The organism is Enterobacter sp. 148H3, from assembly GCF_034107425.1.
Taxonomy (GTDB): Bacteria; Pseudomonadota; Gammaproteobacteria; order Enterobacterales; family Enterobacteriaceae; genus Enterobacter; species Enterobacter vonholyi.
On sequence record NZ_JAWNEI010000021.1, the window covers coordinates 1 to 41,094 of the forward strand.

Sequence of the window (41,094 nt, forward strand, 5' to 3'; positions counted from 1 at the left end):
CCTTTATAAACACATCTCTAGTTCTTAAGTTTATGGGGAACTGGGATAACAGTGATTACGGACGCAAACTTAAGGCGCAATACGCTGCCTATTCAAATATAATACTTCTTGATCCCAACTATAATATTAATGAGCTTTATAAGTTGAGAAAGAATTGTCTTGCATACATTCACGGACACTCGGCTGGAGGAACAAATCCTTCATTAGTTGAAGCGATGCATTTCTCAATTCCAGTATTTGCCTATGATTGTGATTTTAATCGCTATACAACTAATGAGTTAGCACACTATTTTCGTAATTCTGAGCAACTTAGCACATTAACAGAAAAACTGCATTCTGGGGAGCTTGCCTGTCGCGTCAATGATTTAAAAAAATATGCTGATGATATGTATCACTGGGAACATATCGCTTCTATGTATGAGGCTCTTTATTAAATCGCTCCCTTATAAAATCACATTAATTATTCCTGGTGAAAGAAATTGCCTAAGTTTAATCGTAAAAATTTTTTTACTATCTTCGTTAGTATTATGTTACTGCAATCAACTGTTATGTATTTATGTGAGAGAGCAGACCTGATACTAAGTTTTTTACTTGAATTTGTTATAGTTTTATTTACTCTCTTTTTTTTATCACAGTATTTATTGAGAAGATTTATCTGGGTTTTGTATTTTTGTATTTTAGGTATTCAAACAGCATCACTATTCTCAACAGGGCAATATCTTGTTCCCTTGGCTTTATCAAACGCTGCAGAGTTCGCAGCGTTGGGGATGACTTCATTCATTAAAACCGCTACTATTTTTATATTTTATGTGTTGCTATCGTTCTTAGTTTTTCCTGGGAGAACAGTTCCAGTAAAAAATAATAAACAGGTGGTAATATTTTTCATCGGCATTATTTTGTTATTTTTTACTCGTGGACCATTACATGAGCTTTATGTAACAAGCAAGCTTTTTTATATGCAAGCCACCTTTAAACCAAATATCAAAATTGCTGACTCAGGGAAGGAATTTCTAAAGAATACTATTTACAATAATGAAAGTAACGGTGATTTTGATTTTAAGAAGCGTAATGTTATTGTCATTTTTACTGAGGGTATGTCTCAGGAAATAATTGGTCGTGAAAATGGCCGAGATTTCTCAGTTACACCTAATATTGACAATTATATAAAGGAAGGGACTTCATTTATTAACTATTATAATCACACGGCTGCGACATTTCGTGGTCTGCGTGGGCAACTTACTTCAGGATATCAATATCGCGATGGCGTTACAAATGAAGGTACTGGTATCGACCAGTTATCTTCTCATGATATAAATGATATATATCTCAATCGTCAAGTTACGCTACCTGAAATACTTAGGGCGGAGGGCTATAAAAATTATTTTATTGCATCTACGCATAAAAATAGCCCGTTGAATACAATGCTTAAAACATTAAATTTTGATAATGTTATGGGTATGGGGAATTTCGTTGGTTATCAGCATGACCGCATGACGGATAAACAAACATTTAATGCACTTCGTGACTTTTTGAACGCCACTCCACAAGGCGAACAACCTTTCTTCATTGGAGTTTACCCATCAGGAACACATCATGGGCAGGATAGTCCAAATGTAAAATATGGCGATGGGACTAATCCATATTATAACAAATTCTATAATTTTGATCAGCAGTTGGGCCATTTTGTTGAGTATTTCAAAAAAAGTAAATACTATAAAAATAGTATTTTAATTATAACAGCCGATCATGCAACATATCCATCGCCAGAATATAAAAAAAGTTTTAACAGCAAGGCTACTTATTTCGTAAATAAAATTCCATTTATACTTATTGGTAAGGGTGTTAAGCATCAGGTAATAAATGCCCATGGAATGAATTCACTCAGTCTCGCACCGACAATATTGCAAATGCTCGGGGTGAAGTATTCGATGAATTATTTTCTGGGTTGTTCGTTAATTGATAAAGGATGTAGTAGCCCATTATCAAAAGCCTCAGCAATTGGAGATGACTATTTTATTACTGGTGAAGGTGATGGGGTTACTTTATTGCCCTTTACGGATGTCGGACCTGTCAAATCAGAAATAAAAAGATTCTACAACATTAGCGGGTAACATAATTATGCAGTTTTGATTGTTTCTTAAACGGTCGGCCTAAAGTATAACCGTTACGTATGCAAAACGTGTCATAATTAAATTCAGAATTATGAATTACTATTCATCAGCGCTAACCTGAGTTAACATCAAAGTCACATTTCAAGCCGCGCATAAGCCGTGGTGACCACACCTGACAGGAGTATGTAATGTCCAAGCAACAGATCGGCGTTGTCGGTATGGCAGTGATGGGGCGCAACCTGGCGCTGAACATCGAAAGCCGTGGTTATACCGTCTCCGTTTTCAACCGCTCCCGTGATAAGACCGAAGAAGTCATTGCCGAGAACCCTGGCAAGAAACTGGTTCCTTTCTATACGGTGAAAGAGTTCGTTGAGTCTCTGGAAACGCCTCGTCGTATCCTGTTAATGGTGAAAGCTGGCGCAGGTACCGATGCAGCTATCGACTCCCTGAAGCCTTACCTCGAAAAAGGTGACATCATCATTGATGGCGGTAATACCTTCTTCCAGGACACCATTCGTCGTAATCGTGAACTTTCTGCTGAAGGCTTTAACTTCATCGGTACCGGTGTTTCCGGTGGTGAAGAGGGCGCTCTGAAAGGCCCATCCATCATGCCTGGCGGCCAGAAAGAAGCATACGAACTGGTTGCGCCTATTCTGACTAAAATCGCTGCTGTTGCAGAAGATGGCGAGCCGTGTGTGACTTATATCGGTCCTGACGGTGCCGGTCACTATGTGAAAATGGTGCATAACGGCATCGAATACGGCGACATGCAGCTGATTGCTGAAGCTTATTCCCTGCTGAAAGGCGGTCTTAACCTTTCTAACGAAGAGCTGGCTGAAACCTTTACCGAGTGGAACAAAGGCGAACTGAACAGCTACCTGATCGACATCACCAAAGATATCTTCACTAAAAAAGATGAAGAAGGTAAATACCTGGTTGATGTGATTCTGGACGAAGCAGCGAACAAAGGCACCGGTAAATGGACCAGCCAGAGCTCTCTGGATCTGGGCGAACCGCTGTCACTGATCACCGAATCCGTCTTCGCGCGCTACATCTCTTCCCTGAAAGAGCAGCGCGTTGCGGCATCTAAAGTGCTGTCTGGCCCTCAGGCTAAACCAGCGGGTGATAAAGCCGAATTCGTTGAAAAAGTGCGTCGTGCACTGTACCTGGGTAAAATCGTCTCTTACGCGCAGGGCTTCTCTCAGCTGCGTGCGGCATCAGACGAGAACAACTGGGATCTGAATTACGGTGAGATCGCGAAGATCTTCCGCGCGGGCTGCATCATTCGTGCGCAGTTCCTGCAGAAAATCACCGATGCCTATGCTGAAAACGCCGGTATCGCCAACCTGCTGCTGGCACCGTACTTCAAGAAAATTGCTGACGAATATCAGCAGGCGCTGCGTGATGTGGTTGCCTACGCTGTCCAGAACGGTATCCCGGTTCCGACCTTCTCTGCTGCAGTAGCCTACTACGACAGCTACCGTGCGGCTGTTCTGCCGGCTAACCTGATTCAGGCACAGCGTGACTACTTCGGTGCGCATACTTACAAACGTACCGATAAAGAAGGCGTGTTCCATACCGAATGGATGGAATAAGTTAGCTTACTCGCTGTCATCAAAACCCGGAGCCTGTCTCCGGGTTTTTTTATGCAAGAAATGTCGCCTGTTATTCGAAGTAGTCTGAATCTCGCCCCGCTCGTAGCCATTACTCCTGGTTTGCCTTGACAGTTCAGTTTCCCAGGAGGTACAAAGCCCAACAGTTATGTTTATCGCGATGGTCTGGCGGCCATCAGTACAGTTAACTCACAGAAGTCATTAGCGAATGAAAATAACAATCTCCGGAACAGGGTATGTCGGTCTTTCTAACGGCATTCTGATTGCTCAGAATCATGAAGTGGTTGCGCTGGATATCGTGCAGGCCAAAGTGGATATGCTTAATCAGAAAAAATCGCCGATTGTGGATAAAGAAATCCAGGACTATCTCAGCCATAAAACGCTGAATTTCCGCGCCACGACAGATAAAGAAGATGCATACCGCGATGCGGATTACGTCATCATTGCGACGCCTACTGACTACGATCCTAAAACCAACTATTTCAACACCTCAACGGTAGAAGCGGTAATCAAAGACGTTATCGCGATCAACCCTGATGCGGTGATGGTGATTAAATCGACCATCCCTGTCGGTTTTACCAAATCCATTAAAGAAAAATTCGGTATTGATAATATCTTCTTTTCGCCGGAATTCCTGCGTGAGGGGAGAGCGCTTTACGATAACCTGCACCCTTCGCGTATCGTTATTGGCGAACGTTCTGAGCGCGCTGAACGTTTTGCTGCGTTGCTACAGGAAGGGGCGCTGAAGAAAGATATTCAGGTGCTGTTTACCGACTCCACTGAAGCTGAGGCGATCAAGCTCTTCGCGAATACCTATCTGGCAATGCGAGTGGCTTATTTCAATGAACTGGACAGCTACGCAGAGAGCCTCGGACTGAATACCCGTCAGATTATTGAAGGGGTATGCCTCGACCCACGCATTGGCAACCACTATAACAACCCGTCATTTGGCTACGGTGGCTATTGCCTGCCAAAAGACACGAAGCAACTGCTGGCAAACTATCAGGCGGTGCCGAATAATCTCATTTCGGCGATTGTTGATGCGAACCGTACCCGTAAAGATTTCATCTCTGACTCCATCCTCGCGCGTCAACCCAAAGTGGTGGGCGTATATCGTCTGATCATGAAGAGCGGTTCCGATAATTTCCGCGCTTCTTCTATTCAGGGGATCATGAAGCGCATTAAAGCCAAAGGGGTTGAGGTTATCATCTATGAGCCTGCCATGCCGGACGATCAGTTCTTCAATTCTCGAGTGATCCGCGACCTGGATGCATTCAAGAAAGAAGCCGATGTCATCATTTCAAACCGCATGGCTGAAGAACTGGCTGACGTAGCGGACAAAGTCTATACCCGAGATCTCTTCGGTAGCGACTAATTCTCTTGCTCCATAAAAAACCCGGCGGATAAGCCGGGTTTTTTATTTTCAGACTTTGTAAAACTCGCGGTACCAGTTAACGAAGTTTTTCACTCCATCCTTAACCGAGGTTTGCGGTTTAAATCCGATCACCTCATAAAGAGCCTGGGTATCGGCACTGGTCTCCAGAACATCCCCTGGCTGGAGAGGCAGCATGTTCTTCTCTGCTTTTGTACCCAGTGCTTCTTCCAACGCGGTAATGTAATCCATAAGTTCGACTGGCGAGCTGTTACCAATATTGTAAACGCGATACGGCGCGGAGCTGGTCGCCGGGGAACCGGTCTCAACGGTCCAGTCTGCATCGGCCTGAGGAATGACATCCTGCAGACGAATAATGGCTTCGGCGATGTCGTCGATGTAAGTGAAGTCGCGCTTCATCTTGCCATAGTTGTAAACGTCGATGCTTTTGCCTTCAATCATCGCTTTGGTGAATTTAAATAGCGCCATATCCGGGCGGCCCCATGGACCATACACGGTAAAGAAGCGCAGCCCGGTGGTCGGCAAGTTGTAAAGATGCGAATAGGTGTGCGACATCAACTCGTTGGCTTTTTTAGTCGCGGCATAGAGCGAGACCGGATGATCCACGGAGTCGTCAGTGGAGAAAGGCATCTTGCGGTTGAGACCGTATACGGAGCTCGACGAGGCATACAGAAGATGCTGAACATTGTTATGGCGACAGCCTTCCAGCACGTTGAGATGCCCAATAAGGTTGGCATCAGCATACGCGTGCGGGTTTTCCAGGGAGTAGCGCACACCCGCCTGCGCGGCAAGATGAATCACACGGTCAAACTTCTCAGCCGCGAAAAGCGTGGCCATACCTTCCCGGTCGGCTAATTCCAGCTTGTGAAAGGTGAAACGCTCAGATTTTAACAGTTCCAGGCGTGCCAGCTTCAGGTTGACATCGTAGTATTCATTGAGGTTATCGATACCGACAACCTGATGACCAGCCTCAAGGAGGCGTTTACTGACATTCGCACCGATAAAACCTGCGGCACCCGTGACCAAAAATTTCATAGCTTCCCTCATAAACCCTATTCTTTAGATGCCGTAACGCATCACATGGCGTCTATGATAGCGCGAAGGGGGTTAGTTACATAACCCATCTTTCCGATATTACTCATCGGATTCTTATAGAAAAATCGCCAGTAATCGATAAACTATACAAACTTAATTATGTTTGCCCTTTTTTTATCAGTTAGGGATTGTATGACGCAAAACAACAATAGCCCGGTCAGCAGAAGCAATGACCCTGAGCAAATTGATTTACTTGATTTAGTGTTCCAGCTGTGGCGTGGGAAGTGGGTGATAGCAGCCTTTGTTGTTGTTTGTATCGCCCTGACAATTGGATATTTATCCGTTGCAAAAGAAAAGTGGACCTCTAGCGCAATTATTGCACAACCTGACGCAGCTCAGATTGCCAGCTATTCTAATGCGTTGAATATCCTGTATGGTACCGCCGCACCTACAATGAATGACAACCAAACGCGTGCTATCGGCCGTTTTAGCTCATCATTTTCGGCGTTGTCGCAGGCGCTTGAAAACCAGGCTGTACCTGAAAAACTGACAATTGAGCCCAAGGTTAAAGACCAGCCATTCCCGTTAATTGTATCGTATACCAGTTCATCGGCAGAAGCCGCGCAAAAGCAGCTGGCGCAGTACATTCAGCAGGTTGATGAGCAAACGGCAAAAGAACTCGCCGCTGACCTTACTGACAACATCAAAGCGCAGATAAAAACCCTGAATGATTCTCTGAAAAACCAGGAGAAGGTCGCTCAGGAGCAGAAGGATCTGCGTATCAAACAGATTGCTGAGGCGTTGAAGAACGCAGAAGCGGCGAAAATTACCTCGCCTCAGCTTCAGCAAACCCAGGAAGTGACTCAGGAAACGATGTTCCTGCTGGGAAGTGAGGGGCTGAAATCAATGATTGACAACGAAGCTTCTCTCCCGTTGGTTTTCCCAAGAGCCTATTATCAGACCAAACGAAATCTGCTGGACATCCAGAATCTGAACGTAAACCCGGACACAATCCACGTTTACCGTTATGTCATGAAGCCGGAACTCCCTGTACGTCGTGACAGCCCGAAAAAAGCGATAGTTCTAATTCTGGCCGTGCTGCTGGGTGGAATAATTGGTTCTGGAGTGGTGCTTGGCCGCAACGCATTGCGCAACTACAAACCAAAAGCCTGATTTGCAGATAAAAAAAACCGGGGATATTCCCCGGTTTTTTTATTTGTGCCGTTTGCGAAGATTTTCAATCACCGCCGTCAAATCCAGCTCCTGATCCTGCAGCAGCACCAGCAGGTGATACATCAGGTCCGACGCTTCATTCGTCAGCTCCTCGCGGTCATGCACCGTCGCGGCCAGCGCGGTTTCAACGCCTTCTTCACCCACCTTCTGCGCAATACGCTTGGTTCCGCTGGCGTACAGCTTTGCGGTATACGAACTTTCAGGGTCAGCCGTTTTACGCTCTGCCAGCAGCTGTTCCAGTTGATACAGGAACAACCACTGGTGGCTCGCCTCGCCGAAGCAGCTGCTTGTGCCCTTATGGCAGGTTGGGCCGATTGGATTTGCCAGCACCAGCAGGGTGTCATTATCGCAGTCTGGCGTAATGCTCACTGCATTCAGGAAATGACCCGAGGTCTCGCCTTTGGTCCACAGGCGCTGTTTCGTGCGGGAGTAGAAGGTCACTTTGCCGCTGGCGAGCGTTTTCGCCAGCGCGTCCTGGTTCATATACCCCAGCATCAGCACTTCGCCTGAGACGGCATGCTGGACAACCACCGGCAGTAATCCGTCCGTTTTTTCCCAGTCCAGCTGCGCCTGTTGTTGCTCTGTTAACATACCCTGATCTCCACGCCCTGGTCGGCCAGGTACGTTTTTAACTCACCAATATTAATAATCTGCTTGTGGAACACGGAAGCGGCCAGCGCGCCGTCCACGTTCGCATCGCGGAAGGCTTCCAGGAAATGTTCCATGGTGCCCGCGCCGCCGGAGGCAATCAGCGGAACGTGGCAGACCTCACGAACTTTTTTCAGCTGTTCGAGGTCATACCCGTTACGCACGCCATCCTGATTCATCATGTTGAGGACAATCTCGCCAGCGCCACGCTTTTGCACTTCCTGCACCCAGTCGAGCGTTTCCCACTGCGTCACGCGCGTGCGGCTTTCATCCCCCGTGTACTGGTTGACGTGATACTTGCCCGTTGCGGCGTCATACCAGGTGTCGATCCCAACCACAATACACTGCACGCCAAAACGATCGGCGAGGCGGGTAATGAGCTCCGGGTCGGCCAGGGCAGGGGAGTTGATGGAAATCTTGTCGGCGCCAAACGAGAGAATTTTGGCGGCGTCGTCAGCGGACTTAATTCCGCCCGCCACGCAGAACGGAATGTCGATCACTTCCGCCACGCGTTCCACCCAGCTTTTGTCGACCACGCGGCCATCGCTGGACGCGGTAATATCGTAGAACACCAGCTCGTCTGCGCCTTCATCAGCATAGCGTTTTGCCAGCGGAACGATGTCGCCAATGATCTCGTGGTTGCGGAACTGCACGCCTTTCACGACCTGGCCGTCACGTACGTCCAGGCAAGGGATTATCCGTTTTGCCAGCATTGAATCGCCTCCGTCACAGTAAATTTACCTTCCAGCAGAGCCCGGCCCACAATCACACCCTGCACACCGGTACCGCGCAGCGCGGCTACGTCGCCTATATCACCGATACCGCCGGAAGACTGGAACGCTATCTGCGGATAACGCGCACAAACCTCTTCATAAAGCGAGACGTTGGAGCCAGCCAGCGTGCCGTCGCGGGAGATGTCAGTGCATAACACGTGCTTCAGGCCAACGGGCAGATAGATATCAACCAGCTCTTCCAGCGTCACGCCGGAGTTTTCCTGCCAGCCGCTGACGGCCACCTGCTTGTTGCCCTGTTCGTCAATACGCACGTCCAGCGCCAGTACAAGGGCGTCGGCGCCAAAGCGGCGGAACCAGCCCTTCACCGTCTCAGGATCTTTCACGGCGGTCGAACCTACCACCACGCGGGCCACGCCAGCGTCCAGCAGCGCCGCGACGTCATCTTCCGTACGCACACCGCCGCCAACCTGTACCGGCACATCAACACCCGCAACAAGTTGTTTAAGCAGCGGGATCTGGCGTTTCGCCGGGTCTTTCGCGCCCGTCAAATCCACAAGATGCAGTACCTGCGCACCCTGGGCGGCATAATCCTGCAGACGCGGCAGCGGATCGTTTCCGTAGTCTCGCTGCTGCCCGTAATCACCCTGATGCAGACGGACAACCGTACCGTCAATTAAATCTAACGCGGGAATAATCATCACATCTCCAGGAAGTTTTTCAGCAGCTGCGCGCCCGCGGCGCCAGAGCGCTCCGGGTGAAACTGCACGCCGAAGAAATTGTCTTTCTGTACAGCTGCCGTAAACGCCTCGCCGTAAGTGCACTGGGCGATCGTATTCACGTGCACCGGCATGGCGTAGCTGTGCACGAAGTAAAAATACGCGCCGTCTTCGATGCCGCGAAACAGCCTGTCGCCGGCTTTGGGGTACACGCGGTTCCAGCCCATATGCGGTAGAGGCAGACCGTGGTCAGTCATTTTCGGCACGTCTTCGTCAATAATGCCCAGCAGGTCAACGCCGTTATTCTCTTCGCTGCGGCGGCCCAGGATCTGCATGCCCAGGCATATGCCCAGCACCGGCTGGGTACAGGCCTTGATCAGATCGATCAGATCGCGTTCGCGAATCTGATCCATTGCAGCCTGCGCGGTACCTACGCCCGGTAAAAAGAGTTTGTCGGCGCGCAGCACCACGTCCGGGTCACGGCTCACCACCGGCTCGTAGCCGTGGCGCGCAATGGCCGATTTTACGGAGTTCAGGTTGGCGCATCCGGTATCCAGAATCACCACATTCATTACAGCACTCCTTTCGATGAAGGCAGGGCGTCACCTTCCACGCGAATTGCCTGGCGCAGGGTACGACCAAAGGCTTTGAAGAGACTCTCCACGCGGTGGTGGTCGTTCTTACCTTTGGTCTTCAGGTGCAGCGTCAGGCCCATGGTATAAGACAATGAACGGAAGAAGTGCTCCACCATTTCGGTGCTCAGATCGCCCACGCGCTGGTAATTGAAATCTGCTTTATATTCCAGGTGCGGGCGACCGGAGATGTCCATCGCGCAGCGCGCCAGACACTCGTCCATCGGCAGGACAAAGCCGAAACGGTTAATGCCGCGCTTGTCGCCGAGCGCCAGCTTCAGGGCTTCACCCAGCGCCAGGCCGGTATCTTCCACGGTGTGGTGATCGTCGATGTAGAGATCGCCTTTTACCGTAATTTCCATGCGGAAACCGCCGTGGGTGGCAATCTGGTCGAGCATGTGGTCGAAGAAACCCACGCCAGTGTGGATCTTGCTGCTGCCTTCGCGGTCCAGCCAGACCTTCACATCAATCTGCGTCTCTTTGGTGTTACGTTCAACGTGCGAGTAGCGGTCGCGTTTTGTCAGCTGCTCACCAATCATCGTCCAGTTCAGGTTGTTGCGGTCATATCGCAGTCCCGCGATGCCCATGTTTTCCGCCAGCGTAATATCGGTTATGCGATCGCCGATAACATAGCTGTTGGTTTTATCCAGCGCATCTTCAGCCAGGTAGCGCTCAACCAGCTTCACCTTTGGCTTACGGCAGTCGCACTCGTCGGCCGGCATGTGCGGGCAAATCAGCACCTCATCAAATACCACGCCCTGAGAGGTCAGCACCTGCATCATTAAATTATGCGGGCCGTCAAAGTCTGCCTGCGGGAAGCTGTCGGTACCCAGACCATCCTGATTGGTGATCATCACCAGCCTGTATCCGGCTTTTTGCAGCTTGAGCAGCACCGGGATCACGTCCGGTTCAAAGGCCAGCTTGTCGAATCGATCGACCTGAAAATCGGCTGGAGGCTCCGAAATAAGGGTGCCGTCACGATCGATGAAAAGGATCTTCTGGGTCATACTTTCTCCGCTTTCAGGGCGTCAATTACGCGCTGGCTCTCTGCGCGGGTGCCGACGGTAATGCGCAGGCATCCGCTCAGGGAAGGTTGTTTATTCTGGTCTCGTAAGATAATGCCCTGATCCCATAAAGATTTAAATACGGCACTCGATGCGGTGAAGCGTACCAGGATGTAGTTGGTTTCCGAGTCGAACACCTGCTCCACGCACGGAATATCCTTCAGGGCAGTCACCAGATACTGACGTTCCTCCAGGATTTGCGCCACGCGCTCGCGCATCGCGTTGATCCCCTGAGGCGTCAGCGCCTGTGCCGCAATATCGGCAACCGGCGTTGAGAGCGGGTACGGGGCGATCACCTTCAGCAGCAGGTCGATGACCTCTTTATTCGCCAGCGTAAACCCGCAGCGCAGGCCCGCGAGGGCGAAGGCTTTTGACAACGTGCGCAGCACAACGAGATGCGGATACTCTTCCAGCCAGCCCGTCAGCGTCGCCTGCGGGCAGAACTCGATGTAGGCCTCGTCGGCCACCACCAGCGCTTTACCACGGGTCATCTCCAGCAGGGTGCGGATATCCTGCGGGTTAATAATCTGCCCGGTCGGGTTGTTTGGGCTGCAGACGAAGACGACCTTCACGCCGTCGAGATTGTCGGCAATGCCCTGCAGATCCAGCTGCCAGTTCTCCAGCGCCTGCACGTTGCGGCACGCCACGCCGAAGGTTTCCGCGCTGACGCTGTACATGCCGTAGGTAGGTTGACAGTACATTACCGCGTCTTTGCCCGGCTCGCAGAAGGCGCGGATCAGCAGTTCAATGCCCTCATCCGCGCCGCGGCTGACCAGCACCTGCTCTGGCTTCACGCCCGCGTACTGCGCGTAGTTTTCAATAACCGCCTTCGGCTGACACTCCGGATAGCGGTTCAGCGTTTGCTGCGACAGCTCGAACTGCACCGCAGTCGGGAATTCGTTAGCGTTCAGCCAGACATCCCCTTTTCCGCCCAGACGACGCGCAGACTGATAGGGCGTCAGGCGACGGACATTTTCGCGGGCTAATTCTTCAATGTTCATGCTTGCTCCTTCAGGGCTGCAACGCGCAGCGTAACGGCATTTTTGTGGGCGGTCAGGCGCTCGGCGGCAGCAAGGGTTACAATGGTCGAGGCCAGTGAGGCAAACCCTTCGCGGGAGAGTTCCTGCACGGTCATGCGCTTCTGGAAATCCGCCAGGCCGAGGCTGGAACAGGTTGAGGTGTAGCCGTACGTTGGCAGCACGTGGTTGGTGCCGGAGGCGTAATCGCCCGCTGACTCCGGTGACCAGTCGCCGAGGAACACCGAGCCCGCGCTGGTAATGCTGTCGACCAGATCGCGCGCGTTGCGGGTCTGAATAATCAGGTGCTCCGGGCCGTACTGGTTAGAAATGGCAATGCACTGCTCCATATCGCGCGCCACAATCAGGCGGCTGGCCGCTAACGCCTGGCGTGCCGTTTCGGCGCGGGGCAAGTCGGCAAGCTGACGCTCAACGGCTTCGCCCACGCGTTTTGCCATGTTGGCGTCCGGCGTCAGCAGGATGACCTGCGAGTCCGGGCCGTGTTCCGCCTGTGAAAGCAGGTCGGATGCCACGAAATCCGGCGTTGCGCCGCTGTCGGCAATCACCAGCACCTCAGACGGGCCGGCAGGCATATCGATGGCCGCGCCGTCCAGACGCTGGCTGACCTGGCGCTTGGCTTCGGTAACATACGCATTGCCCGGACCAAAGATTTTGTCGACCTTCGGAATGGATTCCGTGCCGAACGCCAGGGCAGAAATCGCCTGCGCGCCACCCACTTTATAGACCGCCTGCACGCCGCACAGCTTCGCCGCGTAGAGGATCTCGTCGGCAATCGGTGGCGGCGAGCACAGCACCACTTTCTGACACCCGGCAATCCGCGCGGGAGTCGCCAGCATCAGTACGGTGGAGAAAAGCGGCGCAGAGCCGCCGGGAATATAGAGGCCGACTGACGCAACCGGGCGCGTTACCTGCTGGCAACGCACGCCGGGCAGGGTTTCGACATCTACGGTCTGCAGCTTCTGCGCGGTATGGAAGGTATCAATGTTTTTCACCGCAACAGCCATTGCCTGCTTGATGTCGTCACCCAGACGATTGCTGGCATCAGTGATTTCCTGATCGGTAACCTGTAATGCGACGACTTCCGTCTTATCAAACTTCGCGCTGTATTCACGCAGCGCGTCATCGCCGCGGGCTTTGACGTTATCCAGGATCTCTGCCACGGTGCGCGAGATGCTTTCAGAGGCGGAAATCGCCGGGCGCATCAGCAGCTCGCGCTGCCGTGCGTCGCTACAGGTATTCCAGTCGATGATTGTGTTAAAGCTCATGGCCATTACTCCATCATCTTCTCAATTGGCAGCACCAGGATGGAGCTTGCGCCCAGCGCCTTCAGTTTTTCCATGGTTTCCCAGAACAGGGTTTCGCTGCTCACCATGTGCATCGCCACGCGCTGCTGATCGCCCGCCAGCGGCAGGATGGTTGGGCGCTCGGCGCCCGGCAGCAGGGCAATCACTTCATCCAGGCGCTCGGTTGGGGCGTGCATCATGATGTACTTGGACTCACGCGCCTGAATGACGCCCTGAATGCGGGTCAGCAGCTTGTCAATCAGCTGCTGCTTGGCATCCGCCATCTCGCCGTCGCGCTGAATCAGGCACGCTTTGGAGCGGTAGATCACTTCCACTTCGCGCAGGCCGTTCGCTTCCAGCGTCGCGCCGGTAGAGACCAGGTCACAGATGGCGTCCGCCAGACCCGCACGCGGCGCCACTTCAACGGAGCCGTTCAGCAGGCAGGATTTAAACTGCACGCCTTTCTGATCCAGATAACGCTTTAACAGGTGAGGGTAGGAGGTGGCAATACGTTTGCCGTTCAGCGCGGCCGGACCGTCCCAGGCTTCATCAACCGGCGTTGCCAGCGACAGGCGGCAGCCGCCGAAGTCCAGACGACGCAGGGTGAAGTAACGCGGGTCTTCGCCCTGCGCGCGGCGGGTCAGCAGCTCTTCTTCCAGCACGTTTTCCCCGATGATGCCGAGGTCAACGACGCCATCCATGACCAGGCCGGGAATATCGTCATCACGCACGCGCAGAATGTCGATGGGCATGTTTTCAGCCAGAGCAATCAGGCGCTGGGTGTGCAGGTTAATTTTAATCCCGCAGCGGGCCAGCAGTTCGCGTGAATCGTCACTCAAACGGCCTGATTTTTGAATAGCTATGCGTAAACGTGAGTTATCTAACATTCTTTATTCCTCGTTAACCTGTTTTAACCTGTCTGAATTCGGTCCAAAAAAAAGCCCCCGGAAGAAGATCTTCCGGGGGCTTTTTCATGCGTTCATGCACCACTGGAAGATCCAAACGTCTTCCAGCACACATCGCCTGAAAGACTAGTCAGGATGATGGTGATGATGGTGGTGTTTAAATTGAACGCGTGTCATATAAATTCTCGATGAATGCTTATTCATTTGATGTCTTTTAACCTAAACCAGTTGTACGACATATTGCAAGGGCTTTTTTTGATCATTAATTCATTTCATATTGATGCTATGAATTGTGTGTTCTGCCGGGCTGGCGTAGCCTTATGAAAGACGAGTAAGAGTCAGGAGAATTCGCATGAAAAAGGTCGCGATTGTCGGTTTAGGATGGCTGGGAATGCCGCTGGCGATGTCATTAGCCGCGAAAGGCTGGCAGGTGACCGGGAGCAAGACCACCCGAGATGGGGTCGAAGCGGCGCGCATGTGCGGTATTGATGGCGTTGAACTGCGTCTGGAGCCGGAACTGGTGTGTGATGCGGACGATCTGGACACGCTGATGAACGTGGATGCGCTGGTGATTACGCTACCCGCGCGGCGCAGCGGCCCGGGCGAATCATTTTATCTGCAGGCGATGCAGGAGATTGTCGACAGCGCGCTGGCGCATCACGTACCGCGCATTGTTTTCACCAGCTCGACGTCGGTCTATGGCGATGCTGAAGGTGTGGTAAAAGAGAGCTCCGAGCGCCGTCCCGTTACGGCGAGCGGTCAGGTCCTGAAAGAGCTGGAAGACTGGTTGCATAATCTTCCCGGCACGCAGGTTGATATCGTGCGTCTGGCAGGATTGGTGGGGCCTGGACGCCATCCGGGACGCTTTTTTGCCGGAAAGACGGCGCCAGACGGCCAGCACGGCGTGAATCTTGTCCATCTTGAGGATGTTATTGGCGCGATTGAGTTACTCTTACAGGCTCCGAAAGGCGGACACATCTATAATATATGTGCACCGTCTCATCCAGCGCGCAGCACCTTTTACCCGCTGATGGCACGTCAGCTTGGCCTGGCTCCGCCGGTCTTTAGTGAGGCAAAAGATGACAGCAAAGGCAAAATTGTTGATGGCAATCGCATTTGTCATGAGCTGGGGTTTGAGTATCAGTATCCCGATCCGCTGGTGATGCCCATGGAATAAGACCAGCAGCGGAGACGATCGCACACCAGAAGGGGGCGAGCATGAAACCGCTGCTGGATGTTCTTATTATTCTGGATGCACTGGAAAAAGAGGGGAGCTTTGCCGCTGCGTCGGCAAAGCTCTACAAAACCCCGTCTGCGTTGAGCTATACCGTTCAAAAACTGGAAAGCGATCTCAATATTCAGATCCTCGATCGCTCCGGGCACCGCGCACGTTTTACCCGAACCGGACAGATGCTGCTGGAAAAAGGCCGCGAAGTTCTGCATACCGTTCGCGAGCTGGAAAAACAGGCCGTTAAGCTCCATCAGGGATGGGAAAACGAGCTGGTTATTGGCGTGGATGATACCTTTCCATTTTCTCTCCTGACGCCGCTGATTGAAGCTTTTTATCAACACCACAGCGTGACCCGTCTTATCTTTATAAATGGCGTGCTGGGTGGCTCCTGGGATGCTTTAACCCAGGGCAGGGCGGATATTTTTGTCGGTGCACTCCATGAGCCTCCCCAGCTGAGCGATTTTGGTTTTGCCCGGCTCGGCGTGCTGGAGCAGGTATTTGCCGTGGCGCCCCATCATCCCCTGGCTCAGGAACCAGAGCCTCTTAACCGTCGTATGATTAAAGGCTACCGCGCCATCGTGGTTGGGGACAGCTCTCGTCCGGAATGTTCGGCCTCCTCGCAGCTGCTTGATGAGCAGGAGGCCATCACCGTTTTCGACTTTAAAACCAAGCTGGAGCTGCAAATAAGCGGCCTGGGCTGCGGCTATTTGCCCCGCTATCTGGCGCAGCGGTTTATTGACAGCGGTGCGCTTGTTGAAAAACAGGTACTTGCTCAAAACAGCCATGAGTCGGTGTGGGTGGGCTGGAATGAACAGACCGCCGGGCTAGCAAGTGCCTGGTGGCGCGACGAAATTTTAGCAAATAGTGCTATCGCCGCTGTTTATGCTCAGGGCAGCGTCGAGAAATCAGCCAGTTAGCAAAAAGAAAATTACCCGCTGCGTTGCAAAGTATTGCCTTTTGTATCCGATGTGGGGCAAAATGCCGCCGCTGCAACCAAATGAATAATCGACGATATAAAAGGCGTCGGTTATTTTTTTTGCATGTACGAAACGAAACTAAAAACCAAGAGGCCGGGCTTCGTACCGGATAGATATTTACTAAAATCCGACAGTTGTTGTCGCTGAGGAAGAAACAAATGGGGCAATTTTTCGCTTACGTGGCGGTTATCACCTTAAAGGAGAATAACTATGTCGCATAACGCAACTCCAAACACCTCTCGCGTGGAATTACGTAAAACGCTTACGTTGATTCCGGTTGTTATGATGGGCCTGGCCTATATGCAACCGATGACGCTGTTCGATACATTCGGTATCGTATCAGGCCTCACAGACGGTCATGTGCCGACGGCTTACGGCTTCGCGCTGATTGCGATCCTCTTTACCGCGCTGAGCTACGGTAAGCTGGTTCGCCGCTATCCGTCTGCCGGTTCCGCCTACACCTATGCACAGAAATCCATCAGCCCGACGGTTGGCTTTATGGTGGGCTGGTCTTCGCTGCTCGACTATCTGTTCGCGCCGATGATCAACATTCTGCTGGCAAAAATCTATTTTGAAGCGCTGGTGCCATCGATTCCATCCTGGATGTTCGTCGTGGCGCTGGTGGCCTTTATGACGGCCTTCAACCTGCGTAGCATTAAGTCTGTTGCCAACTTTAACTCCGTTATCGTTGTGCTTCAGGTTGTCCTGATTGCCGTTATTCTTGGCATGGTGATCTATGGCGTGTTCCACGGCGAAGGGGCTGGTACGCTGGCAAGCAGCAAACCGTTCTGGTCTGGTGATGCGCATGTTATCCCGATGATTACCGGGGCAACCATTCTGTGCTTCTCCTTTACCGGTTTTGACGGGATCAGCAACCTGTCCGAGGAAACGAAGGATGCAGAGCGCGTGATCCCGCGAGCCATCTTCCTGACGGCGCTGATTGGCGGTCTGATCTTTATTTTCTCGACCTATTTCCTGCAGCTGTACTTCCCGGATATCTCTCGCTTCAAGGATCCGGATGCGTCTCAGCCAGAAATCATGCTGTATGTGGCGGGTAAAGCGTTCCAGGTTGGCGCGCTGATCTTCTCCACCATCACCGTACTGGCATCCGGTATGGCCGCGCATGCAGGCGTTGCGCGTCTGATGTACGTAATGGGCCGCGATGGCGTATTCCCGAAAAGTTTCTTCGGCTACGTGCATCCAACCTGGCGTACCCCGGCGATGAACATCATCCTGGTCGGTGCGATTGCGCTTCTGGCAATTAACTTTGACCTGGTGATGGCAACGGCGCTGATTAACTTTGGTGCACTGGTGGCGTTTACCTTTGTTAACCTGTCGGTTATCTCTCAGTTCTGGATCCGTGAAAAGCGTAACAAAACGCTGAAAGATCACTTCCAGTATCTGTTCCTGCCGATGTGCGGTGCCCTGACCGTGGGCGCGCTGTGGGTTAACCTGGAAGAGAGCTCGATGGTGCTTGGCCTGATTTGGGCGGGTATCGGCCTGATTTACCTGGCCTGCGTTACGAAGAGCTTCCGTAACCCGGTTCCGCAGTACGAAGACGTCGCGTAAGACTGTGTCGGGTGGCGGTTACGCCTTACCCGACCTACATAACCCGTAAGCCCGCGTAAGCGCAGCGCCGCAGGGCAAAAAAAAACCGGAGACCATCGCCTTCGGTTTTTTTATTTCTGACTTTCAGACTATCTCTTGCGCGTACTGGAACAGGGATTTCAACAGTGCCTGTTTCTCCGCATTCCCTTCATACTGGCCATAAAGCATTTCCAGCTCCTGAGCGTAGCTGTGCAGATACTCTGGGGTAAATACGTTGCGACGGTGCTGCAGCCAGCGTTCCTGCTCTGCTTCATCCAGGGTTCCCGGGTAATTACGCGCGCGGTAATTAAACATCAGCTTTTCGATGCGCTTATCGGCGAAGGTGATATCAAGCGCCGGTAAGTTACGCGGCTCGGTTTGCAGAACGATATTCATGGCCGCGCGATCGGCATCGCTGAAGAAGCCGTTATAGAGCTGGGCATCCACATTTTCAGACGGCACGAATGGCTCCGCCTCGGCAAAGATAGCAACCACTTTCTCGCGCACCTGCGGGTTTTCGCGCAGCACTTTCAGGTTATCGAGGCAGTGCTGACGGTTGATGCCCAGCCTGTCAGCATCTTCCGGGCGCAGCGTGTTCGCCTGAGCGAGTACCGGACATTTATTTATGTGCACCAGTTTGACCGGCACCGCAGGCAGATCGCCGAGTTCATTCTTCGGCGTGTACAAACGTTCGCGCAGGGTATCGCTGTCGAGCTCCAGCAGGGGTGAAATATCGCCCGCCAGGTCCACCATGATGACCGCATTACGGTTGTCCGGATGCCACGCCAGCGGCGCAACCCAGCTGGTATTGCCGCGCCATGCGCCAAACATGCCGGAAATATGCACCAGCGGCTTCATCTGCGGTACGTCGATAAGGGTCATAAGCTTCTGCTTGCTGCGATGGCTTAGCAGATACTCAAACAGCCGGGGCTGTGCGCTTTTCACCAGCTTCGCCATGGCAATGGTGGCATAGACGTCCGCCATCGCGTCGTGGGCGTTGCTGTGCTCGATACCGTTGGCGCGCGTCAGGTGTTCCAGCCGGAAGCTGGTCAGCCCTTCCTCATTTTCCGGCCAGTTAATGCCTTCAGGACGCAGGGCGTAGCAGGCGCGCATGATGTCGAGCAAATCCCAGCGTGAATTGCGGTTCTGCCAGCTCCAGGCATAGGGATCGTAGAAGTTGCGATAGAAGATATTGCGCGTCACTTCGTCATCGAAGCGGATGTTGTTGTAACCAACCACGCAGGTATTGGGAACGGTAAAGAGATCGTGAATGCGTCGGGCGAACTCTGCCTCGTTAACGCCTTTCTCCCGCGCTTCCTGCGGGGTGATGCCGGTAACCATGACCGCGCCGGGCTGCGGCAGGTAGTCATCAGCCGGTTTGCAGTAAAAGACCTCGGGCTCGCCAATAATGTTGAATTCGTCGTCGGTACGGATGGCGGCAAACTGCGCCGGTCGGTCCAGCGCCGGGTGAGTGCCAAAGGTTTCGTAGTCGTGGAACAAAAAAGTCGGGCGAGCGGCAGAGTCAGACACCAGTAATACCATCCTGTTAAAAAATGACGTCACTATGGTAAACGATCGCGCGGGTCAGACCGAATAAAAAGCACCGCCGCGAGGCAAATTTGCGCGCCAGCTTCAGAGAAAAATCTGCGTTCTGTCACATTTTTTTGCAATTAAGCCAGGTAACGACATCAGAACTCCCGTAAAAAGGTCATCGATTTTTACTGACCTGAGGATATACCGTTGAAACGCCGTCTGTTTATTGCTGTTTCTTTACTCGCTTCGAGTGTCTCATCTGCTTTTGCGGCCGAACCACTGGATTTTTCGCCGCAGCCTCCGGCCATTCAGGCTGGCTCCTGGGTGCTGATGGATTACACGACTGGTCAGATTTTAACGGCGGGCAACGAACATCAACAACGTAATCCGGCGAGCCTGACCAAGCTGATGACGGGCTATGTGGTTGATCGGGCCATTGATAGCCACCGCATTACGCCGGACGACATTGTCACCGTAGGGCGTGACGCGTGGGCAAAAGGTAACCCGGTTTTTGACGGCTCGTCGCTGATGTTCCTGAAAGAGGGCGATCGCGTCTCCGTGCGCGATCTGAGCCGCGGCCTGATAGTCGATTCCGGCAACGACGCCTGCGTGGCGCTGGCCGATCACGTGGCGGGCGGGCAGCCGCAGTTCGTGAAAATGATGAACGACTACGTGCAGAAGCTGAACCTGCGCGATACGCATTTTGAAACCGTCCACGGGCTGGACGCGCCGGGCCAGCACAGCTCCGCCTATGACCTGGCCGTACTCTCCCGGGCCATCATCCACGGCGAGCCTGAGTTTTACCATATGTACAGCGAAAAGAGCCTGACCTGGAACGGGATCACCCAGCAGAACCGTAACGGCCTGCTGTGGGATAAAACCATGAACGTGGACGGCCTTAAAACGGGGCATACCTCGGGGGCTGGCTTTAACCTGATTGCGTCTGCCGTAGACGGCCAGCGCCGTTTAATCGCTGTGGTGATGGGGGCGGACAGCCCGAAAGGGCGTGAGGACCAGGCCCGAAAACTGCTGCACTGGGGACAGCAGAATTTCGATACGGTGCAGATCCTGCATAGCGGAAAAAAAGTGGGGACGGAGCGCATCTGGTACGGCGACAAGGAACAGGTGAAACTGGGAACCGACCAGGACTTCTGGCTGGCCTTGCCGAAAGCGGAAGTACCGAACATCAAAGCCAAATACGTGCTGGATAAAAAAGAGCTGGAAGCGCCGATTGCCGCGCATCAGCGGGTCGGAGAAATCCAGCTCTATGACCGCGACAAAGTGGTAGCCCACTGGCCGCTGGTAACGCTGGAAGCCGTTGATAAAGGCGGCCTGTTCTCTCGACTGAGCGATTACCTGCATCACACGCTTTAAGTCCCGCTGAGCAGACTGGCAGGGTTGCGAGTCTGCTCACATAATAAACATTCCTCGTTTGCTGATAATGATAATCCAGTTTTATAGTGTATAAATATACAGTAATAAATGGAGGCAGCATGGACTACAGCATTAAGCAGCAACAGAAACGTAAGATTGCCGGTTTTCATTTGGTCGGCCCGTGGGAACACACGGTAAAGCAGGGCTTTGAACAGCTGGTCATGTGGGTTGACGGGCGTCACATTGAGCCGCTGGAGTGGGTTGCGGTCTATTACGATAACCCGGATGAGGTCCCGGCAGAAAAACTGCGCTGTGATACGGCCGTTACCGTACCGGACGATTTCGTTATTCCGGAAAACAGCGAAGGCGTCATGATGACGGAAATCGTGGCCGGGGACTATGCCGTGGCGACGGCTCGCGTGGAAAACTACGACTTCGCCACGCCCTGGTATCAGTTTTTCAATTCCCTGCTTCAGGACAATAAGTACCAGATGGCGCTTAAGCCCTGCTTCGAACGCTATCTCAATGACGGCAATGCGGACGGTTACTGGGATATCGAAATGTATATCGCCGTCGAGCATAAAACGGTTTAAGCCTGCTAAATGAAGGGTTTTTCAGCCGGGAACGATCCGCCCGGCTGAAAACACAGTACAATTGTGGTTTGCCGTGTAGCTGGAGAGCGGGTGTGCGTCCCGACAAATCATTAACCCCTTTTGAAATTCGGTTGTATAAACATTACCGCGTTGTGCACGGGTGTCGCATCGCGCTGGCTTTCATATTGACGTTTGTACTGGTCCGTTTGCTGGATGTTCCGGAAGGGACGTGGCCGCTGATCACGCTGGTGGTGGTGATGGGGCCTATCTCGTTTTGGGGGAACGTGGTCCCGCGCGCCTTTGAACGAATTGGCGGGACCGTTCTTGGCTCTGCCCTGGGTCTTATTGCGCTGAAGCTGGAGCTCATCTCATTTCCGGTGATGCTGGCATGGTGCGGTGCCGCTATGTTCCTCTGCGGCTGGCTGGCGTTGGGCAAAAAGCCCTATCAGGCGCTGCTGATTGGTATTACTCTCGCGGTGGTTGTCGGGGCGCCCGCCGGGGATATGACCACGGCGCTGTGGCGAAGCGGGGATGTCATCCTGGGGTCGCTGCTGGCCATGCTTTTTACCGGTATCTGGCCGCAGCGGGCTTTTCTGCACTGGCGTATTCAGATGGCTAACTACGTTACCGCCTTTAACCGCGTTTATCAGGCCGGTTTTTCCCCTAATCTGGTCGAGCGCCCGCGGCTGGAAAAGCACCTGCAAACCATCCTTAACGACGTGGTTAAAATGCGCGGCCTGATCACGCCCGCCAGCAAAGAAACCCGCATTCAAAAATCGATTTTCGAAGCTATCCAGACGGTAAGCCGCAACCTGGTCTGCATGCTTGAACTGCAAATCAACGCCCACTGGGCTTCGCGTCCCAGCCATCTGTTGATGCTTAATGCGCAGACCCTCAAAGAGACTCAGCAGATGACGCAGCAAACGTTGTTGACCATCGCTCATGCGCTCTATGAAGGCAACCCGCAGCCGATACTGGCCAACAGCGAGCGACTGAATGAGATCGTCGCGGAGCTGAAGCAGTTAATCAATGAACGCCAGAGCGATAACGTGGCGGAAACGCCTATTCATGGCTACGTCTGGCTGAGCATGGAACTGGCGCGGCAGCTTGAGCTGTTATCGCACCTTATTTGCCGGGCGCTGCGCAAATAAAAGGCGTATGTGACGGCTGCTGCTTCGATTCAGCAGCAATTGGGGTTATGATAGCTTTAAACGATATACTCATTGTCATTCGCAGCCGCTGTCAGTAAGGTTATTGTTACAACGGTTGCCTTAACGAATCCGACTCTCACATTATCAGGGGTGTAAAAATGGAAACTACCAAGCCTTCGTTCCAGGATGTTCTGGAATTCGTCCGCCTGTTCCGCCGCAAAAACAAACTGCAGCGTGAAATCCAGGACGTTGAGAAGAAGATCCGTGACAACCAGAAACGTGTTCTGCTGCTCGACAACCTGAGCGACTACATCAAGCCAGGCATGAGCGTTGAAGCTATTCAGGGCATCATCGCCAGCATGAAGAGCGACTATGAAGACCGCGTTGATGACTACATCATCAAAAACGCAGAGCTGTCCAAAGAGCGTCGCGACATCTCCAAGAAGCTGAAAGTGATGGGCGAAATCAAAAACGGCGAAGCAAAAAGCGAGTAATCGCAGCGAATCGTGAAAAAGGCTCTCTGGTGACAGAGAGCCTTTTTTTTATGACTCAGAACGCGGCTGCAGCTGATAAATCCAGGCCTGAACCTGCTTGCCTTCAGAGGTGGTCACTGCGACCTCAACCCGGTCATAGCCGTCTTCAAATTCATCCAGCAATTGCCAGTGTGCGGCAAGGTTATCAGAGATAAACAGATAGCCTTCGACGCGGGGACCATCGGGGTGGAGCACGATCCCCGGGAAGTCCGCCGCAGCACCCCAGCCGCGTTCGTAAAACGTGCCGGATACGGAACCGGCCAGCCATTCGCCGCCGATGTTCTCAAGAATATGCGCATTAGAGTGGCCCGGGCGCAGCGTGCCGTAGACAAACAGAGCGTTCATTTTCCCTCATCCGCAAAGCAAAAAGCCTGCTTTAAAAGCAGGCTTTTTAAATTTGGCTCCTCTGACTGGACTCGAACCAGTGACATACGGATTAACAGTCCGCCGTTCTACCGACTGAACTACAGAGGAATCGTTGTGGAGGCTTATCTTAGCGGCGAAAAAAGTTTTGTCAAACCTGATCTTAGGGAAAATCGACCGATTGCTGATTCTGTCGTCAGTTTGTTGTAAATCCACACATCTTTTTCTGGAAAATACTTTGCAGGATTAGCATTTGTCCCCCATCATTTGAAATGGAGTTTCAACTTTTCTCGCTAAGGTCCATTTTGAACGTCACTGCCTCCTTACGCCAGGCGATAACGCGCACGCCATGGTATGCAAAACGTAAAAGCTATCGTGTCCTGTTCTGGCGTGAAATCACCCCTCTTGCTGTGCCTATCTTCCTGGAAAATACCTGCGTTCTGCTGATGGGGGTTCTGAGCACTTTTCTGGTGAGTTGGCTGGGTAAAGAGGCGATGGCTGGGGTTGGGCTGGCGGACAGCTTTAACATGGTGGTGATCTCGTTCTTTGCCGCCATAGACCTCGGGACGACGGTGGTGGTGGCCTTTAGCCTCGGCAAGCTGGATCCCAAACGGGCACGCGAGGCGGCCCGCCAGTCGCTGATGATCATGACCATTTTTTCGATCGTCCTGGCGGCGGTGATCCACTATTTTGGTAAAGAGATTATCGACTTTGTCGCCGGGGAGGCCACGAACGAGGTTAAAGACCTGGCGCTGACCTACCTGGAGATGACCGTCATAAGCTATCCGGCAGCGGCCATTGCCCTTATTGGCAGCGGTGCGCTGCGCGGGGCGGGCAACACCAAAATTCCGCTACTGATCAACGGCGGGATGAATATCCTCAATATCATTATCAGCAGCGTGCTGATCTACGGCGTGTTCTCGTGGGACGGGCTGGGCTTCGTCGGCGCCGGACTGGGTTTAACCATTTCACGCTATATCGGTGCGGCAGCCATCATTGGGGTACTGATGGCGGGGATCACCCCCTCGCTGCGCCTTACGCTGAAAAGCTATTTCCGCCCCTTTAATTTCGCCATTATCTGGGAAGTGATGGGGATCGGTATTCCTGCGAGCATTGAGTCGGTGCTGTTTAACGGCGGGAAATTGCTGACGCAGATGTTTGTCGCCGGGATGGGCACCGACGTGATCGCCGGTAACTTTATCGCTTTTTCCATCGCCTCGCTGATTAACCTGCCGGGTAACGCGCTGGGGTCGGCATCGACCATCATCACCGGTAAACGGCTCGGGAAAGGGCAGATAGGCCAGGCGGAGCGGCAGCTGCGGCATGTTTTCTGGCTGTCGACCATTGGACTGACGCTGATCGCCTGGGGAACCGCGCCCTTTGCCGGGCTGATGGCCTCGTTTTATACCCACGAAGACGACGTTAAAGAGGTCGTTAAGATCCTCATCTGGCTCAACGCGGCCTTTATGCCCATCTGGGCGGCCTCATGGGTATTGCCCGCCGGGCTGAAGGGGGCGCGCGACGCCCGCTTTGCGATGTGGGTTTCGATGCTCGGCATGTGGGGATGTCGCGTTGTGGCGGGGTATACGCTTGGGGTTATGCTCGGATGGGGAGTGGTCGGCGTCTGGCTGGGGATGTTCCTCGACTGGGCCGTACGTGGGGCGCTGTTCTACTGGCGGATGGTCAGCGGGCGCTGGCTGTGGAAATATCCGCGGAAAAATGCCTGACAATTGCGCGAAGTGGAGAATAATTCGGCAAACGATCGGAAATATGCATTCTGCCTTTGACATCCCGGGGGAGCATCGATAATATGCGCCCCGTTCACACGATTCCTCTGTAGTTCAGTCGGTAGAACGGCGGACTGTTAATCCGTATGTCACTGGTTCGAGTCCAGTCAGAGGAGCCAAATTTGAAAAGCCTGCTTTTGAAGCAGGCTTTTTGCTTTTCTGCGCAAGGTAAATGCAAAACGGCAACCAGGTTGCCGTTTTTAGTGTTAACTCCCTCTCCCGTGGGAGAGGGAAGGGGTGAGGGCACCAGGTCGCACCAAATTACACGCGAACCGGTGCTGTCGCCTCTTCCAGCCACGAACGCGCATCGCCGTTCACCAGCGGTGACAGCGCCTCACGCACCTGCTGGTGATATGCATCCAGCCACTGTTTTTCCTGCTCGCTCAACAGATGCAGCTCAACCTGACTTAAGTCGATCGGGATAAGCGTCAGCGAGGCAAATTTGCAGAATCCCGGTCGGCTCTCCACAACCTCCACCTGGTTTTCAATACGAATACCGTGGCTATCGCCCAGATAGTATCCCGGTTCAATCGTCATGATATTGCCCGCCACAAGCGGCCACGGGTTGACCTTTTTCGCGATGCGATGCGGGTTCTCATGGATCAGCAGCTGGTGCCCCACACCGTGCCCCGTACCGTGATCGTAATCCAGCCCCATCTCCCACAGCGGGCGACGCGCAAATGCATCCAGCTGATGTCCCTGAGTCCCGGAAGGGAACTGCAGGGTAATCAGCGACAGGAAGCCTCTCAGCACGGCAGTGTAGTGCAGGCGCTGCTCCGGCTCGACCTGACCCCATGCCAGCGTGCGCGTGGCGTCAGTGGTGCCATTAACGTACTGACCGCCGGAATCGTTCAGGTAAAAATGGTCATGGCCGATGGGCTTATTGCTGGCCTCGCTCGAATGATAGTGGCACATCGCCGCATTGCTCGAAGAGGCGGAGATGGTCGCAAAACTCTGCTCGATGAACCCCGGCTGCTGTTTACGGAACGCCAGCTGCTGCGCCTGGACTTCCAGCTCGGTGAGCGGATATCCTGCCGCCTCGCGCAGCGGCACTTCGCGGCTCAGCCAGGCGAGGAAGTTGACCCACGCGGCACCGTCCTGGTAATGACACTCGCGATAGCCTGCCAGTTCTACCGGGTTTTTGGTGGCTTTCATCAGGGTGATAGGGTCCGTTCGCCAGACAATTTCTCCGCGTGGTTCAATGGCGAAGCGCAGGGCAACCGGCGCGGAATCGGCATCCACCATCACCCGTTTGCCTTCAGCAATCTGCTGGCAGCGTTCGACAAAGGCGTCCTGTGGCGCAATGGTGAACGCACTGCGGACGTCTTCAGGCAGGGCGCCGAGCTTGCTGTCGTTAACAAACCACTCAACGTGACCGTCACTTCCAAGAAGGGCAAAGGAGAGCGGTACCGGGCTGTATGGGATATCCGCGCCACGCACGTTTAACAGCCAGGCGATATTATCCGGCAGCGTAACGGCGAGATAATCGGCATTGTTCGCGGCCAGCACGGCAGCGACGCGCTGGCGTTTGTCCGCGCTGCGTTCGCCGCTGTGTTCAATCGGCATATTCCGGATAAGCCCCGCCGGCGCGGCAGGGCGATCGGTCCATAAGGTGTCAAACGGCGAGGCTTTCAGCGGGACCAGCTCGCAAGGCGTGGCGGACAGTTGCTCAAACTCCGAGTGGGTCATCAACAGCGGGTCAAAACCGATGCGCGTGCCTGACTCAACGTTTTCTGCCAGCCATTCAGCCAGCGGCTCGTTGTGCAGGTGGCGGATTTCAATCTCGTCCAGATTCACCTGAACGCGGGCCTGGACCTGATAGCGCCCGTCAACGAACAGCAGCGCTTTATCCTTCAGTACCAGCGCGACGCCGGCAGAGCCGTCAAAGCCCGTCAGCCAGGCCAGCTTTTCGTCGTACGGCGCGCAGTATTCGCTCTGCCATGCATCCGCGCGCGGGACGATCATCCCGTCGAGATGGCTGGCCTCAAGCCAGTGGCGCAGGGCAGAGAGCGGTGATGTGCTGGACATTGTTTTTCCTTATCGTTATTAGCGGAACGGCGGCTCGTTGAAGGTGCGCAGCTTGCGGGAATGGAGCCTGTCACCTTCCGCCCGAAGCAGGTCGATAGCGCGAATGCCGATTTGCAGATGCTCTGAGATAGCCCCTTCGTAGAAACGGTTGGCCTGGCCGGGCAGCTTAATTTCGCCGTGCAGCGGCTTATCGGAGACGCACAGCAGCGTGCCGTACGGAACGCGGAAGCGATAGCCCTGTGCGGCGATGGTGGCGCTCTCCATATCGATCGCCACCGCGCGGCTCAGGTTGAAGCGCAGCGCCGATGCGGAGTAACGCAGCTCCCAGTTGCGGTCATCCGTCGTGACGACCGTACCGGTGCGCAGCCGCTGCTTAACTTCTTCTCCCGGCATGCCGCTGACCTCTTTGGTGGCGTCGTACAGCGCACGCTGCACTTCGGCGATGCTCGGGATTGGAATATCCGGCGGCAGCACCGCATCAAGCACGTGGTCATCGCGCAGATAGGCGTGGGCGAGCACGTAGTCGCCAATCAGCTGGCTTTCACGCAGGCCGCCGCAGTGACCAATCATCAGCCACACGTCCGGGCGCAGTACCGCCAGATGGTCGCAGATGGTTTTGGCGTTTGACGGGCCGACGCCGATGTTGATCAGCGTAATGCCCTGACCGTCGGCGGTAATCAGGTGCCAGGCGGGCATCTGGTGTTTTTTCCACGCCAGATCGGAGATAGCCTGCTCGGGCGCTTCGGTCTCCGCGGTGATCCAGATCCCGCCCGCGCAGGAGAGCGCGATATACGGGCTTTCGGGGTCGAGGATCTGGCTGCAGCCCCAGCGGACAAATTCGTCAACGTAGCGGGTGTAGTTGGTAAAGAGCACGAACGGCTGGAAATGTTCGACTGGTGTACCTGTGTAGTGGCGCAGGCGCGCCAGGGAGAAATCGACCCGGCGGGCGTCAAAGTGCGACAGAGGAGAAAATTCGGCCGGGTGATAAATCCCGTCTGCCGTCTCATCGCCAATCTGCGAAAGCTCGGTGGTCGGGAAGTGGCGGGTCAGCCCCGCGCTCATGGAGCGGTCAAGGGTTAACGCCGAACCGTCAATCACGTACGGATAAGGGATCTCATGCTGCGAGGGCTCAACGGAAATGTGCGCGCCGTAATCCTGGTACAACAGCGTAAGCTGTTCTTCAAGATACGGGCGGAAAAGTGCAGGGCGGGTGACGGTGGTGCTGTAGCAGCCGGAGTGGGTAAAACGGGCGTAGGCGCGGGTTTTGGGATTACTGCTGGCGCTGCCGTCCCAGGTCACAGAGAGCGATGGATAAACAAAAAGGCCCTCGGTTCTGGCCTTTTGGTCGGGGAGTTTCCCTGTTTCGATATATTCGCTAATGGCGCTGCGCAGCGCGTTGACGGACTGTTCATACAGCGCGTCGAGTTTTTCCAGCGCCTGAGCCGGGGTCAGGCTGGAGCCCTTATTATTCATCTCTGTCTCCTTGTTCCACAGGTGTGCGACTCTACCCGATAGTATGTCACACGCCCGTGAAACAAAAGGGAGATCAGCGGTGGCTCGTCTCTTTCATCAGCAGCGCCGTTGCCGCCGACAGCAGGCAACCGGCCAGAAGATAAATCGCCACGCTGTGCCAGTTGCCGCCGGAGAAGGTCACCAGCGCAGCGGCAATAAACGGCGTAAACCCGCCGCCAACCACGCTTGCGACCTGGTAGCCCACGCCCGCGCCGCTGTATCGGTAGCTGGCGCCGAACAGCTCGGTAAACATCGGCTGCTGCACGCAGACCACCATATCGTGAGCGATGTTCGCGAGCATGATGGCAAAGAAAACAATCCAGAAAACAGACTGCGCCTCCAGCGCCATAAAGAACGGCCAGGCGCTGAGGGTCCCAATCAGCGCCCCGGTGATGTAAACGCGACGGCGGCCAAACCGGTCCGCCAGCCAGGCGAAGCAGGGGATGGTCAGACAGCTGATCCCGCCGACCAGCAGGCCAATATTCAGGAACAGTTCGCGCGGCAGGCCGAGATTCTGCGTCGAGTAGTTCAGGGCAAAGGCGGTGACGATATACATCGTCAGCAGCTCGCACAGGCGCAGGGCGATAATTTTCAGAAAAGCGCCAGGGTGCCGGACAAGGGCTTCCATGACAGGAAGTCTTCTGTTAGCAGCCGGTTTTTCCTGCTGCTTTTCGAACTCTGCCGACTCCTCCATTCCGTTACGGATCCAAAGCGCGGCAATGACCAGCACGATGCTGAAGATGAACGGAATGCGCCAGCCCCAGCTCAGGAACTGCTCGTCGGTGGTGAGCTGGCTGATGAGCGATACCAGCCCTGTGGAAAGCAACAGCCCTACGCCGTACCCCACCTGCACGCCGCTGCTGTAAAACGCTTTCTTATTTTTTGGCGCGCTCTCAACGGATAGCAGCGCCGCGCCGCCCCATTCGCCGCCAACGGCAAAGCCCTGAATGGCGCGTAATGTCACCAGCAGCACCGGTGCCCACCAGCCAATGGCGGAAAACGACGGGAGAATGCCAATCAGCGCGGTGGCGATCCCCATCATCCAGACGGTGAGCATCAGCATGCGCTTGCGGCCGAGACGGTCGCCGAAGTGGCCGAAGATCACACCCCCCAGCGGGCGAAACAGAAAGCCAACGCCGAAGGTGGCAAACGCGGCGAGCGTGCCCATCGCAGGGCTGACCTGGGGGAAGAATTCGCGATTAAACACCAGCGCGGCGGTAATGCCATAAAGCAGAAAATCATACCAGTCGACGACGGCACCCGCGAAGCTGCCGAGTGCGGCGCGGCGGGCACGATTGAGCGAAGGGGTCTCCTCGTTGGGACGATCGGAGATGAGGGTGGAGTCCATAGTTGTCCTGTCCGTACTAATTTTTAATTATTGGTATAAGAAAAGGTCACTCACATTGCGCCGTCATATAAACGGAACCTATGAGACTACCGCGACAAAACGCCTGAGAAAACGTTTTTATCTTTCCTGAAGGTGCTGAATAAATAAATTTCATCTTCGCCTGCAGCGAGATAATTGTGTCTTCTGGCTCCGTTAAAGGCTGAATGGTTTACAGTAATAGTGACCGCGCGTGAGTTAAGCTGAGGGAATAACGATGCAACGCACCTTTTCGGCATTCTGGATGATTCTGTTTTTATTCGTCGCACCGCTTCATGCGGAGCCCAACGTCTATGGTGAACAGCGTATCAGCGGCTGGTGGAACGCGCTCACTGACGATATTTCGCAAACCTGGGAGCAGCCTCAACGTTACGATCTGTACCTGCCGTTTCTGAGCTGGCACGCTCGCTTTATGTACGACAAAGAAAAAACCGATAAGTACAACGAAATGCCGTGGGGCGGTGGCCTGGGCGTTTCCCGCTATAACGAAGAGGGCAACTGGAGCGCGCTTTTCGCGATGATGTTCAAGGACTCGCACAACGAATGGCAGCCCGCGATGGGCTATGGCTGGGAGAAGGGCTGGTATCTGGATAATGCCAAAGATTTCCGCCTTGGGCTCGGTGCTGCAGCGGGCATCACGGCGCGAGATGATTTTGCAAACTATGTCCCGCTACCGTTCATTTTCCCGCTGTTCTCTGCTGGCTACAAGCGCGTTACCGTCCAGTTCACCTATATTCCTGGAACCTATAACAACGGCAACGTGCTTTTTGCCTGGCTGCGCTTAGGCTTTTAAAGGGTGATCACCTTTTTTGCCACGGCGTTAGACAATACCAGCATGGAAAAGAGAACAGAGGTGACGAACGTAAGCACAATCAGCGTCAGCTTCATTCCGAGAGAGGTCACCGGTATCAGCGCCGTCAGCAGATGAAACACCGAGTAGTGCACAATATATACGCCGGTCATCGTTTTGCTGATGGCGGCCAGAATGGACTCCTTGAATTCAGCATTGCGGCGAAAGCGCACGCCGTTCGCCGCAATCACCAGGGCAATAATAAGGATGTAGATCTGCGAGCCGGTGAGAATAAAGGCGTTTCTGTCGGCCTTAAACAGGGCAAAAAAGAAGTGGCGCTCGTAAAACCAGGTGAAGAGATAGATAAACGGGATGGCGATAACCGCCGTCCTGACTACATTTTTGCGGCTTATCCACTCGGCGATTTTAGGGTCGCAGAAAAGTTGCCCCGTCAGATAAAACAGCAGCCACGTCCACAGCCGATACTGCGGTGAAAGAGAAAGGACGTGCGTTTCAGGATAAAGCGCCGATAGCAGATCGTAGCCGTAAGAAAAGAACAGCAGGGCAGCAATTACGCCGCTGAACAGCGCTCTTCGCTGGCTAAGCCACTCAACCACCGGGTGGAAGGTGTAAATTACGACAAAGGCGAACACGAACCAGGGCTGGATTAAATACCCGCGCTGATAAGGTTCCCACAGGTAGTAGATCGTTATCCAGAACAGAAAAACAATCACCAGACTTTTAATTTTACCCAGCTGCCAGCGCGTGCCGTGCCGCGATTGTCCGTCGAGATAGCCCGACACCACAAAAAACAGCGGTGTGGCAATCGTCGAGATAAAGGTTAAAAACCCGAGGATCCAGTGATAGTCATAATCATAATGATCCCAGGTATTGTAGATGGTAAAGAAGGTCACCGCCGTCATACAGCCCAGCGTCTTGATAATGTTCAGCCCTGTCGCATTCATTGTTGTTTGGCTTCGTCCTTACGATGGAAACACGCGTAGATCACGGGGAGTACCAGCAGCGTCAGGATTGTAGCAAACCCCAGTCCAAACATAATCACAACGGCCATGCTCTGGAAGAAAACATCCAGCAGCAGCGGAGCCAGGCCAAGTACGGTAGTGAACGCGGTGAGCAGGATAGGGCGCAGGCGCGAGGTGGCGGCATAAACGATCGCGCTGTGCTGATCCTTTTGCATTTTCTGCTGTTCAATCTCTTCCACCAGCACGATGCCGTTGCGGATGAGCATTCCGCTCAGGCTCAGCAGACCTATCAGCGCCATAAAGCCAAAGGGAATGCCGGTAATTAAAAATCCTGGCGTGACGCCAATCAGCGCCAGCGGTACGGTCAGCCAGATTGCGACGGCATTTTTTACAGAGCTGAACATCAGCACCGTAATGACAAACATCACCAGATACCCGAGAGGCAGCGTAGTGAATAGCCCTTGCTGCGCTTCGCTGGAGTTTTCCGCATCGCCTCCCCACTCGATGCTGTAGCCGTGTGGCAGGGGAAGGGCATCCACTTGCGGCTTGACGCGGGCGAGAATATCGCCGGAGGTTTGCTGGCTCAGCGGGTCCGGGTCCGTCTGAACCGTCAGTACCCGCGAGCGGTCGCGTCGAAGGATGAGCGGATCTTCCCACTCCAGCGAGAAGCTGCTGACGACGTTACTCAGCGGGATATACTGCTGCCGCGCCTGGCTCCACACCAGCACGTTGTTCAGGTGACTGGCATCCAGCCTTTCACTTTCCGGGGGCCTCACCACCACGGGCAGCAGGTCGCTGCCTTCCCGATACAACCCCGCCCGGCTGCCGGAGAAATTCATTTCCAGCGCGTTGTCGACGTCCTGCTTATCCACGCCAAGCTCGCGTCCCAGCGCGGCGACGTACTGCGGACGGATCACCTTGCTGCGGTTTTGCCAGTCGTTTCGGACGCTCCCCGTGGCCGGGTCGCGCGCCAGAATATCGTCCACCTGGCTGGCAATCAGGCGCAGCCTGTCAGGATCCGGGCCTTTAATACGCACTTCAATGGCGCTGTCGCCGGAGGGTCCAAACATCACCCGCTTCGTGCTGGCGTTGACCTGCGGGTAGTTTCGCGCGATGTACTCATCCACGTAGCGCGTCAGAGCGGCGATGTTGCGCTGGTCATCCATGCGCACCATGATCTGCGCGTAGTTGCTGTACTGCCGCTGTCCGCTGTAGGTCAGAATAAAGCGCATGCTCCCCTGACCGATGGTAGAGACGGTGGTTTCCACGCCGGGCTGGCCCGTGATGGTTTTCTCAATATCGCCGGTCATTTTCTCGGTCCATTTGATATCGGTCCCGTAGGGTAACCACAGGTCGACAAAGAAAATCGGCGTATTGGACGACGGGAAAAAGTTTTGCCGCACCGCGCCAAACCCCCAGACAGACGCGGCCAGCAGGGCGGCCATCACTACCAGCGTCGGTGCCTTATGGTGCAGCAGCGTGTTAAGCAGGCGCTGGTAGAGGCGGTAGAGACGTTTGTCGTAAGGATCTGACTCGTCGGCGTTGTCCGGCGCGCTGTCGTTTTTAAACAACCACCACTTAATCAGCACCGGGGTGAGGGTGAGCGCCGAGAACCAGCTCAGCATCAGGGAAATCAGCAGCACCTGGAAAAGGGATTTACAGTATTCCCCGGTGGAATCCTGCGACAGCCCGATAGGCGCAAACGCAAGGATGGCGATCACCGTCGCCCCCAGCAGCGGCAGGGCGGAGCGGCGGATGATATTATTAACGGCGGTTAACAGCGGTGAGCCCTGCTGCCGGGCAATCAACACCCCTTCGACAATCACGATGGCGTTATCCACCAGCATGCTGAGGGCAATAATCAGCGCCCCGAGCGAGATCCGCTGCAGCTCAATGCCACACAGATACATAATCAGCAGCGTACCCAGCACGTTAAGGGCCAGAGAAACCGCGATGATTATCCCGCTGCGCACCCCCATAAAGATCAGCAGCACGCCGATGACGATCGCCAGCGCCATCAGGAAGTTAATAATAAAACCGTTAACAGAGTGGCCCACTTCGGCTGCCTGATCGTAAAACAGGTCTATCTGTATGCCTGCCGGTTTTTCCGCCGACATCTGGTTTAGCTTCGCCTCCAGCGCGTGGCCCACGTCGATCACATTCACGCCGGGAATAAACGAGACGCCCATGGTGACGGCATTTTTACCGTTGGCATGGTAGATACTGGCCGGCGATTCGTTTAGCCCGCGCGACAGCGTGGCGACGTCCCGCAGACGCGTCGCCGCCCCGGTGCCGGAAGGCGTGATGATGAGATCAGCCAGTTCATCAAGATTCTCGAATTCACCGGTCGGGTGCAGACGAATGGATTCGCTGCCGGAGGTGATTTCTCCGGCGCTGGAAACGACGTTAAGTCTGCTGAGCAGAGCGGAAAGCTGGTTCAGCGTAATGCCGCGCGCGGCCATTTTGGTCAGAGAGATATCGATGTTGACCTGCTGGCTAATGGCCCCGCCGATGGCGACCTTCGCAACCCCGGGAACCAGAATTAACTCGCGGCGCAGCTGTTCCGCATATCTCACCAGTTCAGGATTACTGAATTCATCCCCGGAAATGGCGAAGAAGAAGCCGAATACGTCGCCGAAATCGTCATTTACAAAGGGCGTGACGACGCCGGGCGGGAACTGACGCGAGGCGTCGCCCACGCGACGGCGCAGTTCATCCCAAATCTGCGGCAGTTCGTTCGAGTGATAGCGTGACGCGATGTTAACGGTGATTTGCGACAGACCGTTTGAAGAGATAGAGCTCACGTTGTCCAGATAAGGCAGCTGCTGAAGGGCATTCTCCAGCGGAAGCGTCACCTCTTCTTCAACCTGCTGAGCGGATGCGCCGGGGTAGTGGGTGGCCACCACTGCGGTTTTGATGGTAAAGGCGGGATCTTCCAGCCTGCCGATATTTAACAGGGCGAAAATACCCCCGATGCCCAGCAGCAGAATCGTTAGCCAGACGCGAACGGGGTTATTAATAAATTGACGAGAAATATCCATTACAGTCCCCGTTCACGCGTCCAGATACGCACCGGCTGGTTAGCATGGAGTTCCCCAACGCCTGCGGCAACCACGCGTTCGCCCGCTTTAAGTCCGCTGACGATCGTTACGCCTTCGCTACTCACTTGACCTACGCTGACCTTGCGGTCTTCAAGATGGAGCGCGTCGCCTTCTCCTGCCACGACCCAGACGTGCGGCTCATTGCGCGGGCTGTTGTCCGGGTTAAAGACGGCCTCAACCGGTACGACCAGCGCCTGAGCGCCTGCGCCAGCAGGGAGGTTGGTTAAATTGATGGTCACCGTACCGCTTACGCCACCGACGGCGGGAAAATCATCTGGTCGCGGCATGGTCAGTATCACCTGCCAGGTCAGGGTATTGCTGTCGCTGCTGCCCGAGTGCTCTTTGTAGACGGCGGTAAATTCCCGATCCGGAATGGCGTTAATTCTCACCACGGGGCGATACTGCGCGTTGCGAATATCAAAGGTCTTAAACAGGTTCTCAGGAATACTAAACACAACGTCCAGCAGGTCGGTGCGGGTTAACGTCGCGATGGGCTGACCGGCTGACACCACCTGATGGTTTCGGACATGTACGCTGGCCACCGTCCCGCTGAAGGGGGCGACGAGCGTCATCTGATTCAGCTCTTCTCGGGCAATTTGTAGCGCCGCATTCGCCGAATCGCGGTTCGCGCGCTGCACGTCCATTTCTGCTTTCGAAATCGCCTGGCGGCCCGCCAGCGTCTGGAAGCGATCGAATTGCCTCTGGGCCAGCGTCGCCGCCGTTTGTCTGTCATTAACCCGTTGCTGGGCTTCACGGGCATTCAATCTTGCAAGCTGTTGACCCTGCTTGATGACTGCGCCCTGACGCACATCGAGCGCTTCAATTTGGCCTGCGCGCTTGAAGGAAAGGTCTGTGGCATCGCCCGATTCAATGCGGGCGGGGAAAACGCGCTGCTGGGCGTGACCGGGAACCGTCACCTCCGCCACTTTTACCATCCTGGGCAGGGGGGATGCTTGCTTGGGTTTCGGGTCGCACGCCGTGAGCGTTAACAAAACGAACGGTAAAAGAGAGAGGTAGCGGTTCACTGTATTCCCCTAATAAATAACTGTTTTATTTATTCCATAACCTGGACAGGGGTGACACTATTCAGCCAGAACAGTGACGACCATATAGGTAAATAAACCAATCGCCGTGCTGGCGATAATAGCAAGCGCGATAAACATACCCAGGCGGATCAGGCTTAAACCATACATAAATTCCTCCATGAGCCGGAAGCGGTGGCTGACTATGAGCATAGTCTGCGAAAAGATAAATGTTAAATAACCATTATCAGTGGGCAAGCGCTAAACCTGATATTCCTGTGCTACGTTTAATATCATCCATCTCTTTTTACCGTAACTGGCATTAAGGGCAAACCCCTGCATTTAATGCGTTTTTTTGCTTCATTCACTCTCGTGTTGGTTATAAAAAGGATGCTCGATATGTATAAAAACATTCTCGTTCCGGTGGATGTCTACGAGACAAGCCTGGCGGATAAAGCGTTGCAGCATGCACAGTTTCTGGCGCAAAGCGCATCGGGTGACATTCATTTACTGCACGTCATGCCCAAATTTTCAGCCGAACTGACGCGCGGTTTTATTTCAGATGCGCGCAAGATGGATGAATATATGATTAATAATTCGAAAGAAAAACTGTCTGACCTGGTCAAAAAATTGAATCTGCCGGAAGATCGTGTTCATCTCCATGTTCGTAGCGGAAATGTTCGTGATGAGGTTATTAAGCTGGCGGATGAACTTGCTGCTGGCGCGATTATTGTCGGCTCTCGAAATCCCAATATTCAAACCCATTTGTTAGGTTCGGAGGCGGCAAGTATTGTCCGTTACGCCCATGTTCCTGTTTTCGTTATTCGTTAATTACATGAAAGCAAGGTGATTTCTGAATAGAACCTGAGGAAGGAACGATGAAAACAGGAAAACCTGAACGTCCGTATTATCAACAAACCGTTGACGAAACCCTGTCGAATATCCACTCCACTCTGGAAGGACTTAGCGGCACTGAGGCATCAGCCCGACTTCAGCAGCATGGTGAGAATGCGTTGCCGCAAAAAAAGGGCAAACCCGCCTGGCTGCGCTTCCTGGCGCATTTTAACGATGTATTAATTTACGTTCTGCTGGTGGCCGCGTTGCTTAAGCTCTTTATGGGCCACTGGGTAGACATGTTTGTGATCCTTGGGGTTGCCATCATTAACGCGCTGATTGGCCATATCCAGGAGAGCAATGCTGAAAAATCGCTGCAGAGCATTCGCAATATGCTCTCCAGAGAAGCCGTGGTGGTACGACAGGGGAACCATGAAACGATCCCCACCACGGCGCTGGTGCCGGGAGATATCGTGGTGATCCGTGCCGGGGATCGTATCCCTGCGGACCTGCGCGTGATTGAAGCGCATAACCTTCGCGTGGAGGAGGCCATCCTGACCGGCGAATCCACCGTTGTTGAGAAAAACAGCGATGCGTTAAGCGGGGAACTGCCGTTAGGTGACCGGTATAATCTGCTCTACTCAGGCACCACCGTTAGCTCCGGCGGCGGTAAAGGCGTGGTGGTGGCAACCGGGGGCGAGACCGAGCTTGGCCACATCAATCAGATGATGTCCGACATTGAAAAGCACCACACGCCGCTGATGGTGCAGATGGATAAGCTCGGTAAAACCATCTTTATTACTATCCTGGTCATGATGGTGGCGCTGTTCGTCTTTAGCCTCCTGTTCCGGGATATGCCGGTTTCTGAACTGGTGCTGTCGCTTATCAGCCTCGCCGTTGCCGCCGTGCCGGAAGGCCTGCCGGCCATCATCTCCATCATCCTTTCGCTTGGCGTACAGGCCATGGCGCGCCGCAAGGCCATTATTCGCAAGCTGCCTACGGTGGAAACGCTGGGCGCAATGACGGTCATCTGCTCGGATAAAACCGGCACCCTGACGATGAATGAAATGACGGTCAAAGCGGTGATTACCGCTGACACGACCTATCGCGTGGAGGGCGACAGCTACGAACCGGTGGGGAATATTCACCCCGTAGATGACCCGACGCCCGTCAGCGTGACGCAGGGTTCCCTGCTGGAACGCTACCTGCGAACAATCGACCTCTGCAATGACAGCCAACTGATCAAAGACGAGCAGGGGCTGTGGAAAATCACCGGCGGTCCGACCGAGGGCGCGCTGAAGGTGCTGGCGGCGAAAATTCCGCTTCCACCGCTTGATACCGAAATGCGCAGCAAAATCCCGTTTGATTCGCAGTATAAATACATGTCCACCCTGTACCGGCTGGGCGAAGAAGAGGCGATTTTAATCACCGGCGCGCCGGACGTCCTGTTCCGCCTCTGCCAGTACCAGCAGACGAATGACGGACTGCAGCCTTTCGATCAGCCTTACTGGGAAGGAAAGATTGAAGAGTATGCCCGGGAAGGGTTGCGTATGGTGGCTGCGGCCTGGAAACCTGCCCGCGAGGGACAGCGCGAGCTGGATCACCCGGACCTCCATGATGGCGTAATCCTGCTGGGTATTGCAGGGATGATGGATCCGCCGCGTCCGGAGGCCATAACCGCGATTGCCGACTGTCTGCAGGCCGGGATCCGCGTGAAAATGATCACCGGCGACCACCCGCAAACGGCCATGAGCATTGGGCAAATGTTGGGGATTGGTAACGCCGCAAGCGCTATCACCGGACGCGAGCTGGAGGCGATGGACGATCGTCAGCTGAGCGACGCCGCGCAGCAGTACGATATTTTCGCCCGAACCAGCCCGGAGGATAAATTCCGCCTCGTGCAGGCCCTGCAAAGTAAACAGGAAGTGGTGGGCATGACCGGGGATGGCGTAAATGACGCCCCGGCGCTCAAGCGTGCAGATGTGGGTATCGCTATGGGGATTAAGGGGACGGAAGTCACCAAGGAGGCCGCCGACATGGTGTTAACGGATGACAACTTTGCCACCATTGCCAGTGCGGTGCACGAGGGTCGTCGGGTTTACGATAACCTGAAAAAAACGATTCTGTTCGTTATCCCGAGCAACATCGCGCAGGCCCTGCTGATCATCATCGCGCTGCTGGCGGGAAACCTGATCCCGCTGACCCCGGTCCTGATCCTGTGGATGAACATGGCGACGTCGGCAACGCTGTCGTTTGGCCTGGCGTTTGAAGCGGGTGAGAAGGACATCATGAACCGCCCACCGCGTAAGGCGAATCTGCATGTGATGGATGGCTATGCCATCTGGCGCGTGGTGTTTGTCGGTCTGATGATTGCCATTAGCGCCTTCGTGCTGGAAGCGTGGCTACAGCCGCGCGGCTATTCGGCGGAATTTATCCGCACCGTGCTGCTGCAAACCCTGGTGACCGCGCAGTGGTTCTACATGCTTAACTGCCGCGTTAATGATGGCTTTTCGCTGAGCAAAGGCCTGCTGGCGAATAAAGGGATTTGGATCGTGAGCGGCGTACTGCTGGCGCTACAGCTTCTTATCATTTACGCACCGTTCATGCAGATGCTGTTTGGCACCGAAGCGCTGCCGTTCCGCTACTGGGTCATCACCTTGCTGATTGGTTTTGTGATGTTCCTTATTGTCGAGGCGGAGAAAGTGCTGACGCGCAGGTGGCGCAAAACCGAAGCGTAATAGCGTAAACTGAGAAAGCCTGCCTGAGCCCGGGCTTTCTCTTTTTTGAGCACAGGAAATTATGATGCGACTTACCTGGTTCGTCCTTGCGCTGTGTGCCGCTATACCCGGCGCGTTTGCCGTAACCTATACCCTACCGCCGGAAGGCAGTCGTCTGGTGGGAACCCCGATTATCATCACCGTTCCTGAAGGTAACACGCTGCCTCTGGAAGCCTTTGCCGCGCAGTACGGGCAGGGGCTGAGCAATCTGCTGGAAGCGAACCCGGGCGTAGATCCTTTTTTGCCTAAATCCGGCACCCGGCTGACGATCCCTCAGCAGCTGATTTTGCCCGACACCGTCCGCGAGGGCATTATCGTGAATGCTGCGGAAATGCGTCTCTACTATTATCCGCCTGGCGGTAATACCGTTGAAGTTCTGCCCATCGGCATCGGTCAGGCCGGACGCGAAACTCCGCGTAACTGGGTGACGGCCGTTGAGCGTAAGCAGGAGGGACCAACCTGGTCTCCGACGCCGAACACGCGTCGTGCCTATGCGGCAGAAGGGAAAACGCTTCCGGCATTCGTACCCGCCGGGCCGGATAACCCGATGGGCCTGTATGCGATTTATATTGGCAGGCTGTATGCCATTCACGGCACAAACTCGAATTTCGGCATCGGGCTGCGGGTGAGCCAGGGCTGTATCCGTCTGCGCAATAACGACATCAAATACCTTTTCGATAACGTTCCCGTAGGAACCCGCGTGCAGCTTATCGACAGGCCGGTTAAAGTCACCACCGAGCCGGACGGCAGCCGCTGGGTGGAAGTTCACGAGCCATTATCACGCAACCGCGCGGAATTTGAATCGACCCGGAAAGTGCCGCTGCCCATCTCCGCCGCGCAGCGGACGCAGCTGATAAACGAGGGGGCAGGAGCCGAACTGGAACGGCGGTCCGGGATGCCGGTGAAGTTCGGCATGTAAAGGCATAGTGCGGGCTGGTGCCCTCACCCCAACCCTCTTCCACGGGAGAGGGAGCACACACTAAAAACGGCAACTCGGTTGCCGTTTTGCATTTAACTTGCGCAGAAAAGCAAAAAGCCTGCTTTAAAAGCAGGCTTTTCAAATTTGGCTCCTCTGACTGGACTCGAACCAGTGACATACGGATTAACAGTCCGCCGTTCTACCGACTGAA

35 protein-coding genes, 2 tRNA genes, 1 pseudogene and 1 other annotated feature are annotated in these 41,094 nt (G+C 54.2%); of the genes and pseudogenes, 19 read left to right on the plus strand and 19 right to left on the minus strand.

Translation table 11 applies throughout. The annotated features are described in order from the left end of the window. The 4 genes and pseudogenes from USH94_RS20825 to ugd all read left to right on the plus strand — a co-directional run. Nucleotides 1-434, plus strand: a pseudogene (locus USH94_RS20825) (glycosyl transferase); the annotation flags it as partial. 45 nt (nucleotides 435-479) lie between these two features. Further along, a complete protein-coding gene (locus tag USH94_RS20830; protein ID WP_320731331.1) occupies nucleotides 480-2,111 on the plus strand; it encodes an LTA synthase family protein in 1,632 nt (543 codons plus the stop codon). Nucleotides 2,112-2,299: 188 nt separating this feature from the next. Then, on the plus strand, nucleotides 2,300-3,706 hold the full coding sequence (gene gndA / locus USH94_RS20835; protein WP_028013772.1) for an NADP-dependent phosphogluconate dehydrogenase: 1,407 nt from the start codon (nucleotides 2,300-2,302) through the stop codon (nucleotides 3,704-3,706). Nucleotides 3,707-3,932: 226 nt separating this feature from the next. Beyond that, complete coding sequence (ugd, locus tag USH94_RS20840; protein ID WP_111966133.1) at nucleotides 3,933-5,099, plus strand: UDP-glucose 6-dehydrogenase; 1,167 nt, start codon at nucleotides 3,933-3,935, stop codon at nucleotides 5,097-5,099. 48 nt (nucleotides 5,100-5,147) lie between these two features. Here ugd and USH94_RS20845 read toward each other — a convergent pair whose 3' ends face one another. Beyond that, nucleotides 5,148-6,152 (minus strand): NAD-dependent epimerase, encoded by a 1,005-nt coding sequence (locus USH94_RS20845; RefSeq protein WP_087822844.1) that lies wholly within the window; start codon nucleotides 6,150-6,152, stop codon nucleotides 5,148-5,150. Between the two features lie 192 nt (nucleotides 6,153-6,344). On the opposite strand from USH94_RS20845, the gene wzzB reads away from it, so the two are divergent. Beyond that, nucleotides 6,345-7,325, plus strand: a complete 981-nt coding sequence (wzzB, locus tag USH94_RS20850; protein WP_111966134.1) for an LPS O-antigen chain length determinant protein WzzB — start codon at nucleotides 6,345-6,347, stop codon at nucleotides 7,323-7,325. A 39-nt stretch (nucleotides 7,326-7,364) separates the two neighbouring features. On the opposite strand, the gene hisIE is transcribed toward wzzB, so the two are convergent. From hisIE to hisL, 9 genes are all read right to left on the minus strand, one after another. Next, nucleotides 7,365-7,976 carry a bifunctional phosphoribosyl-AMP cyclohydrolase/phosphoribosyl-ATP diphosphatase HisIE gene (gene hisIE / locus USH94_RS20855; protein WP_111966135.1) on the minus strand — a complete coding sequence of 204 codons (612 nt, stop codon included), beginning with the start codon at nucleotides 7,974-7,976 and terminating at the stop codon, nucleotides 7,365-7,367. Continuing rightward, on the minus strand, nucleotides 7,970-8,746 hold the full coding sequence (gene hisF, locus USH94_RS20860) for an imidazole glycerol phosphate synthase subunit HisF (RefSeq protein WP_111966136.1): 777 nt from the start codon (nucleotides 8,744-8,746) through the stop codon (nucleotides 7,970-7,972). The genes hisIE and hisF overlap by 7 nt, the downstream gene beginning before the upstream one ends. Beyond that, nucleotides 8,728-9,465 (minus strand): 1-(5-phosphoribosyl)-5-[(5-phosphoribosylamino)methylideneamino]imidazole-4-carboxamide isomerase, encoded by a 738-nt coding sequence (gene hisA, locus USH94_RS20865; protein ID WP_111966137.1) that lies wholly within the window; start codon nucleotides 9,463-9,465, stop codon nucleotides 8,728-8,730. Before hisA ends, hisF begins: the two co-directional genes overlap by 19 nt. Next, complete coding sequence (gene hisH / locus USH94_RS20870) at nucleotides 9,465-10,055, minus strand: imidazole glycerol phosphate synthase subunit HisH (protein WP_111966138.1); 591 nt, start codon at nucleotides 10,053-10,055, stop codon at nucleotides 9,465-9,467. Before hisH ends, hisA begins: the two co-directional genes overlap by 1 nt. Further along, nucleotides 10,055-11,122, minus strand: coding sequence for a bifunctional histidinol-phosphatase/imidazoleglycerol-phosphate dehydratase HisB (gene hisB, locus USH94_RS20875; protein ID WP_111966139.1), 1,068 nt, complete (start codon nucleotides 11,120-11,122; stop codon nucleotides 10,055-10,057). Before hisB ends, hisH begins: the two co-directional genes overlap by 1 nt. Further along, nucleotides 11,119-12,180 (minus strand): histidinol-phosphate transaminase, encoded by a 1,062-nt coding sequence (hisC, locus tag USH94_RS20880; protein ID WP_111966140.1) that lies wholly within the window; start codon nucleotides 12,178-12,180, stop codon nucleotides 11,119-11,121. The genes hisB and hisC overlap by 4 nt, the downstream gene beginning before the upstream one ends. After that, complete coding sequence (hisD, locus tag USH94_RS20885) at nucleotides 12,177-13,481, minus strand: histidinol dehydrogenase (protein ID WP_111966149.1); 1,305 nt, start codon at nucleotides 13,479-13,481, stop codon at nucleotides 12,177-12,179. The genes hisC and hisD overlap by 4 nt, the downstream gene beginning before the upstream one ends. Before the next feature lie 5 nt (nucleotides 13,482-13,486). Beyond that, the gene (gene hisG / locus USH94_RS20890) at nucleotides 13,487-14,386 is read right to left on the minus strand and encodes an ATP phosphoribosyltransferase (protein ID WP_000886595.1); all 900 of its coding nucleotides are present in this window, start codon (nucleotides 14,384-14,386) and stop codon (nucleotides 13,487-13,489) included. Between the two features lie 45 nt (nucleotides 14,387-14,431). After that, nucleotides 14,432-14,555: a sequence feature (His leader region), on the minus strand. Then, nucleotides 14,531-14,581: a his operon leader peptide gene (gene hisL / locus USH94_RS20895; RefSeq protein WP_001364200.1), complete on the minus strand. Its 51-nt coding sequence runs from the start codon at nucleotides 14,579-14,581 to the stop codon at nucleotides 14,531-14,533. (Overlaps the previous feature by 25 nt.) Before the next feature lie 175 nt (nucleotides 14,582-14,756). Between hisL and USH94_RS20900 the strand changes: the two genes are divergently transcribed. The 4 genes from USH94_RS20900 to plaP all read left to right on the plus strand — a co-directional run bounded on the left by USH94_RS20900 (nucleotide 14,757) and on the right by plaP (nucleotide 18,181). Continuing rightward, nucleotides 14,757-15,581: an SDR family oxidoreductase gene (locus USH94_RS20900; protein WP_111966141.1), complete on the plus strand. Its 825-nt coding sequence runs from the start codon at nucleotides 14,757-14,759 to the stop codon at nucleotides 15,579-15,581. Nucleotides 15,582-15,622: 41 nt separating this feature from the next. Further along, nucleotides 15,623-16,552 carry a LysR substrate-binding domain-containing protein gene (locus tag USH94_RS20905; RefSeq protein ID WP_111966142.1) on the plus strand — a complete coding sequence of 310 codons (930 nt, stop codon included), beginning with the start codon at nucleotides 15,623-15,625 and terminating at the stop codon, nucleotides 16,550-16,552. A gap of 218 nt (nucleotides 16,553-16,770) precedes the next feature. Further along, nucleotides 16,771-16,833: a membrane protein YoeI gene (yoeI, locus tag USH94_RS22575; RefSeq protein ID WP_111966150.1), complete on the plus strand. Its 63-nt coding sequence runs from the start codon at nucleotides 16,771-16,773 to the stop codon at nucleotides 16,831-16,833. Then, nucleotides 16,823-18,181, plus strand: a complete 1,359-nt coding sequence (gene plaP, locus USH94_RS20910) for a putrescine/proton symporter PlaP (RefSeq protein WP_023312362.1) — start codon at nucleotides 16,823-16,825, stop codon at nucleotides 18,179-18,181. The genes yoeI and plaP overlap by 11 nt, the downstream gene beginning before the upstream one ends. 123 nt (nucleotides 18,182-18,304) lie before the next feature. Here plaP and sbcB read toward each other — a convergent pair whose 3' ends face one another. Further along, nucleotides 18,305-19,741 carry an exodeoxyribonuclease I gene (gene sbcB / locus USH94_RS20915; protein WP_414146661.1) on the minus strand — a complete coding sequence of 479 codons (1,437 nt, stop codon included), beginning with the start codon at nucleotides 19,739-19,741 and terminating at the stop codon, nucleotides 18,305-18,307. Between the two features lie 198 nt (nucleotides 19,742-19,939). Between sbcB and dacD the strand changes: the two genes are divergently transcribed. The 4 genes from dacD (at nucleotide 19,940) to USH94_RS20935 (ending at nucleotide 23,344) form a co-directional block, all read left to right on the plus strand. After that, complete coding sequence (dacD, locus tag USH94_RS20920; RefSeq protein ID WP_032646438.1) at nucleotides 19,940-21,106, plus strand: serine-type D-Ala-D-Ala carboxypeptidase DacD; 1,167 nt, start codon at nucleotides 19,940-19,942, stop codon at nucleotides 21,104-21,106. Nucleotides 21,107-21,225: 119 nt separating this feature from the next. Beyond that, on the plus strand, nucleotides 21,226-21,699 hold the full coding sequence (sbmC, locus tag USH94_RS20925) for a DNA gyrase inhibitor SbmC (protein ID WP_111966144.1): 474 nt from the start codon (nucleotides 21,226-21,228) through the stop codon (nucleotides 21,697-21,699). A gap of 92 nt (nucleotides 21,700-21,791) precedes the next feature. Then, complete coding sequence (locus USH94_RS20930) at nucleotides 21,792-22,850, plus strand: FUSC family protein (RefSeq protein ID WP_111966145.1); 1,059 nt, start codon at nucleotides 21,792-21,794, stop codon at nucleotides 22,848-22,850. A gap of 158 nt (nucleotides 22,851-23,008) precedes the next feature. Continuing rightward, nucleotides 23,009-23,344, plus strand: a complete 336-nt coding sequence (locus tag USH94_RS20935) for a DUF496 family protein (protein ID WP_008499467.1) — start codon at nucleotides 23,009-23,011, stop codon at nucleotides 23,342-23,344. 48 nt (nucleotides 23,345-23,392) lie between these two features. On the opposite strand, the gene USH94_RS20940 is transcribed toward USH94_RS20935, so the two are convergent. Continuing rightward, nucleotides 23,393-23,728, minus strand: coding sequence for a gamma-glutamylcyclotransferase family protein (locus tag USH94_RS20940; protein ID WP_111966146.1), 336 nt, complete (start codon nucleotides 23,726-23,728; stop codon nucleotides 23,393-23,395). A 53-nt stretch (nucleotides 23,729-23,781) separates the two neighbouring features. Further along, nucleotides 23,782-23,857, minus strand: a tRNA-Asn gene (locus tag USH94_RS20945). Nucleotides 23,858-24,018: 161 nt separating this feature from the next. On the opposite strand from USH94_RS20945, the gene emmdR reads away from it, so the two are divergent. Continuing rightward, nucleotides 24,019-25,473, plus strand: coding sequence for a multidrug efflux MATE transporter EmmdR (gene emmdR, locus USH94_RS20950; RefSeq protein ID WP_127731578.1), 1,455 nt, complete (start codon nucleotides 24,019-24,021; stop codon nucleotides 25,471-25,473). Between the two features lie 103 nt (nucleotides 25,474-25,576). After that, nucleotides 25,577-25,652, plus strand: a tRNA-Asn gene (locus tag USH94_RS20955). Nucleotides 25,653-25,794: 142 nt separating this feature from the next. On the opposite strand, the gene USH94_RS20960 is transcribed toward USH94_RS20955, so the two are convergent. From USH94_RS20960 to shiA, 3 genes are all read right to left on the minus strand, one after another. Continuing rightward, entirely contained in the window at nucleotides 25,795-27,561 is a 1,767-nt protein-coding gene (locus USH94_RS20960; protein ID WP_111966062.1) for an aminopeptidase P family protein, read from the minus strand. An 18-nt stretch (nucleotides 27,562-27,579) separates the two neighbouring features. Continuing rightward, a complete protein-coding gene (locus USH94_RS20965; RefSeq protein WP_111966061.1) occupies nucleotides 27,580-29,034 on the minus strand; it encodes an AMP nucleosidase in 1,455 nt (484 codons plus the stop codon). Nucleotides 29,035-29,107: 73 nt separating this feature from the next. Then, on the minus strand, nucleotides 29,108-30,421 hold the full coding sequence (gene shiA, locus USH94_RS20970; protein ID WP_111966060.1) for a shikimate transporter: 1,314 nt from the start codon (nucleotides 30,419-30,421) through the stop codon (nucleotides 29,108-29,110). 253 nt (nucleotides 30,422-30,674) lie between these two features. Here shiA and pagP point away from each other — a divergent pair, with 253 nt between their 5' ends. After that, nucleotides 30,675-31,250, plus strand: coding sequence for a lipid IV(A) palmitoyltransferase PagP (gene pagP / locus USH94_RS20975; protein WP_045403108.1), 576 nt, complete (start codon nucleotides 30,675-30,677; stop codon nucleotides 31,248-31,250). On the opposite strand, the gene USH94_RS20980 is transcribed toward pagP, so the two are convergent. From USH94_RS20980 to USH94_RS20990, 3 genes are read right to left on the minus strand one after another with little or no spacing between them, the layout of a single operon-like run. Further along, nucleotides 31,247-32,212: an acyltransferase gene (locus USH94_RS20980; protein ID WP_111966059.1), complete on the minus strand. Its 966-nt coding sequence runs from the start codon at nucleotides 32,210-32,212 to the stop codon at nucleotides 31,247-31,249. The genes pagP and USH94_RS20980 overlap by 4 nt on opposite strands. Beyond that, on the minus strand, nucleotides 32,209-35,271 hold the full coding sequence (locus tag USH94_RS20985) for an efflux RND transporter permease subunit (RefSeq protein WP_111966058.1): 3,063 nt from the start codon (nucleotides 35,269-35,271) through the stop codon (nucleotides 32,209-32,211). The genes USH94_RS20980 and USH94_RS20985 overlap by 4 nt, the downstream gene beginning before the upstream one ends. Beyond that, nucleotides 35,271-36,356 (minus strand): efflux RND transporter periplasmic adaptor subunit, encoded by a 1,086-nt coding sequence (locus tag USH94_RS20990; RefSeq protein ID WP_172621916.1) that lies wholly within the window; start codon nucleotides 36,354-36,356, stop codon nucleotides 35,271-35,273. Before USH94_RS20990 ends, USH94_RS20985 begins: the two co-directional genes overlap by 1 nt. A 396-nt stretch (nucleotides 36,357-36,752) precedes the next feature. On the opposite strand from USH94_RS20990, the gene USH94_RS20995 reads away from it, so the two are divergent. From USH94_RS20995 to ldtA, 3 genes are all read left to right on the plus strand, one after another. Next, nucleotides 36,753-37,184 (plus strand): universal stress protein, encoded by a 432-nt coding sequence (locus tag USH94_RS20995; protein WP_111966056.1) that lies wholly within the window; start codon nucleotides 36,753-36,755, stop codon nucleotides 37,182-37,184. 47 nt (nucleotides 37,185-37,231) lie between these two features. Beyond that, nucleotides 37,232-39,925: a cation-transporting P-type ATPase gene (locus tag USH94_RS21000; protein WP_111966055.1), complete on the plus strand. Its 2,694-nt coding sequence runs from the start codon at nucleotides 37,232-37,234 to the stop codon at nucleotides 39,923-39,925. Between the two features lie 61 nt (nucleotides 39,926-39,986). Beyond that, nucleotides 39,987-40,883 carry a L,D-transpeptidase gene (gene ldtA / locus USH94_RS21005; protein ID WP_111966054.1) on the plus strand — a complete coding sequence of 299 codons (897 nt, stop codon included), beginning with the start codon at nucleotides 39,987-39,989 and terminating at the stop codon, nucleotides 40,881-40,883. The last annotated feature ends 211 nt before the right edge of the window (nucleotides 40,884-41,094 follow it).

Bases quoted from the DNA above. Each gene is read 5' to 3' on its own strand.
- USH94_RS20995 (WP_111966056.1), top strand. From the start codon at position 36,753: ATGTATAAAAACATTCTCGTTCCGGTGGATGTCTACGAGACAAGCCTG.
- ugd (WP_111966133.1), top strand. From the start codon at position 3,933: ATGAAAATAACAATCTCCGGAACAGGGTATGTCGGTCTTTCTAACGGC.
- USH94_RS21000 (WP_111966055.1), top strand. From the start codon at position 37,232: ATGAAAACAGGAAAACCTGAACGTCCGTATTATCAACAAACCGTTGAC.
- USH94_RS20965 (WP_111966061.1), bottom strand. From the start codon at position 29,034: ATGAATAATAAGGGCTCCAGCCTGACCCCGGCTCAGGCGCTGGAAAAA.
- hisF (WP_111966136.1), bottom strand. From the start codon at position 8,746: ATGCTGGCAAAACGGATAATCCCTTGCCTGGACGTACGTGACGGCCAG.
- hisG (WP_000886595.1), bottom strand. From the start codon at position 14,386: ATGTTAGATAACTCACGTTTACGCATAGCTATTCAAAAATCAGGCCGT.
- gndA (WP_028013772.1), top strand. From the start codon at position 2,300: ATGTCCAAGCAACAGATCGGCGTTGTCGGTATGGCAGTGATGGGGCGC.
- USH94_RS20985 (WP_111966058.1), bottom strand. From the start codon at position 35,271: ATGGATATTTCTCGTCAATTTATTAATAACCCCGTTCGCGTCTGGCTA.
- pagP (WP_045403108.1), top strand. From the start codon at position 30,675: ATGCAACGCACCTTTTCGGCATTCTGGATGATTCTGTTTTTATTCGTC.
- hisD (WP_111966149.1), bottom strand. From the start codon at position 13,481: ATGAGCTTTAACACAATCATCGACTGGAATACCTGTAGCGACGCACGG.
- USH94_RS20980 (WP_111966059.1), bottom strand. From the start codon at position 32,212: ATGAATGCGACAGGGCTGAACATTATCAAGACGCTGGGCTGTATGACG.
- USH94_RS20905 (WP_111966142.1), top strand. From the start codon at position 15,623: ATGAAACCGCTGCTGGATGTTCTTATTATTCTGGATGCACTGGAAAAA.
- hisH (WP_111966138.1), bottom strand. From the start codon at position 10,055: ATGAATGTGGTGATTCTGGATACCGGATGCGCCAACCTGAACTCCGTA.
- USH94_RS20935 (WP_008499467.1), top strand. From the start codon at position 23,009: ATGGAAACTACCAAGCCTTCGTTCCAGGATGTTCTGGAATTCGTCCGC.
- shiA (WP_111966060.1), bottom strand. From the start codon at position 30,421: ATGGACTCCACCCTCATCTCCGATCGTCCCAACGAGGAGACCCCTTCG.
- sbmC (WP_111966144.1), top strand. From the start codon at position 21,226: ATGGACTACAGCATTAAGCAGCAACAGAAACGTAAGATTGCCGGTTTT.
- hisIE (WP_111966135.1), bottom strand. From the start codon at position 7,976: ATGTTAACAGAGCAACAACAGGCGCAGCTGGACTGGGAAAAAACGGAC.
- USH94_RS20845 (WP_087822844.1), bottom strand. From the start codon at position 6,152: ATGAAATTTTTGGTCACGGGTGCCGCAGGTTTTATCGGTGCGAATGTC.
- USH94_RS20940 (WP_111966146.1), bottom strand. From the start codon at position 23,728: ATGAACGCTCTGTTTGTCTACGGCACGCTGCGCCCGGGCCACTCTAAT.
- hisB (WP_111966139.1), bottom strand. From the start codon at position 11,122: ATGACCCAGAAGATCCTTTTCATCGATCGTGACGGCACCCTTATTTCG.
- wzzB (WP_111966134.1), top strand. From the start codon at position 6,345: ATGACGCAAAACAACAATAGCCCGGTCAGCAGAAGCAATGACCCTGAG.
- ldtA (WP_111966054.1), top strand. From the start codon at position 39,987: ATGATGCGACTTACCTGGTTCGTCCTTGCGCTGTGTGCCGCTATACCC.
- hisA (WP_111966137.1), bottom strand. From the start codon at position 9,465: ATGATTATTCCCGCGTTAGATTTAATTGACGGTACGGTTGTCCGTCTG.
- sbcB (WP_414146661.1), bottom strand. From the start codon at position 19,741: ATGGTATTACTGGTGTCTGACTCTGCCGCTCGCCCGACTTTTTTGTTC.
- USH94_RS20960 (WP_111966062.1), bottom strand. From the start codon at position 27,561: ATGTCCAGCACATCACCGCTCTCTGCCCTGCGCCACTGGCTTGAGGCC.
- emmdR (WP_127731578.1), top strand. From the start codon at position 24,019: ATGGAGTTTCAACTTTTCTCGCTAAGGTCCATTTTGAACGTCACTGCC.
- hisC (WP_111966140.1), bottom strand. From the start codon at position 12,180: ATGAACATTGAAGAATTAGCCCGCGAAAATGTCCGTCGCCTGACGCCC.
- USH94_RS20900 (WP_111966141.1), top strand. From the start codon at position 14,757: ATGAAAAAGGTCGCGATTGTCGGTTTAGGATGGCTGGGAATGCCGCTG.
- plaP (WP_023312362.1), top strand. From the start codon at position 16,823: ATGTCGCATAACGCAACTCCAAACACCTCTCGCGTGGAATTACGTAAA.